Here is a 56,328-nt window from a genome sequence, read left to right as displayed (position 1 = left end):
ATCGCCAAGCTGCTGCTGCTGAGCGTGCAGAACGAGCAGGGCTTCACGATGAGCTATTACTTCGAGCTGTTCCGGCAGGAGCGGTTCTGGAAGGTTCTCAGGCATACGTTCGTCATCGTGCTCGGATCGACGGCGCTCTCCATGGCGCTGGGCATCGTCGCCGCATGGCTGATGGCCTACACCGACTTGAAGCGCAAGAAGCTGCTGAACCTGCTGATCGTGCTCGCGTTCGTGCTTCCGTCCTACGTGCTCACGCTGAGCTGGTCCTCCTTCATGGGGACGCAGGGCTTGATGGCGAGCTTCCTGCAGCTGTTCGACGCCGGGGCTAAGCCATGGAGCATGTACAGCGCGGGCGGCATTATTTTCGTCATGGGCATTCATCACTTCCCGCTCGTCTACCTGTTTACGCTTAATGTGTTGAAGAAGATCCCGAGGGATCTGGAATGGGCCGCCAAGACGGGCGGCGCCGGCAAGCTCAAGACGATCGTGCGGGTGACGCTGCCGCTCTCGCTGCCCGGCATCACGGCCGGCGGATTGCTCGTCTTCCTGGCTTCGCTGGACAACTTCGGCATTCCCGCCTTTCTCGGGACGCCGGTCAATATCAGCGTGCTCAGCACGCTTATCTATGAAGAGATTATCGGTTTCGGGCCGTCCGCCTTCGCGCGCGGAGCTTCGCTGTCCGTGCTGCTCGGCGTGATCGCAATCGCGGGAACGCTGCTGCAGTGGTTCACCGTCCGCAAGAGCAAAGCGACGGAGACGGGGCGTACGGACGACGAACCCCGCTATGCGCTGGGAAGAGCCCGCGCGTGGGTCGGAGGGGCGATGTGGGGCGTGCTGATCCTCATCACGATCGTGCCGCTGCTGTCCATGATTACGTTGTCGCTGCGCAAATCCTACGGCGGCAAGCTGAATTGGAGCACCTTGACTTTAGACAACTACCGTTACGTTCTGTTCGACAATCCGGCCATCTGGCAAGCGATTAAGAACAGCCTCGTTCTATCGTCGATTACGCTGGTCGTCTGCCTCGTGATCGGCACGCTGTTCGCCTTCTACAGAGTCAGAAAGCCATCCAAGCTGAACAAGCTGGCCGAGCTGGCGATCTCGATCCCGTATACGCTGCCGGGCATCGTGTTCGCGCTGTCGATGATTCTCGTATGGATGGAGCCGGTGCCGGGCTGGAATCCCGGCATCTACGGAACGACGACGATATTATTGATCGCTTACGTGTGCCGCTTCCTGATTCTCCAGATCAGGTCCGGCGTGACCGCCTTCATGCAGATCGACGCTTCGATGGAGGAAGCGGCCCGCGTCTCCGGCGCAGGTCCGTGGACCCGTTGGAAAGCGATTCTGCTGCCGCTGCTCCTGCCCGGAATCGTCGGCGGGGGACTGCTCGTCTTCCTGACCGCGCTCACCGAGCTGACCGTATCGGCGCTGCTGTACTCTTCGGGAACGCAGACGATCGGCGTGACGATCTTCGGCTTCGAGCAGGCCGGGAAGACGCTGTATTCGACCGCCTTGTCCAGCTTGATCGTGCTGTTTATTTTCGTCGGAGCGGGACTGCTTCAGCTGCTGCAAAAAGGGTCCGCCCGCAAAGGAGGAAACAATTGATGAGCATTCAACTTCACGACGTCGGCAAAACGTTCGGAAGCTACACGGCGCTCCGCAACGTCGATCTGAATATCGCCGACGGAGAGTTCGTCGCCATTCTCGGCCCTTCCGGCTGCGGCAAAACGACGCTGCTCCGCATGCTGGCGGGATTCGAGCAGCCGACCTCCGGCGAGATCCGGATGGACGGCGAAGTCGTCGCCGGCGCAAGCACGCTCGTTCCGCCGGAGAAGCGGCGGATCGGCATGGTGTTCCAGCATTTCGCGCTGTGGCCTCATATGAACATTTACGAGCATGTCCGCTTTCCGATCCGGACGCACAAGAAGACGCCGAAGGCGATCCGCGACAACGAAGCGGCGCGCATCGGGCAGGTGCTCGAGCTGGTTGGTCTGTCTCATCTGGCCAAGCGCATGCCGCACGAGCTGTCCGGCGGGCAGAAGCAGCGGGTCGCGATCGCGCGCGCCATCGCGGCCGAGCCTTCGCTGCTGCTGATGGACGAACCGCTGAGCAGCCTGGACGCGCTGCTGCGCATGAACATGCGCCGCGAAATTCAGAGCGTGCACCGCCAGACGGGCTCGGCGATCGTCTACGTGACGCACGATCAGGGCGAAGCGCTGTCGATGGCCAACCGGATCGTCGTCATGAAGGAAGGGCGGATCGAGCAGATCGGCACGCCGCAGGACATTTATTTGAGGCCGGAGACCGAGTTCGTGGCGCAATTCGTCTCGAAAGCCAATCTCGTTCGCGGGCATTGGGACAACGACTTGTTCATCCCGGAAGGCTCCGGCAGCTCCGTGCAATGGCGCGGCGCCGGAGTGGCCGGCTACTTCAAATCGAACGGGCTGTACCCGGTCAGGCCGGATCAGTTGGAACTCGGTCCCGCTCGCGAGGGCGGATTGGTCGGCCAAGTGGCCAACGTACAGTTCCAGGGCAAGGAGTTCAACTACGATATCGTCGCCGCCGGCCAGCAGTGGGAGGTCGTCTCCCCCGTGCCGTACAAGCTGCACGACAAAGTGTCGGTGACGATTCCGGAGCGGGAGCTTCAATATGCTTAAGACGAAGCGCGTTTTGTTTTTCGATATCGACGGCACGCTGCTCGACGAGCGCAAGCGGCTGCCGTCCTCGGCGAAGGAGGCGCTGAGGCGTCTGCAGGAGGCCGGGCACGAGCTGGTGCTGGCGTCGGGCAGATCGCCGTTTATGATCGCCCGGCTGGCGGAGGAGCTGCGCATCGACTCTTACGTCGGCTTTAACGGCCAATACGTCGTGCTGAGAGGAGAACGGATTTACACGAATCCTTTTCGCACCGACGATCTTCGCGCCCTGTCCGGGTTTGCTTCCCGCCGCGGCCACCCGCTCGTCTACTTGAACGAAGGGCAGATGCGCAGCAGCGTGAACTATCACCCTTATGTGGACGAATGCATCGGCTCGCTAAGGCACGAGCATCCGGCATGCGACCCGCGTTTCTATGAACGGACCGACGTGTACCAGACGATGCTGTTCTGCCGGGAAGGGGAGGAACGTGCTTACGAGGCGGCTTTTCCCGGCCTGCGGTTCGTCCGTTGGCATCCCCGCTCCGTAGACGTTCTTCCGACCGGAGGGTCGAAGGCGAACGGCATCGCCCAACTGATCGGCAGGCTGGACTTCGATCCGGAGCAGGCCTACGCTTTCGGCGACAACCTGAACGACGTGGAGATGTTCCGGTACGTCGGCCACAGCGTGGCGATGGGCAACGCGCCCGAAGCGGTCAAGAAGCTGGCGCGCTACGTGACGACAGCCGTGGATCGCGACGGCATCGCCAACGGGCTTCGTCTGGTCGGATTGCTGAATTGAACCGTTCGCCCGCGCAAAAGGTTTTCTTCCCCGGCGATTATCCGTTACAATAAAGGAAAGCCTGACGCCGAAAGAGGATTCCGCCATGAAAGTCGTCTTAGCGACGCTGAACGCCAAATACATTCACACCTCGCTCGCCCTGAGATATTTGAAAGCCTATGCACAGGACGAGTTCGGGGACATCGACATCGCCGAATATACGATCAAGGACCCCGCGATGGCGGTTGCGTCCGATCTGTTTTCCAAGAAGCCCGACGTGATCGGGTTTTCGTGCTATATCTGGAACATCGAGGAGACGATCGTCATCGCGGACATGCTGCGCAAGGTGCTGCCCGAGACGAAGATCGTGCTCGGCGGCCCGGAAGTTTCCTACGATACGGACTATTGGATGAACCGGCTCTCCTCCGTCGACTTTATCGTGATGGGGGAAGGCGAGGAGACGTTTCGGGACCTTCTGCGGCAGATCGCCGGAGAGCGCAAGTACCACTTCGTCTTCGGCCTGGCTTATCGCAAGGACGGCGAGGTCGTCATCACGCCGGGGCGCCCGAAGCTCGACTTGAATGCCATACCGTCGCCCCACAGGTTCCAAGAAGATCTTCCATCGCTGCGCAACCGCGTCGTTTACTTCGAGACGAGCCGGGGCTGCCCGTTCAGCTGCCAGTTCTGCTTGTCCAGCATCGAGGTGGGCGTGCGGTATTTCGATATGGAGCGGGTGAAGGCAGAGCTGACCTACCTTATCGACAGCGGCGCCAAGCTGATCAAGTTCGTCGACCGTACGTTCAACATCAAGCGTGATTATGCGATGGAGATTTTTCAATTTCTGATCGACAACCATCGCGGCTGCGTGTTCCAGTTCGAGATTACCGCCGACATCATGCGTCCGGAGGTGCTCGACTTCCTGGCCGAGCATGCGCCTCCGGGCGTTTTCCGCTTCGAGATCGGGGTGCAGTCGACGAACGATCCGACGAATCTGGCGGTGCAGCGCAGGCAGAACTTCGCGAAACTGACGCGCACCGTCGTCAAGGTGAAGGACAGCGGCAAGATCGATCAGCATCTGGATCTGATCGCCGGACTGCCGCACGAGGATTACGATACGTTCCGCAAAACGTTCAACGACGTGTTCGCGCTCAGGCCCGAAGAGCTTCAGCTCGGCTTCCTGAAAATGCTGCGGGGAACGGGGCTGCGCAACGACGCGGCCAAGTACGGGTATATTTATTCGGAGCGCGCGCCGTACGAGATGCTCGGCAACGATCTGATGCCGTTCGGCGACATCGTCCGGATCAAGCGGGTGGAGGACGTGTTGGAGAAATTCTGGAACGCCCACCGGATGGACCGGACGATCGAATATTTGGTCGGAAGCGCCTATCCGTCTCCGTTCGACTTCTTCCAGGCGTTCGGGGATTATTGGGAGGAGCGGGGCTGGAGCCGGATCGGCCATCAGCTCGAAGATCTGTTCTCGCGGCTGTGGGCGTTCCTCGAGCACGACGCGCGGCCGGAGCTGGACCGCGACGTCGCGTTCGGTCTGCTGCGCATCGATTACTATTTGCAGCACAAGTACAAGCCTCGCAAGCTTTGGTGGGAAGACCGCCTGGACAAGAGGGATTGGTCCGCAGGGCTGAAGTACGCGGCGGAGCAGCTCGGCGCGGACGAGCGCGAGCTGCAGAAGAAGAGCGCGCTGGACCGGCTGCCGTTCGATTACGGCGCTTGGGTGCAGGAAGGCCGGGTCGATCGCGAGCGGCCGTCGCTGCTCGTCTTCCAATACTCGGGCGAGGAAGCGGGGCCGCAGTTGCTGGCGCTGCCGCTTCCGGAGGGGATTGCGGCAGTTAAATAAAAGGGCGAGAGGTGGATAAGGAACATGGTTTATTTGGCGAACAAAGAACGTTACGCATCGATGAAATACAACCGGGTAGGACGCTCGGGGCTGAAAATTCCGGCGGTGTCGCTCGGACTCTGGCACAACTTCGGAGGCATCGATTCCTTCGAGAACGGCCGCGCATTGGTGAGGCATGCCTTCGATCTGGGGATCACCCACTTCGATCTCGCGAACAACTACGGACCGCCTCCGGGATCGGCGGAGGAGATGTTTGGACGGCTGCTCGCCACCGATCTGAAGCCTTACCGGGACGAGCTCGTCATCTCGACGAAAGCCGGCTATTACATGTGGGAAGGCCCTTACGGGGAGTGGGGCTCGCGCAAATATTTGCTGTCCAGCCTCGATCAGAGCCTGAAGCGGATGGGGCTCGACTACGTCGATATTTTCTATCATCACCGTCCCGATCCCGATACGCCGCTGGAGGAAACGATGTCGGCGCTCGATCATGCGGTCCGCTCCGGCAAAGCGCTCTATGTCGGCATCTCCAACTACCGCGCGCCGGAAGCGAAGGAAGCGATCCGCATCCTGAAGGAGATCGGCACGCCGCTGCTCATTCACCAGCCGCGCTACAGCATGTTCGACCGCTGGATCGAGGACGGGCTTCAGGACGTGCTGGAAGAAGGAGGCGTCGGCTCGATCGTGTTCTCGCCGCTGGAGCAAGGGCTGCTGACGAACCGCTATTTGAACGGCATTCCGCAGGATTCGAGAGCGGCGGGAGCGTCGGTCTTCCTGAACGAAGGGAATATTACGCCGGAGAAGCTGGACAAGGTGCGCAGGCTGAACGAGCTCGCGTCGGAGCGTGGGCAGACGCTGGCGCAATTGGCGCTCGCATGGGTGCTGCGCGGCGAGCGGGTGACGAGCGTGCTGATCGGCGCGAGCAAGACGTCCCAGCTCGACGACAACGTCGCGATGCTGAAGCGGCTTGATTTCTCGGAGGACGAGCTGGCTCGGATCGAAGCGATTTTGAAATAACGGATGGGGGCTGGCCCATAAGTGGGGTTGTACGAGATTGCCGATGAAAAAAGGAGGGGTATCTATCTCCCGGAGACACCGGAGGGAGTTAGATGCCCGTGACTATCCATCCATCGATGATCGTTCAGTACGACTCTACACTTAGGGGGCAGCCCCCTGTTTCATTGAGCCGGCAATCGATACGCTGGAGGGGAAATACCGGATGAACCACGCGGTAGGAAGAAGAATAGAAGAGCTGGAGCGATTGGCTCCGCCCTTGACGGCGCAGCCCGATCTGGACGCTTACTGGGACGGGGAGCTTGAGCAGTATGCCGCCAAGCCGCTGAACGCGACGAGAGCGCTCGTCGAGACGCCGATGGCGTTCATGGAGGCGTACGACGTCGCGTACGAAGGCTTCGACGAGACGCCGATTCGCGGCTGGTACCTGCTGCCGAAGTTTCCACGCGGAGACGACCGCAAGCTCCCGTGCGTCGTGCTATACCACGGATACGGGGGAAGCCGCGGCTATCCGGAGGATTACGCCTCGTACGTGCTGATGGGCCTCGCGGTATTCGCCATCGACGTCCGCGGCCAGGCCGGGGAGACGGGCAATCTGATGCCGCAGCCGTACGGCATGACGAGGGGCTGGTTGACGCAGGGCATTCTGGATCGGGATACGTGCTACTACAAAGCGATCACGATCGACGCGCTCAAGGCGCTCGACTGGGCCGCCGAGCAGCCGGAGGTCGACCGGAGCCGGATCTGCGCGATGGGCGGTAGCCAGGGCGGAGGACTCGCGATGATCGCCGCGGCGCTGTCCGACAAGCCTGCGATCGCGGTTCCGCACATTCCGAACATGTGCCATATGGATTTCGGCATCCTGAACTCGACCAGTTCGCTGACGGAGGCGGCTTCGTTCGTGGAACGATTCCCTGGCCATCTGGAGGCGGTACTGCGCACGCTCAGTTACTTCGACAACATGAATCTGGCGCATCGCATTCGCATCCCGGTATTCGTCACCGTCGGCCTGAAGGACCCGGTTACGATGCCGGAGACGATCTACGCGGCGTACAACCGGATCGAAGGGGATAAGCGCATCGCGCCGTTTCCGTTTACCGGCCATGCGGTGACCGGGGAGATGCAGCGCCAGGCGCTGGATTTCATCGCCTCAAGGCTGCTGCAGTAGTCCGCATTGCTCGGTGTGAGAGCAGGTAGCGAGAAGTGCCCGGATACGAAGATCGATTATCTGTCCTTGTACAGCTCCCGCATCACGTGTCCCAGCTCGGGCACGATCAGGCGAGTCATCGCCAGACGCACGGCGCCGGTCGAGCCCGGCATCGAGAAGACGGCGGTCGAGCCGATCGTGCCGGCGATGGCGCGGGACAGAATGGCGGCCGAGCCGATGTCCTCGGCGAAGCTGAGATAGCGGAAAATTTCGCCGAAGCCGGGCATTTCCTTGTGCAGCTGGTCGCGGACCGCTTCGAACGTCGTGTCCCTGCCCGCGATGCCGGTCCCGCCGTTAAGCAGCACGGCCTCCACGCGGGAATCGTCCGCCGCTTGCCGCAGCAGCGCGGCGATGCCGTCGTAATCGTCCTTCACGATCGCGTAGTCGGCGACCGTGTGACCTGCGGCTTCCAACAGCTCGCGAATGAGCTGTCCGCTCTTGTCCGTCTCCGGCGTGCGCGTGTCGGAGACGGTAATGATGGAGCAAGCGACGCTGGAGGGCGCCTCCCGGCGGTGCTGCTCAGTTGAATTCGATGTCAATGCCAACGTCTCCTTCTCATATCGGTTTCCTAGAAAATAACAGAAATTCGACACGGAGACAAGCGACAATAAGCAAACCGTCGAACGTTGCGCCCGCTAATACAGGGTACGCGTTCGACGGTTTGCTTTTATTTGGTCGGAACGATGGGTATGTCCAATGTGTAATGCGGATGTAGACATCCGGTACCGGAGTTTATCGTTCTCTGCCTCTTTTGCCGGTATCCCGTCCAATCAGGTTGGTTGTACGCCTCCCGCGAGATCTGCCATGACCTATCCTCCATTTGTCTTTATCCCGAAAGTTCAGAAACCTGATTATTCAGCGATGAGCTATCCCGTTTAGTCAGATGTTCTCGATAGGTAATTATCGCAAGAATGGATGCAATTCGTGAGCAACTGGACGCGACTCTCAACTGACTCAAAGGGATAGCGGCAAAAGGGGGCGAAAAGCGGTAGGGCAGGTGTGGCGTGAACTGAATGGAGGAGATATCGACAAAAGGCGCAGAGAATGAAAGGAGAGAAACAGAACGAACTGATGGAAAGGGATAGCGTTAATCTATAACAGTTTCGGGCCCTTGTGCCCGCGAACGCAAAAGAGGCTTCCCGAGCGCGTCGTCCGATGACGCAAGGGAAGCCTCTTTAACCGGGTTACACAGGAGATTGCTTAGCCGTTTCTTCGTCCGGACCGGCCTCTTCGGCGACGGCCGGATCGGAGACGACGGGCGGCTCTTCGGCTTTCGCCGGTTCCTTCACGATCCGGTCCACGATGGCCGGAACGAGCAGCGTCAAGACGTAAGCGAACGTCATCCATACCGCATAGGCGTGATGCTGTCCTTCGGTGAACGAGGAGAACACCGAGCCTCTGTGCCAAATGACGAACGCGTTCAGCAGCAGCCCGATAACCGCGGCCGCGTATCCGAACCGGGCTGCGGAGCCGCGCTCCTTGACGAGCCTCAGCCTGACGATCAAGGCCAGGCCGATCAGCAGCAGCAGCGACAGCATTTCGAGCAGGAACAGAGAGGTTCCGAAATAAGCTTCCCCGACTTCAAGCAGCACCCAGTCTCCGAATAAGAGGAAGAAGAGGGTGGGCACGGCCCATACCGCCAATCCCAGTCCCGCAATGATCAGTCCCTGCCGCATGGTCATCTATCCTTTCGCAAGTCGTATCGTCTGGCGTTCTGCCTATATTCGACAAGGCCGGACAGAATCCCTCCCAACCGGGAGTCGTCCGTCCGAATCGGCTCAAGGCACCAGGCTGCGAAGCACGGTCATCGAGCCGTCCAGCGTATAACCGCCCAGATTGGCCGGCAGCAGGAAGCAGTCTCCGGCTTTGGCGTCGACGAGGCCGCTCTCCCAGCCGATCGTGCCGCTGCCTTCGCAGACGATGACGATAACGAAGCTGTCCGGCGTCGTGGACAGCGACCACGGCCCGCGCACGATGCCTTTGTCCGTCTTGAAATACGGCGATTTCGCCAGCGTCAGCCACTCTCCAGGCACCGCCGAGGACGTATCCATCCGCTCTGCGCCCGCGCCTTCGTAGGCCGTGACGTTCAGCGAGTCTTCGATATGCAGCTCGCGCGGCTTGCCGTCCAGACCCGGACGGTCGTAGTCGTACAGCCGGTACGTCGTATCCGAGTTTTGCTGAATTTCCGCGACGAGGACGCCCGCGCACAGCGCATGCACCGTGCCGGCCGGAATGTAGAACGTGTCCCCCGCCTTGACGGACACCTCCTGCAAACCGTCCATGATCCGGTTTTCCTCGATCGCCTTGGCCATCGCTTCCCGGTTCACTCCCGGCTTCAGGCCGTAAATGATTTTCGCGCCCGGCTTGGCGTCCAGCACGTACCACATTTCCGTCTTGCCCAGCTCGCCTTGCGGCAGTTTCTCGTAAGTATCGTTCGGGTGAACCTGGATCGACAAGTCGTCGTTACAGTCGAGCAGCTTGATCAGCAGCGGGAAGCGCCCGTTGCCGGAAGCGCCTTTCGAGCCGAACCAGCTCTCGCCGACCGCCTCGCGGATTTCGTCCAGACCTTTGCCCGCGAACGCGCCGTTCGTGACGTGCGATACGCCGTTCGGGTGATCGGCGATCATCCAGCCTTCGCCGATCGCGCCTGCAGGGACGTCGAAGCCGAACTTCTCCAGCGCGCGGCCTCCCCACACTCTTTCTTTGAATTCCGGTTTAAAATGCAGCGGATAAGGTTGTACGCTCATTGTGTAATAGCCTCCTAATAGATGAATGTTACCGTTTGTTCAATGCGATGAGATAGGGCGAACCCGGCTTCTGGGGAAAACGGTAAACGACCGCTTGCGCGACCGTCTGCGGAAGCTCCGCCGCCCAAGCTTCGACAGCTTCGGCTTCTTCCTTGCCGCCCTCGTGGCCGGGATAGACGACGGCGGTCAGCGCCCCGCCGCCGCGCAGCAGCCTGACGGCCGCTTGCAGGGCGACCAGCGTCGTGCGAGGCAGCGTAATCAAGGGTGACGATGCGCCGGGCAAGTAGCCGAGGTTGAACATGACGGCGGCTACGCGGCCGTGCAGATCGGCCGGGAGCGCGGCTTCCATTGTCTCGTGACCGGCCAGCACGAGCTCTGCCGGAGCCAGCTTCCCGGCGTCCGGATCGTCCGCCAGCCTGCGCCGAGTGCTCTCCAGCGCCTCCTCCTGCACGTCGAAGGCGAACACACGGCCCCTCGGTCCGACCGTCCGGGCCAGAAACAGCGTATCCGAGCCGTTGCCGGCGGTCGCGTCCACGACGCAGTCGCCCGGCCCAGCCCGCTCCTTCACCCAGCGCTGCGCTTGGCTAAGTACAGACAGGAAACCCATCAGCTCCGTCCCCTTTCCCCGTAAATCCCGATCACGCCTTCCTGGCTTTGCCCTGCCAGCTGTTGCGGCGGACGAGCTCGCCGTCGATGGCGTTCAGCACTTCCCATTTGCGCAGGCTCCACATCGGCCCGATCAGCAGGTCGCGCGGCGCGTCGCCCGTCAGCCGGTGAACGACCATGTCCGGCGGGAGCATCTCCAGCGAATCGACGACGAGCGAGATGTATTCGTCCATGTCGAGAAACCGCAGCAAGCCGTCCTTCCACTGGCGAACCATCGGCGTCTTCCGCATCAGATGGAGCAGATGGATTTTGATGCCCTGCACGTCCATGTCCGCCACGGCGCTGACGGTGTCCAGCATCATCTCGCGCGTCTCTCCCGGCAAGCCGTGGATAATATGCGCGCAGACGCGGATGCCCCGTTCCCGCAGCCTCCGCACGGCATCGACGAAGCACGCCGTGTCGTGCGCGCGGTTAATGAGCCGGGAGGTCGATTCGTGGATCGTCTGCAGGCCCATCTCGACCCACAAATACGTGCGTTCGTTCAGCTCGGCCAAATAATCGACGACGTCGTCCGGCAAGCAGTCCGGACGAGTGGCGATGGATAAGCCGACGACGCCGGGCTGCTCCAGAATGACTTCGTAGTATTCCCGCAGCGTCTCCACCGGGGCATAGGTATTCGTATAAGCCTGGAAGTAGCCGATATACTTCGCCTCGGGCCACTTCAGATGCTGGCGGTCGCGGATCTTGTTGAACTGGGAGACGAGATCGTCGCGCCGGCTGCCCGCGAAGTCTCCCGAGCCTCTCGTGCTGCAGAACGTGCAGCCGCCCGCGGCGATGCTGCCGTCCCGGTTCGGGCAAGTGAAGCCGGCATCGAGCATCACCTTGAAAGTTTTCGTTCCGAACGTCTCGCGCATTTCGTAGTTCCACGTATGGAATCTTTTGTCGGTCCAAAGCAAGGGTTTGCGTTGGTCCGTTTCGGTTGAAGTCATCGCTGCATCCGTCCTTAGCAGAAGTCGGTATTATTGTAGCGAATATCGTACCAAATTGCGAGAGGACCCGTGGGCGGGAGCGTGTATTCATTCCGAATTCCGATGAATCGCCCGGGATTGCATCCCAAACGAACATCGATTTTCGGGCGGAAACCGCCAGCTTTAAACTTGCAATACCTAACATGGTGTGTTATATTAAAAGTGCGACAAATCAATGAAAAAACCTGACATCACACCATTTTCTCAAGCTCATTTCATGTCGATTCCATATTCCGGGCAAGCTAAGGCAAACTTAAAACATCCGATTGGAGAGGTGAAGGCAATGAACACAAGCGTACGGATTCCTCAAGGGGACGATACGGTAAAAGTCGAGTTGACGGTGAAAGAAGTTTTGGCTCTGGCAGGAGCTAAGTTTCCCAATAACCATAGCATCGAGATTTCGGCCAGGAAGAAGCTGAATCACGTGATCGAGGATCACTACCTCGAGGAAAGCAAGCAAACGCACTAACGGATCAAGAATGCGCAATCAAAGGGCTAATTCCTATAAAATGGGGGTTGGCCCTTTTGGTTAGGTCTGGCGAAGAGACCGGAATTGAAAGGGAAGATCTACGGGCTGTTTCGCAAAGCGACCGCGTAACACAAAGGGGCATTCCGCCGAAAGATTGCGGGATGCCCCTTGTTCATCGATGAGCCGCGTGGAAAGCCAGAGAGCAATTCGGATCCAGCGAACGGATGAGACGAATGACGGATGCTTGCTCCATACGGCTTACCGTACACACCATCATTTTTCCTCTGCCGTTTTCTTCGTTATCCAGCAGAATGACTTCTTTGCCGTAACGGCTTCGCAGCGCCTCGCGAATTTCTTCGCCCGACTCGCTCGTAATCCATACCATCCGCGTCAGCGAGAAGCCGCTTAGCGCGAAGTCGGAGCAGCGATACGCGAGCAGGAAGGCAATGACCGAATACATCGCTTCATCCCATCCGAAGACAAAACCTCCCGCGAACAGGACGGAACCGTTGAAGATCCAGTAGCTTCTGCGGATGCGGCCCGGGGCCTTCGCCTCCGAGGTCATCGCCAGGCCGTCCGCAGCGTCGAGGAAGCCTCCGAAACGCAGCACGATGCCGATTCCGATGCCGAGCGCGAGGCCCCCGGCGGCCGTCGAGGCCAGCGTATGGTCCAGCGCCGCCGGAGCGGGATGGAGGAAGAACGCGCTGAGAGACAGGATGGACAGCCCTGCAAACGTCAATAGACGGGTTTGGGCATCCAATTTGCGATACCGAAACAAGAGGAAGGGCAAGTTAAGCAGGAACAGGAACAATCCGAGACGCATTTCCGACAAATACGAGAAGATGGCGGACGCGCCGGCTGCTCCTCCGATGATCATGTTGTGCGGGACTAGAAACAACTCCAAACCGGCCGCGGATAGAATCGATCCGAACGTTACCCATGCAAGCCGGACGGAGATGCGCGTGTTGGCCATGTTGGCATTCACCCTTTCCATCCGATATGAAGTTGAGCGCTGGAAGGCGGCAGTTCAAATAAACTTCCGCGAGAACGCTGAAGCCTGGAAGGGAATGTCTACATACGGACGTAAGTGGAGGTAAATTTGAGAGGCATCAAAAGAAGCTTGCGCAGACCGGGCAAGTGGACGGGAAGGGAAACGGTCTTGGAAGCCGGAACGATATAAGTGGAATAAGCATGAAGGCTGAAAAGGAGAACAAGCAGCAGCAGCGCGGTAAGGAGGGCTTTGCTGGTCAGCGATGCGGACGCGCGCTTGGTCACTTTGACGCTGTTCGGCACGTCGTGCGAGAGAGAGGAGCTTTGGGACGTCAGGAAGTTGTCGCCGATCGATACGGTCGGCATGCAGAGCAGAACGAAAGCGGCAAGCAGGAAGAGGACGAACGATCTGTTGCGAAACGGCTGTATCGTCGCGGTCATTCCCGTTCCTCCTTTCGTTATCCGGTACTCTTATGATACCATACGAAATGCGATATCCTCAATTCAACCGGGGCAAGGAGAGTACAAGCGAAGATGAAGATTTATCGCAGGGCGTACCTATGGGCTCTGTTGGCCGTTCTTTTATTTATTGCCGTCAGTTGGCTTGTCATGGAGGAGAGAGCGACTTCCTTCGATTCCGAAGTGATTCGGATTGTCCAAGGCTGGGAGTCCGCGCCGGCGACTCGAATCGCCCTGATCCTGAGCCAGATCGGTTCGACGGGAGGCGTCACCGTTCTCGTCGTCGCGATCGGAGCGCTGCTCGCCGCGGTGCTCGGGCATCGCAAAGAATTGCTGCTGCTCGTCTTCTCCGTCAGCGGAGCCGCGCTGTTTAATCTGCTGCTCAAGGGCGTTTTTCAGAGGGAGAGGCCGAATTTGTATCGCTTGGCGGAGGAGACGGGATTCAGCTTCCCGAGCGGTCATTCGATGGCGGCTTTCGCTCTTTACGGGGTTCTGGCGTATTTGCTGTGGAGACATATCGCGAGTAAAAAGGGAAGGCTCGCGTTGATCGCGCTGGCCGCGCTGCTCGTGCTCTCCATCGGGCTAAGCCGAATTTACCTCGGCGTCCATTATCCGAGCGACGTGCTGGCCGGCTACTTGGCGAGCATGGTCTGGCTGGGGCTGGGCATCGAGCTGTTTCGGGGCTGGATTCGCAAGCCCTCGCGATGAAAACCTTAAAGAAGGAATGCTGGCCGCCCCGACGGGACTGCCGCATTCCTTCTTCCTTGATTCGACTATTCGACGACGATGAAGCCGGTCATCGCGTCATGTCCTTGTCCGCATTGGATCGAGCAGTGGAATTCGTAGCTGCCCGCCTCGTCCAGCTTGATTTCTTTTGTTTCGTTGTTTTTGAGCGTCACGTTGAGGTCGCTGATCTCGATGCCGTGAGCTCCTTGCGTATTTTGCAGCGTGAGCTTGAGCGTGTCCCCCGCCTTGACGCGGATTTCGGCCGGCTCGAACTTCCAGTTGGTGGCCTTGATCGTGACTTCGTTCGTTGCTCCTCCTCCGCCCGCCGGGGGCGTCGGACTGCCGATCGGGGATGGAGAGGCTTCGTTCTTGCCGCCGCATGCCCCGAGCGCGAATAGAGCCGCAAGCGCGATGAGAGCGATGATTCGTCGAGTCGTATTCATGGGTGGAATGGACCTCCTTAATGAATCCTTTTTCGCTAATATACCCCGATTGCTCCCTTTACAACCGGCGGCAGTTTGGTCACAATAGAATTCATTGAACGCTAAGCGGCCTAATCGGCGGCAGGAGGAAACGGAACAGATGAGACTTCGCGGCAGGAAAAGCATCAAGGAAGATTTGGAACGCCAGACGGATTTGATCGTATTCGAGCCTCGCAAGCTTAAGGGGCGGTGGAACGAGTTCTTCGGCAACGACCGTCCGATCCACATCGAATGCGGTATGGGCAAAGGCCAATTCATCAGCCGGTGGAGCGCGAACCAACCGGACATTAACTATATCGGCATGGATATGTACGACGAACTGCTCAGCCGCGCGAGCGAGAAGGCGAGAGCGCTGTGGAAGAACGAGCGCGAATCCGACACCGTGCCGAATCTGGCCCTCGTAAGAGGAAACGTCGAGTTTCTGGAGGAGATGTTCGAGGAAGGCGAATTGGAGCGCATTTATTTGAATTTCAGCGATCCTTGGCCGAAGTCGAAGCACGGCAAACGCCGGTTGACTCATCCGCGTTTCCTGGCGAAGTATAAGCGCGTGCTGAGCGAGATCGGGGAAATCCACTTCAAGACGGATTCTCTCAGCCTGTTCGAGTTTTCGCTGAACAGCTTCTCGGACGTCGAGCTGCAGATGCGCAGCATCTCGCTCGATCTGCACAGGAACGGCATTCGCGAAGACCTGGTGCTGACGGAGTACGAAGCCAAGTTCGTCGGGCAAGGAAAACCGATCTACCGCCTGGAGGCGGTCGTGGGCGACAAGGTCCGCGAAGAGCACCGCCGCCGCGTCGCCGACGAGCTGGAGAAGCAGCTTAGCCGGGGCTCGACCAAGGATTTCGAATCGGAAGACGAATAGGTTTCTGGTCGCATAAGGGACCGCCCTGTAAGTCAGGCAACATAAATCATCGAGATAAAAGAGGGGTATACCCCGGTACTTATTCCATCGATGATTCTTCGTTGCCCTTTGACGACTTACAGGGCGGTCCCTTTTTATATCCAGATGGACAGAAGAAAAGCGGTCGACGCTCCGAGGAGCGCGCCCACGGCCGTATCGCTCGGAAAATGCAGGCCGAAGTACACGCGGGACAGCGCCACGCCGATCCCGATCGGCAGCAGCATCGGAATGAGCAGCGGCTGGGCCATCATCCACGGCGTCAGCATGGCGAAAGCGGCCGTCGTGTGCCCGGAAGGAAAAGAAGGGTCCTTCAGCGGACGACGGTTCGTATTGGCTTGCGGGAATACCTGGTAGGGACGAAGGCGGGGTGCGCTTCTCTTGGCGATAGCGACGGGAATATGGCTGAGGACGACAGAGGCAAGCGCGAGCCGTCCCGCTTCGTTCCACGGCTCGGGAGCGAACAAGGCGGCCAGCAGGGACAGGCTTAAGCTGAAGGTCGCTCCCGCAAGCAGCGACAGCGTATGAAACAACCAGTTCAAGGTGGACCGATTCCAGCGGATGTTGACGTATAGAAACAAAGGACGTTCGACTTCCTGGAGCATGCGGTAAATCCGGCTCATGAACTCCATCTCCTTCGGTGCGGAATGTCTGATCCTCTTTCAGCATACAATGCGATTGTCACGGCAGTATTAAGTCGGTTCTCGTTTTACAATCCGGCGCGTTGGGTAAACTTTCAATGGAGAGATTCGCCTTCCCGTCGAAAAATGTCTTGTTTTGTTCCTGACGTTAACTTTTTTAATCGCTGGCATAGGTCTCCGGATAGAAAAAACGAGGAAATCGATGAAATGAGAGGCTGGGAAGGAGCAAATGCTTTTGCGCTTGGAGCTTGTCCGGCGCCATTCCCTCATCTCGGGCTAGAGCCGCCTAAACGGCGCTCATCCCTTTTTGACAAAAGGAGGCAAAGGCAAGAAAATCAAGATTACCTCTTCTGGAGGATAACACGGCAGGACGGGAGGAGCAAGGTCAGGAGAGCATCGCCAGCAACGCCTACACACAAACAAAGAGAGAATAAAGAGAAAAAAAAGAAAAAAGGGATCTAGGGGGTACAATTGAATATGTTCAACAACGTTCTTCTGGTCATTCAAGCTATTGCTGCGGGCATTGGCGTGTATCAGATCGTTCTGTCCTTTTTCGGCTGGTATCGGAGGAAAGAGCGGATCACGCACAAGCCGACCAAGTCGTTCGCGCTCATCGTCGCCGCGCATAACGAAGAGGCGGTCGTCGGGGCATTGATCGAGAATTTGCAGAAAATGGACTATCCGCGCGAGCTGTTCGATATTTTCGTCATCTGCGACAACTGCACGGACGGGACGGCGGATATCGTTCGCGGCTACGAAGGCGTGTACGCCTGCGAAAGAACGAATCCGAACGAACGGGGCAAAGGATTCGCCATCGAGTGGATGCTTAAGGAACTGTGGAAAAATCCCCGCCAATACGATGCGATCGTCATGTTCGACGCCGACAATCTGGTCGCGACGAACTTCCTGCAATATATGAACGAGGATCTGTGCAACGGATACCGCGTCGTCCAAGGTTATTTGGATACGAAAAATCCGCACGATTCCTGGATCAGCGCCGCCAACGGCATTACCTACTGGTTCTGCAATCGGCTGTGGCAGCTGCCGCGCTTCAACCTGAAGCTGTCCAACTTCCTCGGCGGAACGGGCATGTGCTTCGAGACGAAGCTGCTTAAAGAGATGGGATGGGGAGCGACCAGTCTCGTCGAAGACCTGGAGTTCACCGTTCGCTGCATTCAAAGAGGCATCTATCCGAAATTCAACTACGACGCGCGCGTCTACGACGAGAAGCCGATTACGTTCCGGGCGTCCGCCCGCCAGCGCCTGCGCTGGATGCAAGGACACTTCGACGTATCGCGCCGTTACATGTTCCCGCTGCTGTGGCAGGGAATCCGCACGGGCAGCATCGTCAAGATCGATGCCGCGCTGTACATTTTCAACGCGTTTATTTACTTGATCGGATTTCTCGTCACGCTGGCGCTCTGGTTCGACATGATGCTCCCGGGCGACCCGAACCTCACCTCGATCTATTCGAAAATGCCGCTCGGGCTGTCGCTGACGATCGTGCTGTACGGTTACCTGCAATGTCCGATCGCGATGCTGATGGAGAAAGTCAACTGGAGAATGTACTTGAAGCTGCTGCTGTTCCCGGTATTCTTCCTCTCCTGGTGGCCGATCGCGTTCTACGCGTTCTTCACGCAGAACAACAAGACGTGGAGCCATACGAAGCATACGCGCGTGATCCGTCTGGAAGAAGTACAGGGCAAGCAGATGTAACGACGCGGCCCTGCGGCACGCTCTTGAACATGCTGCGTTGAATTTGCGGCGAGCTTCTGTTGACATTCCGCGCAAGCCGTGTTAAAGTGATCGATGTGACTGTTTATGAAAATTAATCAGCACGCGCAAGCAGAAGCGCCCGCTTCTCACCCGATCGGCTATGGCTGACGGGTCAGCGTAGCCGACGAACGGATAGTGCGGCGGAGACTTCGGTTTCCCGGCACGAACGTTAACGTGAGGACTGGAATGCGGGCCGTATGCGGCTCGCATTTTTTTGTTTGTGCAAACCTTAAGTTCGGTAGACTATTTCGGAGGTGGAACATTATTAGCAAGGATCATCAAATCAACGAGGAAATCCGGGCGAAAGAAGTCAGGTTGGTCGGCTCCGAAGGCGAGCAACTGGGAATCAAACCTTTCCGCGAAGCGATGCAGATGGCCATTGACGCGAATCTTGACTTAGTCAACGTAGCGCCGCAGGCGAAACCGCCGGTGTGCCGCATTATGGACTACGGCAAGTTCCGTTATGAGCAGCAGAAGAAGGAAAAGGAAGCTCGGAAGAATCAGAAAATCGTCGACCTCAAAGAAGTTTGGTTTCGTGCGAACATCGAGGAACACGACTACCAGACGAAGTTTCGCAACGTTGTGAAATTTTTGAAAGACGGCGACAAGGTGAAATGCTCCGTGCGGTTCCGCGGTCGCGAAATTACGCATGCCAGGCTCGGCCAGAAGATCCTGGAGCGGGTGGCCAACGAAGTTACCGACATTTGTATCGTTGAACGCATGCCTAAGCTGGAAGGCCGCAGCATGATTATGATTCTGGCGCCGAAACCCCACTGACAGGAGGATATATTCCATGCCTAAGATGAAAACTCACAGCAGCTTGAAAGACCGTTTCAAAGTAACCGGAACGGGCAAAGTCAAACGCTTCAAAGCGTACAAAAACCACTTGCTGTCCCACAAGTCCGGACGCCAGAAGCGCGTTCTGGGCACGCAGCCGCTGGTTGCCCAAGGCGACGTTCGCCGCATGCAGCAACAAATCGCTAACTTGAAATAATACAGGATTGAGCGATTAAGTTCGGTTTTCAGCCCGGCTGAATTCAAGATTCGATGTCGAATCCGCTTCAGGATATCGCTTCGTGATCCAAATCGGACTTTTGAACCTCATATCGAACACTTCCGGGAGGTAATGAATCATGGCAAGAGTCAAAGGCGGATTCGTCACGCGCCGTCGTCGCAATAGAATGTTGAAGTTGGCTAAAGGTTACTGGGGCGCGAAGCACCGCCTCTTTAAGAAAGCTAAAGAGCAAGTCATGAAATCCTTGATGTACGCATACCGCGACCGTCGTCAGACGAAGCGGAACTTCCGCAAACTGTGGATCGTGCGTATCAATGCAGCAGCTCGCCAGAACGGCCTGAGCTACAGCAAACTGATGCACGGCCTGAAATTGGCCGGCATCGAAGTCAACCGCAAAATGCTTGCCGACCTGGCCGTGAACGACATCAGCGCGTTCAACTCGCTGGCCGGCGCAGCCAAAGAGAAAATCAACGCGTAATTTCCGCGTACGTCGACAGGCCCCGGGCTACCGGGGCTTGTTTTCGTATGACCGCTTCTCCGCGGACGGAGAACGGGAAGGCGATCGCGCGGAGGAGACAAGGAGTTGCATCGGTTTGACATCGGGAGTTATCGCTTCGGAATCCTCTTCCTTTCGTTATCGCCTAACGATTTTGCTTCTGGCCGTCGTCGTGGGCGGGATGAGCCAAGGGCTGCTTCTGCCGCTGCTGTCGATCATGCTGGAGCAATCCGGGGTTTCTTCGGATGCGAACGGGATGAATTCGGCGGCGCTGTACATCGGGGTATTCTGCACCATGTTCTTCATCGAGAGGCCGGTTATGCGCTACGGCTATCGCAACGTCATCGTCGCCGGCATCGCGGTCGTGTCTGTGGCCGGGCTGCTGTTTCCGTTGGTCGACTCTCTGGCCGTCTGGTTCGTTCTGCGGCTGCTGGTGGGAGCCGGGGACAGCGCGCTTCACTATACGACCCAGCTGTGGATCGTCAGCTCAAGTCCGGCGCAAGCGCGGGGCAAGTATATTTCCTTCTACGGGATGGCTTACGGAATCGGGTTCAGCTTGGGACCGCTCGGGATCAATCTGCTGCCGCTCGGCAGAGCCGTGCCGTTCCTGGTCACGGGGGCAATCTTCGTCGTCGTGCTGCTGCTCGTGCTGCGGCTGAACAATGAAATCCCCGAGCGGAACAAAAAGGAGGCGGCGCAGGGCAACCGGTTCATGACTATCTACCGGGCTGCCTGGTTCGTGCTGATTCCGGGACTGCTGTACGGGTTGATGGAAGCTTCCATGAATAGCAGCTTCCCGCTGTACGGCTTGCGGATCGGGCTGGAGGGACACTGGATATCGCTGCTGCTATTGGCGTTCGGCGTAGGTTCGCTTGTGCTGCAGCTTCCCCTTGGCATGCTCAGCGACAGAATCGGACGCAAGCCGGTGCTGATCGTCTGCGGACTGACGGGCGCTGCCGCGTTTCTGGCGATTCCGGCGGCGGGAAGCCAGGCCGCGGCGCTGTTCCTGCTGTTCGCCCTTGCGGGAGGAGTGGTCGGCTCGTTCTATACGCTTGGCCTCGCTTACGCAGCGGATATTTTGCCCCGGCCGATGCTGCCGACGGCGAACGTCATCGCTTCGGTTCATTTCAGCGTCGGCAGCATGTTAGGTCCGGCGCTTGGCGGATTCGGAATACGCTACGTATCGGTTCACAGTATATTTCTCATTCTGGGCGCCGCGTTTCTTGTATTCTCCTTGCTGGGCTTCGTATTCCGCCCGGGAAGAAGCCAAGACCCGGCCGAGCAGGGCGGGGCGCCTTGACAGCCGGGCCTCGGTGCGAGGCTGATCGCGATCGGTTTACAGCTTCCAGTTCCGGTACAGAATGACCGCCGCTTCCGCGCGGGTCAACGCATCTTTAATAAAGCGTTTACAAAATAATTGGAAAACCATCCTTTCCTAAGCAGGTAAGTGAAGGAAGAAACGGAAGCAAGGGGGCGGAACGGAGATTTCGGGTGAGAAAGGAGAAACGGATGAGAACGGGCAGTGGGACGGATGGTGAGAGGGGTTGGAGAAAGGAGGGAGGTTAGGAGGCGAGCGCTTCGTTCGTGATTTTCTCGATGTCGATCGGGGAGCGGGAGCCTTCGCTGACGAGATCGGGGAGGATGTTTCGCAGGAAGTAATCGACGCAATGGAGCTTGATTTGTTTGATTTTGATCAAGGCGTTGCGGTACATCGTGACGAATTCCTTTTCCGTGTTGCCCAGCTGCAGCTCCGAGAAAGCCTCGTAGATCTGATCCATTTTGTCGGCGACTTCCAGGATCTGGCCTTCGACCGAGTCGTCTTTGCCTTCGCGCAATTGTCTGCGGAAGATAGGCTGGAATTCGGCGGGGATGTGTTCGTCGATGAAATGGTCGACCATGCCTTCCTCGACCTGCTGCAGCATAGCTCGCAGCTCCAACGAAGAGTGCTTCACGGGCGTCTTGATGTCGCCGATGAATATTTCTCCGTAATCGTGGCTGCTCGTAATTTCGTACAGCTTCTTCCAATCGATGGCGACTCCGTTGCTTTCTTCGATATCCGCTAACGTTTTCGCGTACTGCACGACCTTCCACGAATGCGCCGACACGCTGTGCTCCTGAAACTTGAACTTGCCCGGGCAGCGGATAATCCGCTCTAGGTCGGTTAACGATTGAAAATACGTATGAATTCCCATAGACCTCATTCCTTTCGCCTATCTGGATGACAAGCAGTTTGCTTTACATCCAGTATACAATCGGTTTGTTAAGGGAGAATTAACTGAGGGTCATGGGCGTCTTTGTTAGAAGAATATCAACTTCAGAGACCCCGCCGCCGACAGTCCGAGCACGCAATATTGGAACCAGCGCTCGGGCAGCTTGGCCAGCACGCGAATGCCGATCCAGGCTCCGACGACAATCGGAACGATCATCAGCGAGTTGAAGAGCATAGAATCCCGAGTAATGATGCCGAGCTGTATGGAGAAAGGCACCTTCAGCAGATTGACGAGGAAGAAAAACCAGGCGCCGGTGCCGACGAACACTTCCTTGGGCAGCTTCTTGGCCAGCAGGTAGATCGACATGACGCCTCCCGCGGCGTTGCCGATCATCGTCGCGAATCCGGCCGTTCCTCCCAGAAAAGGATTGAACCACGAAGCGAGCCATCCCTGGCCCGAGAATTTGTCGCCGAACCGCTCCCGAATAAGATGCAGCGCGATGAGCGCCAGCACGAGCCAGCCGATGGTCAGCTTGAGCACATGGTCGCTGACGACGTCCAGGAAGAAATAGCCTGCGACGACTCCGACCAAAACCCAAGGAATAAGCACGATCAAATATTTCCAGACGACCTTGCGCCGGTAGTAGGCGACGGCGATGATGTCCCCGAAAATGAGCATCGGCAGAATGATGCCTACGGAATCTTTAGCCGGGAACGCCATCGCCATCAGAGTCACCGCGAATATCCCCGAGCTCGGTATCCCCGTCTTCGAGAATCCGATCATTAGACCGGCGGCGACGCCGATCAAGAGCTCCAATCCGTCCAGTTGCAAGTAACCTCTCCCCGATCTCGCTGTTTCGTTCATTGTAACACGGGAGCCCATTTTCTGCCGTTGGGGATATTCCGCTTTTTATTGATAATCATTTTCATTTAGACTACGATAAAATTTGAATCGCGGAAGGAGTGAGGCGGGATGACGGAAGGAACGGGTTCAAGCAACCGCAATCGGTATTCACGTTGTTTTTGCACAGAATCGCCCTGGTGGGAAGGAGAATCGACGTATCCGTGAGCCGCATCGAAGCGCGCCGATCCGTTTGCGCCCCTATTTGCGGCACGCGGACAGAGGTACAAGCGCGACAAGCCTTCCGGCCATAAGCTGAAGGATGACGGACAACCGTAAACCGGCGCCTGTGCGGGAGCGAGGCGGGCGCCGCAGGCATGTCCGGCTAAGAAGGGAGAGGTGCGAAATGGCGAACATCACCCGTTCGCAAGCGCGGAAGCTGGTTGGAAAGCACGTCTACGCGGTCCGCAAGGACGGCTCGGTCGCTTCGGGCAAGCTTGTCCGGATCTCCGGAGACAAGCTCATTCTGGAACAGCCGCGAGGCAAAAAAGCGAGGACCAGCGCGATTCTTCCGCTCGTCCTGTTCGATCTGCTGGCGCTGGGCACGGTGGCCGGCGCAGGCTGGGGAGGCGGTTGGGGCGGAGGCGGCTGGGGAGGCGGCTTCGGCGGAGGATTGGACGGCGGATGGGGCGGTGGCTGGTGGTAAACGGCGGTCTCCGCCCGCGACGACGCCCTGTGCGCGCATTTACGTATATAAGGATTTGAAGAGCTCGACGACTTTTAACGACGGAATAACGCTGAGCGTATCGTAACCGAGCCGGCGGTAAAACCGCAGAGCCCGATAATTATGATCGTCGACGAATACGTGCGACGCGACGCAGCCCTGGCTTCGTCCGTAGATCTCGGCGCGCTGCATCAGCGCCGTTCCGAATTTGTTGTTCTGATGCCTGGAGTCCACGGCCAGCAAGTCGATGAACAGCTTCGGATGCCGAAACTCCATGTGGAGAAAGCCGAGCGGCGGGCTCCGGTCCGTCTTCGACGCGACCAGTGTAGCGCCTTTGCGAAGCCGCTTGACGACATCCGCATGCAATCTTCCGTCCCTGGGATGCTGCCAAGGGGAGATCGGAACGAGCTGCGTGCGGACGAGTTCCACGATGGCTTTGTCATCGCGAGTTCTTCTCCATCGGATCAACGGTATTCCTCCTTCTTTTTATAGAAGCTCGACATAGGCCCGGAAGCTGCGGAATTGCGGTTTTATAACGTATGAACAAGTCTTTCCGCCCGGAACGGCTAAGATGTGTATTGACGAATGTCCCGGCGGGGAATATAATAAATGCTAAATCGACTCAACATTCAATAGCCGTGATGAGGAAAAAGCGATAGGGCTCTTATGCTCAGAGAGCGTCGGATTAGCTGAGACCGATGCCTTAATCCCTGTTAGCGAAGTCTCCTCGGAGCTGTTCCCCTGAACCGCCGCAAGGCTCATTAGGGAGAATCGGAGTGGCGCTCGTTATTGCGCTTGGAGTACGAACGGCGGCATGATCTGCCTCGTACTTTATAAGGCCGTCATCGCGAGGTGACCGGCAAACTCGGGTGGTACCACGGAAGCTATTAGCCTTTCGTCCCTAGACGTCATGTTGTCGTCGGGACGAAGGGCTTTTTTGATTCGTTGAAAGGAGGAAAAAAGATGAGCGCACAGGAAACTACCATCAAATCCAAAGAAGAATTGATCGCAAAATGGAGCAAGCCGGAAGTGATCACCGGGTCGGAAATGCTGCTTCGCAGTCTGTTATTGGAGGGTGCGGAGTGCGTCTTCGGCTATCCGGGGGGCGCGGTGCTCTTCATCTACGACGCTATGCACGGCTTCGACGATTTCCACCATCTGTTGACGAGGCATGAGCAAGGCGCTATTCATGCGGCGGACGGCTACGCCCGTTCCACCGGCAAAGTCGGCGTCTGTATCGCGACTTCCGGCCCGGGGGCGACGAACCTGGTCACGGGCATCGCGACCGCGTATATGGATTCGGTGCCGCTGGTCGTCATTACGGGCAACGTAGCGACGCATTTGATCGGAACGGACGCTTTCCAAGAAGCGGATATCGTCGGCATCACGATGCCGATCACGAAGCACAGCTATCTCGTTCGCAAGGCGGAGGATCTGCCCCGCATCATTCACGAAGCATTCCATATTGCCAACAGCGGACGCAAAGGTCCGGTGCTCATCGATATTCCGAAGGACGTGTCGGCCGAGAAGACGCTGTTCCAGCCGGTATCCGGCGTGCAGCTTCGCGGATACAACCCGACGGTCCAGCCGAACAAAAACCAGTTGGACAAAATGCTCCGCGCGATCGAGAACGCGGAGAAGCCGGTCATTCTTGCCGGCGGCGGAGTCGTCTACTCCGGGGCGCACGAGGAGCTGTACGAGTTCGTCACGAAGACGGGCATCCCGACGACGACGACGCTGCTCGGTCTCGGCGGCTTCCCGAGCGGGAACGAACTGCACATGGGCATGCCGGGCATGCACGGCACGTGGACGGCGAACACGGCGATCCAGACGGCGGATCTGCTGATCAACATCGGCGCCCGCTTCGACGACCGCGTCACGGGCAAGCTTTCCGGCTTTGCGCCGCACGCGAAGATCGTCCACATCGACATCGATCCGGCGGAGATCGGCAAGAACGTCCCGACCGACATTCCGATCGTCGGCGACGTCAAAGCGGTGCTGCAGCAGGCGAACGCCCTTGTCAAACCTGCGGCGAAGGCGGATGCCTGGCGCAAGCAGATACAGGAATGGAAGGCCGAGAAGCCTTATTCCTACGTCGATTCGGAGACGGAACTGAAGCCGCAGTGGGTCGTCTCGATGATCCACGAGACGACGCGCGGCGACGCGATCGTCACGACGGACGTAGGCCAGCATCAGATGTGGGCGGCGCAATACTATCCGTTTAACCAGCCGCGTTCCTGGGTCACCTCGGGCGGTCTCGGAACGATGGGCTTCGGCTTCCCGTCCGCGATCGGCGCCCAGATGGGCAACCCGGACCGGACGGTCGTCTCGATCAACGGCGACGGCGGCATGCAGATGTGCGCCCAAGAGCTGGCGATTTGCGCGATCAACAACATTCCGGTCAAGGTCGTCATTATCAATAACCAGGTGCTCGGCATGGTTCGCCAATGGCAGGAGCTGGTTCACGAGAACCGTTTCAGCCATATCGATTTGGCCGGCAGCCCGGATTTCGTCAAGCTGGCGGAAGCTTATGGGGTGAAAGGCTATCGGGCCGCCAACAAGGACGACGCCCTTCGCGTCTGGAAGGAAGCGCTCGAGCATCCGGGTCCGGCGGTCGTGGAGTTCGTCGTCCGCAGGAACGAAAACGTCTATCCGATGGTTACCCAAGGTAGCACGATCGACCAGATGATCATGGGGGATGCCGAATGAACCGTAAATTTACGATAGCGATTCTCGTCAACGACCAGCCCGGCGTGCTGCAGCGGGTTTCCGGCCTGTTCGGCCGCCGCGGCTTCAATATCGAGAGCATTACCGTCGGAGCTTCCGAGGAACCGGGTCTGTCCCGTATGGTCATCGTCACGACGGGCGACGACCATACGCTGGAGCAGATTCAGAAGCAATTGTATAAGCTGATCGACGTCATCAAAGTCATCGACGTCAGCGGCAACCCGATGGTCGGCCGCGAGCTCGCCCTGATCAAGATCAGCGCCGAGCCGTCGATGCGCCCCGAAATTCTCGGCATCGTGGAGACGTTCCGCGCGGCGGTCGTGGATATCGGCCCGTCGAGCCTGATCGTTCAGGTCGTCGGCGATTCGGATAAGATCGACGCGATGATCGAACTGCTTAAGCCGTACGGCATCCGCGAGCTGTCCCGGACGGGCGTAACGGCGATGAATAGGGGCGCCAGATAAGGAGCCCTCAGTCTGGACAAGCAATCGTACCCGCGGAGCGGGTATTCGAGGAGAGAAGCCTGACGCGCGCACCAGGCCGCCGGAGCCGTCTCTCTTGGAACGCCCGCTTCGAGGGTCGACAAATATTGACTTATTTTAAGGAGGAACACAGTTCAATGGCAGTTAACTTGTTTCACGAGAAAGACGCCGACCTCGGCGTTCTTAAAGGCAAAACGATCGCAGTTATCGGTTACGGCAGCCAAGGACACGCGCAAGCGCAAAACCTCCGCGACAGCGGCGTAAACGTCATCATCGGCCTACGCGAAGGCAAATCCGCGGAAAGCGCGCGCAACGACGGCTTCGAAGTGCTGTCCGTCGCCGACGCTACCCGCAAAGCGGACGTCGTGCAAATTCTGATGCCGGACGAGACGCAAGCAAGCGTCTATAAAAACGAAATCGAGCCAAACCTGAAAAAAGGCGCCGCTCTGATGTTCTCCCACGGCTTTAACGTACACTTCGGCCAAATCGTCGCTCCGGCGGACGCGGACGTTCTGCTCGTCGCTCCGAAATCCCCGGGCCACATGGTTCGCCGCACTTACGTCGAAGGCTTCGGCGTTCCGGGACTGATCGCCATTCATCAGAACGGCACAGGCAAGGCGTTTGAGATCGGCATGGCTTACGCCAAAGGCATCGGCTGTACCCGCGCCGGGGTTATCGAGACGACGTTCAAGGAAGAAACGGAAACCGACCTGTTCGGCGAACAAGCCGTTCTGTGCGGCGGCGCTTCCGCGCTCGTCAAAGCCGGCTTCGAAACGCTCGTCGAAGCGGGTTACGCGCCTGAGATGGCTTACTTCGAGTGCTTGCACGAGCTGAAGCTGATCGTCGACCTGATGTACGAAGGCGGACTGGCTTCCATGCGCCACTCCATCTCCAACACGGCGGAGTACGGCGACTACGTCACCGGCCCTCGCGTCGTAACGGAAGAGACGAAGAAGGAAATGAAACGCGTGCTGTCCGACATCCAACAAGGCAAGTTCGCTCGCGACTTCATCCTCGAAAACCAATCCGGACGCGCCTTCCTGACGGCTACTCGCCGCAACGAAGCCGAGCATCCGATCGAAGTCGTCGGCGCTCAGCTGCGCGGCCTGATGCACTGGATCAAGAAATAAGACCAACCGCCACGCGCGGATACGAAACCCCGGCATGCGCTGCCGGGGTTTTTGTTAAATAACGACAGACGGTGTGCTATAATTTGAAGATAGCTCAGATTTGCTTCAGGAGGTGCGGGTAATTCCCCCGACATGAGAAAAATTTATATTTTCGACACGACGCTTCGCGACGGAGAGCAGTCTCCGGGCGTGAACTTGAACACTCAAGAGAAGGTTGAAATCGCGCTGCAGCTCGAGAAGCTGGGCGTCGACCGCATTGAGGCCGGTTTCCCCGCCGCTTCTCCAGGAGACCTGGCGGCGGTTAACGCCGTGGCGAAAGCGGTCAAGAACGCCACCGTCATCGGTCTTGCCCGTTCGCGGGAGCAGGATATCGACGCCGTGAAGGAAGCGCTTAAAGGCGCGGAAGATCCGGGTATCCATCTGTTCCTGGCTACTTCCCCGATTCACCGCCAGCACAAGCTGCGGATGGATAAGGATCAGGTGCTGGAGACGGCGGATCGGGCGATTCGCTATGCCAAGCAATATTTCGACAAAATCGAATTTTCTCCCGAAGACGCGGGCCGCACCGAACTGGACTATCTGTGCCAGGTCGCGGAAATGGCGATCAACGCCGGCGCGACCGTCGTCAACATTCCGGACACGGTCGGCTACATGACGCCCCAGGAGTTCGGCAACATCTTCAAAGTGCTGAAGGAAAAGGTGCCGGGGATCGAGCGCATTCAGCTGTCCGCCCACTGCCATGACGATCTCGGCATGGCGACCGCGAACGCGCTGGCCGCGATTCTGAACGGAGCCGACCAGGTGGAAGGCACGATCAACGGCATCGGCGAACGCGCCGGCAACACCGCGCTGGAGGAAGTGGCATTGACGCTGGCGACGCGCGCGGAGTTCTTCCAGGCGACGACGACGCTGAACCTGAAGGAGATCGCGCGCACGAGCCGCCTCGTCAGCAAGCTGACCGGTATGGTCGTGCCGGGCAACAAGGCGATCGTCGGCGCGAACGCGTTCGCGCACGAGTCCGGCATTCACCAGGACGGCGTGCTGAAGGAGAAGACGACGTACGAGATCATTTCGCCGGAGACGATCGGCCTGCGCGACAGCAAGCTGGTGCTCGGCAAGCACTCCGGACGCCACGCGTTCCGCGAGAAGCTGATCGATCTCGGCTACGAGCAGCTGACGGAAGATCAAGTGAACGCCGCGTTCGGCAAGTTCAAGGATCTCGCCGACCGCAAGAAGAACGTCAGCGACGAGGACATTCGCGCGCTGCTCGAAGAGAAGCTCGTCGAGACGCCGGAAGTATTCGCCCTGGAGAAGCTGGTCGTGTCGTTCGACAGCCATGCGACTCCGACGGCGACGGTTACGCTGAAGACGCAGCAAGGCATCGTGAAGAAGGAGTCCGAGGGCAACGGCTCGGTCGACGCGATCTATCAGGCGATCGACGCGCTGACCGGCGAGACGGTCGAATTGGACGATTATACGATCAAGTCGGTTACGGACGGAACGGACGCGCTGGGCGAAGTCCACGTCGTTCTGAAGCAAGGGGATACGTCCGCTCAAGGACGCGGAGTCAGCACGGACATTCTGGAAGCGAGCGCACGTGCCTACGTGGACGCGCTGAACAGGCTCATCGACAAACGCAACGCGCCTGCGCGCAACAAGCGCGACAACGTCACTCTGATCTAACAGAAATGGGGAGCTTCGGATGAACTATCGGTATTCCAAAAGGCTCGACTCCTTCTCCTCGTCGGCGGTTCGGGAAATTCTAAAGCTGACGCAGAGAAAATCGATCATCTCTTTCGCGGGCGGACTGCCCGCGGAGGAGCATTTTCCGGTCGCGGCGATCGGGGAAGCGTTCGAGCGGGTGCTGGCGGCGGGCAACAAGGCGCTGCAGTACGGCTTGACGGAGGGTTACCTCCCGCTTCGCGAGAGCATCTGCAAGTGGATGGAGCCTAAAGGCGTAACGATTACGCCGGACGATCTGCTCATCACGACCGGCTCGCAGCAGGCGATCGATCTGCTGACGCGGATCTACATCGACCCGGGCGACGTCATCCTGGTCGAGAAACCGACTTATCTGTCGGCGCTGCAGGTGTTCCGCTCGTACGGCGCAACGCTCGTCTCCGTCGAAGCTGACGAGGACGGCATGGTGCTGGACGATCTGGCGGCCAAGCTGAAGGAGCATTCTCCCAAGCTGGTGTACGTCATCCCGACGTTTTCCAACCCGACGGGCAAGGCGTGGAGCCTGGAGCGCCGCAAGGGAGTGCTGGAGCTGTGCCGCGCGAGCGACGCGCTCATTCTCGAGGACGATCCGTACGGCGAGTTGAAATTCGGCGACGCGTCCGTGACTTATCCTTCTTTATTTTCGCTGGATGAGCATCCGCAAGGCTCATGCGTCGTCTATACGAGCACGTTTTCCAAGACGGTTGCCCCGGCGCTGCGCACCGGCTGGGTCATGGCCGATCCGGAAGTGATCCGCCATCTGGCCCGTGCCAAGCAGGCCGCGGACTTGCATTCGAGCTCTCTCGACCAGCAAGCGCTGCATCAGTTGATCGAGCACTTCGATCTCGCGGGCCACATCGAGTTCGTTCGCAAGGAATACGAAGCACGCATGCGCCAGATGGCCGAACTGCTGTCGCAGCAGCAATGGCCGGGCGTGACGTGGAACGAGCCGAAGGGCGGCATGTTCTTCTGGCTGGAGCTGCCGGAGTCGATAGACACCGGGGAACTGCTCAAGATGGCCGTCGACCTGGGCGTGGCGTTCGTGCCGGGCGTCTCGTTCTTCGCGGACGGCTCGGGCAAGAGCACGATGCGGCTCAACTTCACGCACAACGACTTCGAAGGCACGGTTGCAGGCATGAAGCGTCTCAATCAGGCGATGGAGAGCGTTCTGGTGAAGTAAAACCGGGTTTTCAAGGGTTGGGCGGGACGTTCCCTGCCCAACCCTTTGTGCGCGCCAGAGAGTGTAAATTCCGTAGCATTGCTTATCCGATTCGTCTTCGACAACAACTCCGAGCGCTCCGACAGGACTGTGGCGAGGGCCCGAGGCCAAAAAAGTGCCTAAGTGGACGGGACTTGGGAGCTTGGAGGCCAAAAAAGTGCCTTAGCGATCGGGATACGAGCGGAGACATAGGCGTTGCCTATAGAAACGATAGTTATTATATATTTTCATTCGCGGACGAAGTGTACTACAATTGAGAGAAAGTCTCAATGGACAATAACCTACAGGTGGAGTGGATACGACAGATGTCAGAAGTTAAAAAAATCGCCGTCATCGCCGGAGACGGCATCGGCCCGGAAGTCGTCGCGGAAGCGATCAAAGTGATGAAGAAGACGGAGGAGCTGTTCGGCTACAAGTTCGAATTCCAGCACGGCCTGTTCGGCGGCATCGCCATCGACGAGAAGGGTACTCCCCTTCCGCAGGAGACGCTTGAAATTTGCCAAAACTCAGACGCCGTGCTGCTTGGAGCGGTAGGCGGCCCGAAATGGGACAACAATTCGAAGGAGCTCCGTCCGGAGACCGGATTGCTCGGCATCCGCAAAGCGCTCGGCCTGTTCTCCAACATTCGTCCGGCGGTCGTGTTCGATTGCCTGAAGGATGCCTCCACGTTGAAACCGGAAGTGCTGGAAGGCACCGACCTGATCGTCGTTCGCGAGCTGACGGGCGGCATCTACTTCGGCGAGAAGTTCCGCCGCGACGGCGCGCAAGGCCAGGAAGCCGTCGACACCTGCGTCTATAACGTAACGGAAATCGAGCGCATCGTTCGCCAAGCGTTCGAAGTGGCTCAGAAGCGCAGCAAGCGTCTGGCTTCCGTCGATAAAGCGAACGTACTGGAAACGTCCCGCCTGTGGAGAGAGACGGTTAACCGCATCGCTCCGGAATATCCGGACGTCGAGCTGGAGCATGTGCTCGTCGACAACTGCGCGATGCAGCTGCTGCGCCGTCCGTCGAGCTTCGACGTTATCGTGACGGAAAACATGTTCGGCGACATTCTGAGCGACGAAGCGGCGATGCTGACCGGTTCGATCGGCATGCTGTCGTCGGCGTCGCTGGGCGAAGGCAGCTTCGGCCTGTACGAGCCGGTGCACGGCTCCGCTCCTGATATTGCCGGCCAAGGCATCGCCAACCCGATCGCGACGATTCTGTCCGTCGCGCTCATGTTCCGCCTGACGTTCGGCTACGAGGACGCTGCGACCGCGATCGAGACGGCCGTCAAAAACGTGCTCGACGCCGGACACCGCACCGGAGACATCGCGACCGACAAGAGCAGCGCGATCGGCACGACCGCCATGGGCGATCTGATCGTCGCGGCATTGGCCAAGTAATCGAAGACCGCCCGAACGAGGGCGATCGTCATAGTAACTCCCCGGGGCAAGCGCCAAGCGCCCCGGGGAGTTTTTAACCTCGTGTCCTCATTTTCCGGCAGGAATTGTGTTCATGCGTAGAGAATATAGTGAGAAGAATAAGGGATACCGATTTAGCGATTCAGGGAGGGAAGGCGATGAGCTTTTGCTGTGGAGCTAGCATGATCGGGACGAAAGGGACGCTGAAGCATTACCGGACGAGAATCCATAACGTGCCGATTTTGTTTTGTCCCGTATGCCATCGGGTCGAAGTCCACTACCTGGTGGAGAACGAATACGAAATTTTGGCCGAATATGCGCATGGCGACGGAGCATCTGAAGTCGACTTCCAGGATTACGTCGATGAATCGGATAAAGCGCTGCACGAAAATTGCGTGAACAACGAAGAGGAAGATCCGATGGCGATCGTGCAAAATCAGATCGACATGTCTCTCGATCTGCTGACCTTCGCCAAGGAGCTTGGCGATACGGAATGGCAGCAGCAGTTGAAGAAGCGTCTGATCGTCCTCAGCCAACGGCGCCACAAGCTTAAGCTGAAGCGCGCGCCGGGCGGAGCGGTCTAGGGCGTGCATACACGCCCCAGGCAATGCGATAGAAAAGGAACAAGTTCGGAGCTGTCCGGCGGGTCGTACGATCATGCCGGGCCGCTCCTTTTTTTGCGGATTTATTCGACAAAAGTCTCATGACTTCGGTCCGTATGCGTTCGTCACGACTCGACAACTTCTTCGGTTGACATCCGCGATCGTTAATAGATATGATTTGGTTAATTTGAAGCGGCGGGGTCTGAGACTGCTCTGGCAATGGAGGGTTCTCGATATGAACGGATGGAAAACTCGATATTTTCCGGTTCTTGCGGAGTTCGCCCGAAGCGGCGGACACGTCGTTCGACCGGAAATGCAGGAGCTGTGGATCGAACTGATCGGATTGCCGGCATCCGTTATTCTTAGGCACCATGAAGAGAGCGTAAAGTTTCTGCTTTCCTACGCGGAACCAGAAGACCGGATGACGTTAGTCCACCGGTCTCTTTTATTTATTACCGAGCTGCTCGTTTCCTTGCGCCTGCCCGAAGCGGCCGCGGCCGAAGAGAAGCGGGACGAGGACAAGCTGCTCTATAACGCCGGAGCGATCCACTCGGAGCACATCGACGAGACGACTTCGAACAAATTTGAAACCGTTCTCCAACATATGGACAGCGGAGTCGCTCTATTCGATGCCGCGGGCAACCTCCGATTCGTGAACGTGCAAATGTCGAAAATGTTGAAGGCTCCTCGCAAGGCGTTGATCGGAAGCACGCTGTTCCGGCTTTTTTTTCACGAAAGCCTGAGCCGGTCGATCCGCAAGCACGTTCTGAGAATTTACCGGGGATTGGCGCTGTACCGCCGCTATCACGACGAGTTCCAGGACGCCGCCGGACGCCACCTGCTGGTCAGCATCTCGCAGCCGGACGAGCTGGAGGGAGATTACCTGGTCAGCGTGAAGGACGTGTCGGAGTATAAGCTGATCGAGCAGGCGGCATTCCAGAACGACAAGCTGGCGATGCTTGGCAAGACCGCGGCGGCGATCGCCCACGAAATCCGCAATCCGCTCACTTCGATCAGAGGGTTCATCCAGCTGCTTAACCCCTATTTATCGGAGATCGGCAAGCAGGAATACGGCAGAATTATTTTGTCGGAGATCGATCGGGCCAACGACATCATTTACGAGTTCCTGAACTCCTCCAAGCCGTCCGCGCCGATGAAGCAGAAGGTTCTCGTGGACATGCTGCTCAGGGAGTCGATTCTCATTTCCGAGAGCGAAGCGAACATGAAGGGCTGCGAAATCCATTGCGAGAACTTCGAGCCGGGGCTGACCGTGGCGGTCGACGTGAAGCAGATCAAGCAGGTGCTGCTGAACATCATGAAGAACGCGATAGACGCTATTCAGGACATGATCGGGGAGAGAAAAGGACGCATCGATATATCGGCCAGAACGGAGGGCAGGTTCGCGGTCATTTCGATCAGGGACAACGGAAAAGGGATGGAGAGAGCGATTCTGAACCGGCTGTTCGATCCGTTCTTCACGACGAAGGAAGCCGGCACGGGATTGGGGCTGTCGGTCAGCTACCGGATCATCACCAACCATGGAGGCACCATTCAAGTGAACAGCCAAATTCGCGAAGGAACCGAATTCATGATTTATTTGCCTTACGTCGAGTAGTACGAGTAAAATCGGTGTAGCTGCGCAGGATTCGCGGCGATGAGGGAACTTCTCGGTAACATTCGGTACAACATGGGGGAACATCGCGATGAGCGGTTGGATCAAAGGAATGAAGCGCGCGCTCTCGGTCCGCAGAAGCGAATCCGAGAACCGCAAAAGCCTCAGAATCTCGTTGATCGAGGGCATTCCGGCGAATATATTGGGAAATCTGCTTGGCGGTCCGTTACAGACCGTCTTTTTGACGTATCTCGGGTTTAGCGCGTTCCATATCGGTCTCGTGCTGGCGATACCGCCGTTCGCCCTGCTCATTCAGGTGCTGATCGCGTTCGCGATGCAGAGCTGGCACAATCGCCGGTTTTTCGTCGCGCTGTTCGGCATCGTCCACCGGACGGTGTGGGTCGGAACCGGGCTGATCCCGCTGGCGTTTCCGGAGGATTCCTGGATCCCGGTCTATCTGGCCATGTGGCTCGTCTGCATGGTTTCCGGCCAGGCCGGAGGCGTCGTATGGACGTCACTGATGGCGGACATCGTTCCCGCCAGCGTCAGGGGCAAATATTTCGGCATCCGCAACACGGTCCACTGGGCCGTCGTCTGCATGACGCTGCTGCTCGGAGGGCAGATTATGGAATGGCTGCCGGGTCCTCGCGGATTCGTCGTGCTGTTCGGCATCAGCGCCGCCTGCGTCGTCTGGAACGGCTGGGCGCTGACGCAATATCCGAACCCTCCTTTTCAACCTTCGGAGAGCGGAAAGTCGCTTCGCATGTTCGCGCGTCCGTTCGCGGACCGGCGGTTTCTGATGGCGACGCTGTTCATCGCCCTGTTCATTTTGCTGCAGAATGTCGCCGTTCCGCTGTTCGCGTACGTCATGCTTGAAGTGATGAAGCTGAGCGCAAGCAAAGTCACGCTGATTATCATGCTGCAAAATCTGGTGATGATGATCAGCTACTATTATTGGGGATTGCTCAACAGCCGGTATTCAACGAACGCGCTTCTGCTCTGGACGTTCCCGATGATCGCGGGGTCGTGCGCGATCTGGGCGGGCATGGCCGCTCTGCCGGCGCTGCTCATTCTAATCGTCGCGCACGCGCTGCTCGGCTTCGGGCTGGCCGGCTACAACCTGCTCGTATTCAACTTCCTGATCGGGGATTCTCCCAAATCGGAGAGGCCGATGTACGTCGCCGTCTTCTCGGCTTTCACGGGCATTGCGGGATTCGTCGGGCCGATTGCGGGCGGGTGGCTGTACGATCAAGCGGTCGGCGGGCCGCTGTGGATTCAATCCTACGGCATCGCTTCGTTCGCGGGCGCGGCTCTGATGGCGCTGTCGCTAGCGGTCGCGCCGTTCGTGTTCAGAAGCGGACGGCGTCCGGGCGGGCCGAAGCCTATACCTCGTTCCGGCGAAATGCATAAAGTATAGCATAGGGCCGGCGGCAGCCGCGGCGGAGGCTGTCGAACGGCGGAATTGACAATCGCAACTGTAATATTTATAATTACAGTATATCCAGTGGCGGAAATAGACGGCGAGCAGGCAGCAATGCGGATCGTCGATTTTTTTCTCCGAATTGTAATATAAGTAGTTACAGTTTTGCGCAATCCATATTTATAGACGGGCGGTGGGCAACATGAAATTCGAGATCGGCGATTGGGTGCAAGCCAAGACGAGAAACGGGGAATTCGTGCACGGGTTTATCGAGTCGATAGATCATTCGAAAGGATTGGCGAAAGTATTCGTCGTCCGCTCCGATAACGAGGAGTCGACGGGCAAATCGACCTCCGTGCTGGAGCACTGGCTTCGGGAATTGCCGTCTTACGCGATGGACGAGGAGAGTTCGCTGTACAATCTGATCGACCTCGCGCTGGCGACTCGAGACGAATCGTGGTTCATGGAATTGACCCGTTCGCTGGCCGCGCGTTCCGGGCAGGAGTGCCAAGCGGAAGGATATTCCTTCCGTCGTAAGGCGCCCGTCAATCGGCTGGGGCATACGGCAAGGCCGTAAGCCCGGTCGTCCGGAGCCTCCGCAAGGCGGGGCGATATCGAAGCGGGACGAGCTTGGCGCGGAAATTTGGATAGACTGGGCCGGATCTCTTGTGATCCGGCTCATTTCTTTATCGGGCGGATGGAGGTAGAATGGAAGGGGACCCAAAATTGAAAGATGAGGTGTTGGATATGGAACTGATCGTTACGCCTTCCGCGCTGTCATGCTTCAAAGGGGAATGGGGAATCGCCGACGGGGAAACGGTAAGAGTGTTCGTGCGTTACGTTAGCGGAGGGGAGCTTCCTTTTGCCTTCGGCATTACGCGGGACACGCCGATCGACGCCGCGGTGACGACGGTCGCCGACCGGGTGACCTTCTACATGGAGAGCAAGGACGTCTGGTTTCTGGAGGGCAGAAGTCTGCGCATCGATTGCCGCGGCGAAGACATCGTATTCCAATTCTCCTGAAGCCGATCGATTAGAGGTAGCAAACCCGCGCGGTTTGATGTAAACTAATAATCATTATATTTCGACACAGGTATCCGCGGGGCCGAGAAAAGGAGAATTCAGAATCATGACGGTACATAGCAAGACGAATCACTGCAAGATCGTGGACTGCACCGTTCGCGACGGAGGGTTGGTCAACAACTGGGATTTCAGCGTGGAGTTCGTGCAGGATCTGTACGAGTCGTTGAACGCGGCCGGCGTGGAGTATATGGAGGTCGGCTACAAAAATTCACCCAAGCTGCTGAAGAGCGAAGGCAAGGAAGGTCCGTGGAGATTTCTGAACGACGACTTTCTGCGCAAGGTGATCGGCGAGAAGAAACGCACGAAGCTGTCCGCGCTCGTCGACGTCGGACGCGTGGACGAGAACGACGTGCTCGAGCGCAGCGAGTCGATGCTCGACCTGATCCGCGTCGCCTGCTACGCCCGCGACACCGCGAAGGCGATCGATCTGGGCACGCTGTTCCATAAGCGCGGCTACGAGACGACGATCAACATCATGGCGCTGTCCGGCGTTATGGACAATGAGCTGAACGAGTCGCTGGCGATGATCAACGACAGCCCGATCGACGTCGTCTATATCGTCGACTCCTACGGCAGCCTGGACCCGGACGATATCCGCTACCTGGTGGATAAGTTCAGCCGCACGCTGAAGAACAAACGTCTGGGCGTGCATACGCACAACAACCTGCAGCTGGCGTTCGCCAATACGCTGACCGCGGCGCAGCTCGGCGTCGAGCTGCTGGACTCGTCCGTCTTCGGCATGGGGCGCGCTGCCGGCAATACGCCGACCGAGCTGCTGCTCGCCAAGCTGACCCGTCCGGAGTACAGTCTTCGCCCGGTGCTCGGCATGATCGAGAAGCACATGATCAAGCTGCGCGAGAAGGAAGAATGGGGCTACCTGATCCCCGACATGATTACCGGTACGCTGGACGAGCATCCGAGATCCGCCATGGGCTGGAGAGCCTCGGACAAGCGCGATCTGTTCACGGAGTTTTACGACAAGATGACGACTCCGGAAGTGTATCAGGGCAAATAAGCGGATTGACGTATCGGAGAAGTCTCCCCTCGGCGGGGAGGCTTTTTTTGCTTGTTTAGCGGCGTTCCCGATCCGATTGGCCAAGGTTTATTTTGACAAAAATCGTTAAATAGGCTATTGTTTTGTCAAAAGATGGCAAGTTGGGGGGCGCTTGGATGAGGGGTACGGAGCAAGAGGAAGGCTGGATAACCGACACGGAGAAGGTTATGGAACCCGAACAGACGACCCGTCTGGCGAACGCGATTCGCAGACTGCGCAACCGGGCTCGCCTGCCGTCGCTAATGCCGGACGGAGTCTGGCATCCCGGCATCGACGAAGAGCTGGACGGCGTGTCGCCGGAGCGGCTGTCGGGAGGACGGGCGGACGGAATTCCGTCCGCGCTCGCTTATTTGGCCGCGCTCCACTTGTGGAACGACAGCCTGAAGCGCGCCCACGATCTGGTCGAACGGCTCGGGACGCCGACGGGGAGCTTGCTGCACGGCATCGTTCACCGGCGCGAAGGAGATTTCGACAACGCGAGCTACTGGTTTCGCCAGGCCGGCAATCACCCCGCCTACCATGGCTTGCAGGCGAGGGCGGCAGCTTATCTTCGGCAGCATCCGGTCGCAGACGGACCGACCAGGGAGGCCGCCGGCCAAATCGCCGCGCAGGGGAGCTGGAATCCTTATTTGTTCGTAACCGCCGCAGCGATGCAGGCGTACCGGATCGGCGACGAAGAAGCCCGCGACAAGCTGGAATACGTGCAGCAGCTGGAGCTTGAGGCGGTCATGCGCTTCCTGGAAGGCAGCTTGGGAGCGCTTCGCGACGACTAGCGGACCGGTCCCGCTTACGTCCGGCGCTTGCCGCCGAACAGATGGATCATGGCCGGAACGACGAATCCCATGAACAGCGTCGCATACAGCGATAGGCCGATCAGCGCGCCTGCGCCGATCTGCACGAGCGTGTCCAGGCCGGAGAAGATAAGCGCGCCGAACGTTCCCGCCATGATGGCGGCAGCCGAGCGGATGATGCCGCCCGTCGTCTTCAAGGCTGCGGTCATGGCTTCGGACGCCGGCGCGCGCCGGGTTTCTTCCTTGAACCGGGCCATCAGGAAGATGCCGTAGTCGACGCCGAGCGCAACGATGATGATGAAGACGAAGAACGATACGGTCCACGACAAACCGTCATAGCCCAACACCCTCACGAAGATAAACTCCAGGATTCCCATCGTCACCCAGTAATTCAAGCCTAACGACAGTAGGATGCACACGGGCTGCGCGAACGAGCGGAGCAGAATCGCCAGCACCGCCGCGATTCCGGCGAGCACGAGCAAGCCGGTACGGGCGAAATCGCGCCAGGAGATGTCGCGCAGTTCTCCGTACTTGGCCGAGACGCCCGTGACGAACGCCTGCGGTTCTTCAAGCCACGTACGATCCATGCTCTGGCGGACGAAGCGCGTGAGCTCGGGCATCGCGTCCATCGCCTCGTCCGAATACGGATGAGGCGCGAGGAGCAGCTCGAATTTCGCCGTTCTTCCGTCCGGAGAGATGTAATAGTTCAGCGCTTGTTCCCGGGAGCCGCTCTCCGGGCTTCCTTCCTGCAGGGGATTGCCCTTCGCCAGCCGGTTCCATGAGCCGAGCTGGGACAGGAGCAACTGGCCGAGACCTTCCTGCAGCTGTCGGACGGAGGACAGAATGCCGAGCATGCCTTGGCTTAGAGGGGCGGAATGCATCGCGATCTCCCGAAGTCCGGCCATCAACGTCTGCTGGTCGCCGGTCAGCGAGCGGATGATCTCTCCGACGTTCGGACCTTTGAGCTGTCCGGGCACCGTCAATTGCTCCGGCTTCTTGCCGAGCGGGCGGACGGCGCTGCGCACTTCGCCGACGTACGGCAGCGCGTCCAACTCCGCGCTGACCTGTTCAAGCGCCGCCAGGCCCGACGTTGTGCGCATCGATTGCTTGGCCGTGACCGCGATCGTTACCGGGAACACTTCTCCCGCGCTGAACGCCTTTTCCGCCTGTCGGAAACCGACGACGGAATCCAGCTTCGGATCGATCTCGGACAGGTCGTCGAACGTCCGCTTGCCCTGGAACAGCAAGGCAAGCGGCGCAAGGCAGATGACGGAGGCGATCAGCACGAGCGTCGCTTTTTTCGCGGAGATTGCGGCCAGCTTGCTCCAGAGCGGCGACGGGCGTCCCGAAGGAGCGCGGCGGGCGGGCCAGAACGCCGCGGGACCGAATATAAGCAGCAGCGAAGGGGCCAGAGTGAGGGCGGCCGCAACCGTAATCAGCACGCCGAGCGATACGCCGACGGCGGAGCGGTACAGGCCGAACTCCGCGAACCCGAGCAGCAGGAAAGCGGCGAACACGGTGCTGGCGGCGTACAGGATCGTGCCGCCCACGCCCGACATCGTGCGGACGAGCGCCTCGACGCGGTCGCCTTCCCCGCCGCTACCGGCCTGAAGCTCTTCCTTGTAGCGCTGGATCAGCAGGATGCAGTAATCCGTTCCCGCGCCGAACAGAACCGCGATCAGGAAAGATTCGGTGAAATGGGACACCGGGACGCCCCACTGGGCGAAGGCTCCCAGCACTCCCTCGGACACGGCGAAGCTGATTCCTATCGTCGCCAGCGGGAGGATCGGGGTTACGGGGGAACGAAACAGCAGAAGCAAAATAGCGAGTACGAGGCCGATCGTCACCAGTTCGGTTCTTCGCAGTCCGCTTTCCGCGGATTTCTGAAAGTCCTGGGACAGCGGCGCGCTTCCGGTAAGCAGCGCACGAGAGCCTTCCGGAGCGGCGGCGAGCAGGCTCTTCAATTGGCCGAGAGTCGCTTGCGTAACGTCCTCGAAGTCGGCGCTCGGAAGGTTGATCAGCGCGATCCGGGTCGTGCCATCCCGGCTGAGCAGCCGCTCCGCCAGCTCGGGCTGCGTGAGGGAGGAGACGACGCCGGCGACGTTAAGCTCGGCTCTGCGGCTGTCGATCTCCTGGAGCGTCCGGTTCAGCCAGTCGTTGTCCGACTGGCGCAAGCCCTCGTCCCTGGAGAAGACCAACACGGCCCCGGAGAGGGAGCGATTGTCCGGATCGATGTCGTGCAGCAGATGGGTCGCCTGAACGGAATTCGCTTCGTCGGGCAGGAATCGCTGCTCCGAATGCCTTAGAATCGTCTGAAGATCCGGCAGCGCGAACAAGGAAAGAAGAGCGGCGGCGAGCCAAGCCGCCAGTACGGCCCAACGGAGCTTGGCGATCGTCCGTATCCAGTTTTCCAACGCGGGTTCCCTCCCTCCTACGGGTATTCTCAACGGCCTAGCCGTCCGGATTTCGTGGCATGAGGAAAGGCCGATTCCCCGTCGGCGCTTGGCTTGACGAAGATCAGCCTTTCCGGTTTTGGCGTCCTAGAGCCTTATTGCGGCCCGTAGCCCGTTAATTGTCCGTCTCCTCGTATGGCAGCCGCGCGGTGGCGCGGGTTCGGATGGAAGAAGCCGCTGCCGGACAGCTCCCGTCCGCCGACGGTCGTCGCGGTCATGGAGATCTCGATCGATTCAGAGTCGGCAAACCGCTTAAGCAATTCGTCGTCGGTCACGCCGTCGATATCGACGTACCAGAGGCGGGTGCCGTGATCGGATACGACCATCAGCTTCGCGCGCGAGAAGACGAGGTTCCAGACATGAGAGTGCTGCGAGATGGCGAGCTCCGCCAGGTCGTACGATTCCACTTTTGAACCAATCCTCCCTTGCCGATAGTATAATTGTACCGTGTTAATCGAAAACGTTGCAAATGAAAGTTGCGAAAGGAGGCATCGTCGTGCGTCGATATGCGTTCGAGACGATCTCGCTCGGCGACAGGGCGTTTGCGTTCCGCTGGAGCGAACCGTTGCCGGCCGCCCTTCTTGCGGCGAGAGCGGCGGCTGTCTCCGCCCTCGGGCTCCCGTGGCTGCTGGAGTCGGCGGCGGCCGGCGGAACGATCGCCTTTTACTTGAAGCCTTCTTGCTCATCGATAGAAGATGCGGCTGCAGAGCTGGTCCGGCTGTGGGACGGCATCCGCGAAGAGGCCCCCGCGGAGACCCGGCGCGTGGAACTGCCCGTCGTCTACGGAGGGGAGTTCGGGCCTGACCTGGGAGCGTGCGCGAGCCGCGCCGGCATGACGGAGGCACGGTTCGCGGAGCTTCACTCTTCGGCCGTCTATACGGTGGAGATGATGGGGTTCGCTCCGGGATTTCCCTATTTAAGCGGGCTGGACGGCAGGTTGGAACAGCCGAGAAGACCGAATCCGCGCCTGCGGGTGCCCGCCGGGTCGGTCGCGGTCGCAGGCAATCGGACCGGCGTCTATCCGAACGAATCGCCGGGCGGCTGGCAAATTATCGGAAGAACGGCCGTGCCGCTGTTCCGGCCGGAGGAGAAGGAGCCTTTCCTGCTGAGGCCCGGAGATCAAGTCAGCTTCGTTCCTGCAGCCGAGCTTTCCACGACGGGCGAGGATGAGGACAAGGACATGGACAAGTCTCCTTGGGCTCCGGCGAACCCTGCGCTCAAAGTGCTGAAGCCGGGACTGCTGACGACCGTGCAGGATGCGGGGCGAGTTGGTTGGCGACGCTACGGCGTCTCGGTCGGGGGCGCGATGGACGATCGGGCGATGCGTACGGCCAACCTGCTCGTCGGCAACGACGAAGAGGCCGCCGTGCTAGAGCTGACGATGATCGGCGGCAGCTATGCGGTCGAGCGCGATTTGCTGATTGCGGTGTGCGGCGCGGATTTGTCGCCGCAGGCGGACGGCAGCCCGCTTCCGATGAACCGGCCGGTATTCGTGGCGGCAGGCTCGGAGCTGACGTTCGGTAAGGCGCGCTTCGGCTGCCGAGCCTACGTGGCCGTAGCCGGAGGAATCGACGCGCCCGCGGCGCTAGGAAGCCGCAGCGCGGACCCGAGAGCGCGCATCGGCGGCGGCAGCGGGGGGCGGGCACTGGCCGCCGGAGACGCGATCGGCGCGGCTGCCGCTTCTCCCCGCTCGGCGGCTCTGCTGGACACGCTGCGTGCGCGAGCGGAAGCGGACGGCAGGCTGGCATGCCTGAGCGCCGTAAGCTGGCAGGCCGCCGATGATGCGAGAAGCGCCGCCTGGCCGGACGGCGAAGGCTTTACGCTTCGAGTCGTGCCCGGGGAAGAATGGGAGGAGTTTACGGAAGCCTCCCGAGAGCGGCTGCTAAGCGCGGCGTACCGGGTAGAAGCCTCCTCCGACCGGATGGGTCTGAGGCTGTCCGGAGAGCCGCTCATTCGCGAAGGAGGAAGCGAGCTTGTCTCGCACGGCGTCGTTCCCGGAACGATCCAGGTGCCCCCGGACGGGAATCCGATCGTGCTGGGAGCGGGCTGCCAGCCGACCGGAGGTTATCCGAAGATCGCGCACGTCATCGGGGCCGATTGGCCGCTGCTCGCGCAAGCGGCGCCCGGATGCAGGCTTGTCTTCGAGGCGGTTACGCTTCGGGAAGCCGAGCAGGCGTGGAAGCGCAAGCTCCGCGAGCATGCGCTGCTGAAAGTCGGCATCGGCTTGCGTCTCGCGCAAGCCGCAAGCGAAGGAGGGACGAAATGAGAATCGATCTGAACGCGGATTTGGGCGAAGGATTCGGCGCCTACGAGCACGGAGCGGACGAACTGCTGCTGGACGTTGTGTCGTCGGCGAATATCGCCTGCGGCTTCCACGCGGGCGATCCCCACACGATGCGCGCTGCCGTCGAAGCCTGCGTCGAACGCGGCGTGGCGATCGGAGCGCATCCCGGCTTGCCGGACCGACTCGGCTTCGGACGAAGGGAGCTGGCGATTTCTTCCCGCGAAGCGGCGGATTTCGTCCTGTACCAGGCCGGCGCGCTGTCTGGCTTCGCACGCTCGGCCGGGAGGCGGCTGCGGCACGTGAAGCTGCACGGAGCGTTCTACCACATGGCTTCCAAGGACGAAGAGCTGGCCGATGAGGTCGCGCTTGCGGTACGCAGCCTGGACCCGTCGCTGCTGCTCTACGGTCCTCCGGGCAGCCGCCTGGAGGCTGCGGCGGAGAGAGCGGGGATCGGGTTCGTTCCCGAAGGCTTCGCCGATCGGGCTTACGGAGCGGACGGCGGGCTCGTGCCGAGGCGAATGCCGGGAGCGGTGCTGGAGCGGCCGGAGGACGTCGTGCGGCAGGCGCTTGCGCTTGCGGGGCATGGGAAATTCCGCACGCTGTGCGTTCACGGGGACACGCCGCAAGCGGCCGAGCTGGCTCGGCTTATCGCGGAGCAGCTGCGGCAGGCGGGCTTCGAGATCGGAGCTCCGATCGGAACGAACTCGAACGGTGTCGAATGAATGTCGAAAATTTGCGCTTTAATGCAGGAAAAAACAAGATGGCGTGGAAAATTTATTTTAGAGGACAACGGTCGTAGTTCTAAAGGATTTACTTTTGTGGCTGGCGGGCATTGAATAGGTAATTCGTCGGAGGCAGTGTATGTGGATTAATCGCACGGAATTGAAAACGGTATGGACGATCGTCTTGGCGATCGCGGCGTTCTCCGGTATCCAATGGGGAGGCGGCTGGCTGCAGGCGTCGTTCGATTCGCTCGACCGTTACGCCATTCATCTCATTCTGGAATCTTTGGCCTTCGCGATCTGTTTCGCCCTGCTTATCCTCGGTTGGATGGTATTCGTCCCGACTTTGTGCAGGCACAGGCTGATGACCGCCGCGTTGTTCTCGGCGGTGGGCTTGCTGGGACTGCTGCACGCCATAAGCGCTCCGAGCATGCCTTTGTACGAAGGCGCGGTGGGCGATACGCCCAGCATCTTGCTAGAGTGGATTGCCGAGTGGATCGGAGCGATCGGCTTGCTCGTCGTATTCTCGCTGCGCAATCCGATCGTCAAGGCGCAAACCCGCATTCTGGCGATCATTCCCGTGCTCGTAACGATCGCGGTCGCCTCGGCCTTCGTCTTTCGCGCGGACAGTTGGAACGTCGCGGCGATCGAGGCGATCGAACCGTATCAGCAAGCCGTGGCGCTGCTGTGCTACGCGGCGGCCATCTTGGTGCTGCTGTACCGCAACCGGGTCGAACGTCCGGAATCGGTGCTGACGATCGTCCAAGCGCTTATCTGGCTGCTGCTCTCCAAGCTGGAGAAGACGCTGGGAAGCGGAATCGGTTCGCCGCAGGATCTGTTCGGGGAATGCTTCAAGCTGATCGGCTACTATTTTCTTCTGAAGGGAATTTATTTCGTTCTGATCGAAGAGCCCTACAAGCGGCAGAAAAAGACGGAAGCCCGCATCCAGTACATGGCCTACCACGACGAGCTGACCGCGCTGCCCAACCGTCGGCTGTTTTCAGAGCGGGTGCGGGCCGAGATGTCCCGCTCGCTTCACGGGGGCGGCCAATTCGCGCTGCTCTGGCTGGACATCGACCGGTTCAAGACGATTAACGATTCGATGGGGCACGCGTTCGGAGACCGGCTGCTCGTCTCGATCTCCAAGCGGCTGACGGAGTACGCGGACAAGCCGGAGAACGTGTTCCGGCTCGGCGGCGACGAGTTTACGGTGCTTCTGAGCGACATTCGCGACGCGGACGAAGCGGAGAGGGCGGCGCAGCGCCTGGTCGACTTGTTCGACCAGCCGATCAAGGTCGGTCCTTCCGCCTTCCATATTACGGGCAGCGTCGGGGTGGCGGTCTACCCGGATGACGGGAGAACGCTCGACCTGCTGCTGCAGAACGCGGACACGGCGATGTACGGGGCGAAGGAATCGCGCAACGGCTGGAAGAGATACGAGACGCGGATGAACCTGAAGGCCAAGGAGAGGCTGCTGCTGGAGAACGACCTGCGCATCGCGCTGGAGCTCGGACAGTTTCATCTCGTGTACCAGCCGCTCGTCGATCTGGAGCGCGACCATCTCGTCGGAGTCGAAGCGCTGCTCAGATGGCGGCATCCGCAGAAAGGCGAGATCTCCCCTGTGGAATTCATTCCGCTGTGCGAGGAGAACGGATTCATTTTGCCTCTCGGGGAATGGGTGCTTCGCAATGCCTGCGAGCAAATGAAGAGGTGGCACGACCGGGGATTGCCTCCGATCGTGCTGTCCGTCAACCTGTCCATTCGCCAATTCCGCCAGCACGATCTGTGCGCCCGCATCGAGAAGGTGCTGGCGGAGACGGGCCTGGCGCCTCAGTGGCTGGAGCTCGAAATCACCGAAAGCATTATGGCCGACGTCGCCTACGCTACGGAAATGCTGAAGCAGCTCAAGAAGCTGGGCGTGCGGATCAGCGTCGACGACTTCGGCACTGGCTACAGCTCGCTGTATTATCTGAAGCGATTCCCGATCGACAAGCTGAAGATTGACCGGGCGTTCGTGGGCGACGTGCTGACGGATCGCAACGACGCGGCGATCGTGTCCGGCATTTCGGCGATGGCGCGCAATCTGGAGCTGACGGTGACGGCCGAAGGGGTCGAGAACGAGGGGCAGGTCGCCTTCCTGAAGCAATTGAAATGCCAGGAAGCCCAAGGCTACTACTTCTCCAGGCCCGTTCCGCCCGAGCAGTTCGAGAGCTTGTACGAGCAGGATAAGGCAAAGAGGCAGACGGCGGGATGAGGGGCGCGGCGGAGGAAAAGGGGACCGTGCGGGTGTTCGCGTACGGTTCGCTTCTGCCGGGGCTGAGCAACCACGCGGTCGTCGAGCCCTATCTGCTGTCCTCCGTACCCGGGGCGGTTCACGGCCGACTTGTCGATGCGGGCCCGTATCCGGCGCTGCTGCTGGACGGTTTGGATCGCATCGTACGGGGAATGTGGATGGAGATTGCCAGGGAAGGCTTGCCGGTGCTGGACGAGCTGGAGGATTTTTACGGCATCGAGGAGCTTAACGATTACGAACGGGTGCGGCTGGCGGATGCGCATCGGCCTGAGTTGACGGGTTGGGGCTACGTCTGGACCGAATCCAGAGGTTTCCCCGTCGTGGAGGCGCAGTGGTGGCCGGACGTCTTGCGCGGGCGGTCGTCGTCGGATTAATATTGCGGAAGAGGAGCTTTCCCGGATCGTTTTACGATGTCGGGAATGCTCTTTTTTAGTGTACAGCGGCATGAACGGACTGCGCGGCAAGTTGTGGCGAATCCCGAACAATCGCGGATAAAGGCGGGGGATGGCGTCCCCATGCAGTTGATGCGGCAGAACGGTTCGGGTACGATAGAGTTGCCAAACTGCGGGACTCGTAAACGACACCTCGTTTGTAAGGATAGGTTGGAGGTTGCATAGATGCCATTTTTGCTTAAGTCATGGTTCATTAACGGAAGCCTGCGAAGACGTTCCCTTGCTTTGCTGCTGCTCGGCGTCGGGCTGATGCTGTATTCGATTGTCGGTGTCGCCGGGCGGGCAGAGGCCCATGCGGTGCTGGAGAAGGCGACTCCGCAGGCGGATTCCCGCCTGGACGTCAGTCCGGAAGCGGTCGAGATCGTCTTTAACGAGAGGCTGGACAGCGGAGGAGCTAAGCTGCTCGTGCTCAGCGAGGCGTCGCGCGACGTCGCGAAGGGCGAGATCGAGCGGATCGAAGAAGGCAAGGGCATTCAAATCGGGCTGCCGAAGCTCGCAGAGGGACATTATACTGTCTCTTATTCGGTCATTTCGGCGGACGGGCATCCGATCTCCGGGGCGTACGTGTTTACGGTCGGCCATCCGGCTCCGCTCGACGCGAGCAAGCTGAATCCGCACCTTCAGGTCGGACATGCCCACGATCACGGCGGCTCGGGGCTGACCGCGGACTCCTTCCTGCTCTACGCGGCAAGAATTCTCTATTATGCCGGACTGCTCGCGACGGCGGGCCTGGCCATGTGGAGCCTGCTGCGCGGCATGTCCCAAGTCGTACGGGACACGCATTCGCGGTCGCTCGGCCTGTCGGGGAAATTCGCGCTCATCGCCACGCTTGCCTACGTTTTCTTCAGCTTGCGCGATCTGGGGCAGGGAGAGCCGCTGTCCGAATGGGGACGCATCCTGACGGAGACGACAATCGGCAAGCTGTATATCGCCGAGCTGCTGCTGGCGCTGGCCGCGCCGCTGCTTCCTTCGCTGGGTGCCGCTGCGCGCGTCGCATGGGCCGCGATCGCGCTGTTCGTCGAATCCTGGTCCGGGCACGCCGCGGCGTTTAACCCGGTCTCTTACACGGTAGGACTGGATTACGCGCATCTTCTGGCCGCCGCCTTGTGGAGCGGAGGGCTTCTGCTGCTGCTCGCGGTCTGGTTCAAGGAACGTCCGGAGGCGGGCCGGTTCGCGCTCGTATTCTCCAAGTGGGCGCTGATCTCGTTCCTCGCCCTGTGGGTGACGGGCATTTTGTCGACGCTCAAGTTTTTGCCGTCATTGGAATACTTGCAGTATACGAACTGGGGAAAATGGCTGATCGCCAAAGCCGCCTTATCCCTGCTCGTGGCCGTCACGGCATTCCTGATCCGACTGCGTCTGAAGAAGGGAGAGCTTCCCCGGGGCAGCCTGCTGAAGGTCGACGTCGGGCTGCTCGCGGGAATCGTGCTCTGCGTCGGAGTGCTGACCTACCAGACGCCGCTGCCGGTTAACGAACCGCTCAGCTATCACAAGATGGGCACGGATATGCACGTGACGCTGCGCATTTCGCCCAACGCTCCGGGAGACAACCGGTTTACTCTGAAAATCTGGCTGCCGGAATGGGTCGGCCAAGGGGAGCCCAAGAACGTACAGCTCCGCCTGCTGCCTCTCGACAAGGAGGGGATGGGCTATATCGACGTTCCTCTCCAGCTTTACGAAGACGAAGAAATGGACGCATTCCCGGATTTCAAGAAGTCGACGTATACGGCGCAGGGACCTTATTTGCCTTTTGCGGGACAATGGAAGGCGCAAGTCCGCGTCACCGATTCGGAAGACACGGAGCGGGTCGTCGAGACGACTTATCGGATTTACTAGCGGTCGGCTGAGAGTCGGGCGACTGCGATCGGCGGGGTGCCAAAGGATGCGTATCGGCTACGGAGATACCGAATGAAAAAGAGGCTCTGGCTGCGGCGAACTTGGCGATAATGGAGAAAGGGACGTGCAGGCCATATGGATAACCGGAGCAAGGACAGAAGGCTCAAATGGCTCATTCTGCTCATTCCTACGCTGACGATCGGTTTGTGGGAATACGTCCGGCATGCCTTCCTGCTGCCGTACGTGTCGATGGAGCTGGGCAACCTGCTCGCGCCGTTCATCGTGCTGGCCGTCACGTTGACGCTGGTACGCAGCCTGTTCGCGCGAATGGAACAGTCGCAGATGGCGCTGCAGCGGGAGAAGGAGGCGAAGGCGGCGCTGGAGGAGCGGGAGAGCTTGGCCCGCGAGCTGCATGACGGCATCTCGCAATCGATGTTCCTGCTCGCCGTCAAGCTGGATCAGTTGGACGAGCTGAGCCGGGACGGGCCGGTGCGGGAACTGGCGGGAGGGCTGCGCGAGACGGTGCGGGTCATGCACGAGGACGTGCGCCAGGCGATCGCCAATCTCCGTCAGCCTCCTTCGCCCGATTCGGCCGCATGGGTCGTCCCGCTGCGGGAGCTGCTCGGAGAGACGGCGGAGCTGTCCGGCGCACGGGCGGAATTCGTCTGGACGATTCCGGACGACGGCTTGACCGATAAGGAGAAGGTCGAGCTTCACGCCTGCGTCCGAGAGGCGCTCGTCAACGTAAGGAAGCACGCGCAGGCATCCCATGTGTACGTCGTCGGGGAGCCGGACGGAGCGGGCGGCTTCCGCTGCCGCGTCGAGGACGACGGCGTCGGCTTCGACGGCGATCCGCTTCAGGCGCAGGGGCGTTTCGGGCTGCGCATGGTGAGGGATCGGGCCAGGTCGATGGGCTGGTCGTTCCTGGCCGAGCGCCGCGGGGAGCGGACGGTCGTAGAGCTCGTCAAGAGCGGAAGGAAGGCGGAGAAGGGATGAGCAGAGTCGTTCGTTTGCTGCTGGCCGACGATCATCGGCACGCAAGGGAAGGGATGCGGACGATCGTGTCCGCGCTGGAGGAATTCGTCGTCGTCGGGGAAGCGGCCAGCGGCGAGGAAGCGCTCCGGATGACGGAGGATTTGGCGCCGGATATGATCCTGATGGACATCAATATGCCGGGCATGGGCGGATTGGAAGCGGTCAAGGCGATCAAGACGTCTTTTCCCGCGGTGAAAATCGTCATGGTGACGGTGTCCGACGACGTCTCGCATCTGTTCGAGGCGCTGAAGAAGGGCGCTCAGGGATATTTGCTGAAAAACCTGCACCCCGCCTCCTGGCGCGATTATTTGCGCGCGGTCGCCTTCGACGAAGCGCCGCTTAATCCCGAGCTGGCGATGTCGATTCTTCGCGAGTTCGCGGAGCGCAAATCAAGCTCTTCGGCAGGCGCGCCTAGAGACCGGGCGACGGACGACGGCGGGTTGACGCCGAGAGAGCATGATATTTTGCAGGAGGTCGCGCGGGGGCAGAAAAATCGCGAAATCGCGTTATCGCTCGGACTGTCCGAGCACACGGTGAAAAACCACCTGAAAAACATTTTGCAGAAACTTCATCTCGACAATCGAGTGCAGCTGACGCGATACGCGTACGAGCGGGGAATCGTCGAGCCGGAATAGGCGAAGCGGACCCCCGTTTCAATATTGTCACAATGAGCGGGGCGAAATGACTCTTTCGAGTCATGCGCGGAGTCGGGGGAACGGGCTATACTGTGAAATATCTTAGACTAATCGAATCTGAAAGGTTGGATATTTCATGAAAAAAAGCGTATCTTTGCTTCTTGTTTTGCTGCTGTCGATCGGTTTTGCGGGCTTGGCCAGCGCTCACGTGACGGTTCAGCCGAAGGAAGCCCCGGCGGGCTCCTACCAGGTGTTCACCGTTCGCGTGCCTTCCGAGAAGGACGCCGCGACGACGCAGGTGAAGGTGGCGATTCCGGACGGCGTCAACATCAGCCGCTTCGAGCCTAAGCCGGACTGGACGTACGAGGTCGAGAAGGGCGCGGAGGACAAAATCGTCAGCGTCACCTGGAAGGCGACCGGCAGCGGTCTGGGCGCGACGGAGTTCGGCGAATTCCGCATGCAGGGCAAAATCGCCGACGACGCCAAGGAGCTGAGCTGGAAGGCTTATCAGACGTACTCCGACGGCGAGGTGGTGGAATGGACCGGCGCACCGGATGCCGACAAACCGGCTTCCGTGACGAAGGTGACTGAGGCGACCGGAGACGGCCACGGCGACGGCCACGGCGCTTCGAGCGGAGCCGCCGCGAGCGATGCCAAGGACGAAGGCGGCCGCGATACGCTGACGCTGTCTCTGGCGATTGCGGGGCTGGCCGCGGGTATTCTGGCTCTGGCCATCGCGTTGTTCCGCAAGAAGGCTTAATCAAGGCGCGGTTAATCGCGCGGACGGACTGAAGGGGGCTCGCAACTCAATTTAGGGTTGACAGAAGCCCCCTTCGGCTGTAATGTTTTTCATAGAATTCCACTAGGGGCGCCCGCAAGGGCTGAGATAAGGCGATGCCTTGGTCCCTTTGAACCTGATCTGGGTTATGCCAGCGTAGGAAAGTGGGCAATGTACGTCAGACTTTGGAAGGCGATGGCCGCAGGCTTCTTCATGCTTGCGCCTTGGCTTCGATGAGCATGACACATTCAGCCGCTCCCTGCCGGGGCGGCTTTTGTTATGCGGCGGGTTGCCGCGGACAGGCGCAACGGCAGGGGCGGACCGCGCGTATTCGCCGTCTCTTGCCGTATCGGCATCGACCTCGGCACGCATACGCCTGAAATGGAGTTGTCGCCGAGTCTGTCCGTCGTTTCTTATCTTTTTCTCATGGCCTCCTAGCGGAATTTGACATTACATCCGCATTAGGAGGTTTTTTGTTATGGCGATTCTGACGACGCCGCTGCCGGGAAGCCGCAAGGTGTACGTGACGGGAGACAGGGAAGACATTCGGGTGCCGATGCGCGAGATCGCGCTGGAGCCAAGTTCGGGGAGGAACGGGCAGGAGGAGCCGAACGATCCGATTCGGGTATACGACGCCAGCGGTCCGTATACGGAGGATGGGTTTCAGGCCGACGTGCGGCGGGGGCTGCCCTCCGTGCGGGGACGCTGGATCGCGGAGCGAGGCGACACGGTCGAGTACGAGGGACGCGAGGTGCGGCCCGAGGACAACGGCTTTGCGACGGCCGATGCGGCGGAGAAGAGGGGCGCGGAGGTGTTTCCCAAGCCGCATAACCGCTCTCTGCGGGCGGCGGAAGGGCGCAAGGTGACGCAGCTGCACTACGCCCGCCAAGGGCTGATCACGCCGGAGATGGAATACATCGCGCTGCGCGAAGGGATGAGCGCGGAATTCGTACGGGCGGAGGTGGCCGCGGGGCGCGCGGTTATCCCGGCGAATATCAATCATCCCGAGTGCGAGCCGATGATTATCGGGCGCCACTTTCACGTCAAAATCAACGCCAACATCGGCAACTCGGCCGTCGCCTCTTCGATCGAGGAGGAGGTGGAGAAGATGACGTGGGCGACCCGCTGGGGCGCCGATACGATCATGGACCTGTCCACGGGCAAAAACATTCACACGACCCGGGAATGGATCGTTCGCAATTCCCCGGTTCCGGTGGGCACGGTGCCGATCTACCAGGCGTTGGAGAAGGTCGGAGGAAAGGCGGAGGAATTGAGCTGGGAGGTGTTTCGCGACACGCTGATCGAGCAGGCCGAGCAGGGCGTCGATTACTTCACGATTCATGCCGGGGTACGGCTGCGCTATATTCCTCTGACCGCGAAACGGGTGACGGGCATCGTCTCCCGCGGCGGCTCGATTATGGCAGCCTGGTGTCTGGCCCATCACAAGGAGAACTTCCTGTATACGCATTTCGAGGACATTTGCGAGATTATGAAAGCCTACGACGTCAGCTTCTCGCTCGGAGACGGTCTGCGGCCCGGTTCGATCGCCGACGCCAACGACGAGGCGCAGTTCGCGGAGCTGGATACGCTCGGCGAGCTGACCGAGATCGCGTGGAAGCACGACGTGCAGGTGATGATCGAGGGGCCCGGCCACGTGCCTATGCATCTGATTAAGGAAAACGTCGACCGGCAGATGGAGGTGTGCAAGGAAGCGCCGTTCTACACGCTGGGGCCGCTGACGACCGACATCGCTCCGGGGTACGACCACATTACGTCCGCGATCGGCGCCGCGATGATCGGCTGGTTCGGGACGGCGATGCTCTGCTACGTGACGCCGAAGGAGCATCTTGGCCTGCCGAACAAGGAGGACGTCAAGGACGGCGTCATCGCCTACAAGATCGCCGCCCATGCCGCCGATCTGGCGAAGGGCCATCCGCGGGCGCGGCTGCGCGACGATGCGTTGTCCAAGGCGAGATTCGAATTCCGCTGGAGAGACCAGTTCAATCTGTCTCTCGATCCGGAGCGAGCGATGGCGTATCACGACGAAACGCTGCCGGCGGAGGCGGCCAAATCGGCGCATTTCTGCTCGATGTGCGGACCGAAGTTTTGCAGCATGCGCATTACGCAGGACATTCGCGATTACGCGGAGAAGCGCGGCGTAGCGGAGGAGGAAGCGCTGGAGGCCGGCATGCAGGAGCAGGCGGAAGCGTTCAAGGCCGGGGGAAGCCGGATCTATGCATAAGGAAGCGGAGGCGGAGGAGCGCTACTCCCGGCAGATCCGCTTCGCTCCGATCGGAGTGCGGGGCCAGCGGCGGCTCGGCGAGGCGAGCGTGCTCGTCGTAGGCGCCGGAGCGTTGGGGGCGTCGCTTGCCCAGCATATGGTCCGGGCCGGAGTGGGCCGCCTGCGTCTCGTCGATCGGGACTACGTGGAGCTGAGCAACTTGCACCGGCAGACGCTGTTCGACGAGGAGGACGCCGAAGCGGCGCTGCCCAAGGCGGTCGCCGCCGCGGCGAAGCTGCGCCGGGTCAACGGCGGGGTCAGGATCGAGGCTTTCGTGGCCGACGTGAATCGGCGCAACGCGGAGGCGCTGGCTGCGGACGTCGACCTCGTGCTCGACGGCACCGACAATACAGAGACCCGGCTGCTGCTCAGCGATGTCTGCTTCGGCCGCGGCATTCCGCTCGTCTACGGCGGCGTTGCGGGCTCAGGCGGAATGACCGCGCTGCTCGCTCCCGGGGACCACTGCTGCTTGCGCTGCCTGCTCGGCGAGGAGGAGACGGGGAGCGAAGGCGCGCCGACCTGCGACACGCTCGGGGTTATCTCGCCCGCGGTGGAGATGGTGGCCGCTTTGCAGGCGGCGGAGGCGCTTAAGGCCCTGACGGGGAATCGGGCGGCGCTGCGCGGAACGTGGCTGACCGTGGACGCGTGGCATTTCTCGGTCAAGGAATGGAAGCTGCCGTCGCCGGTTGAAGCGTGTCTTTATTGTGGGTGGGGGGAGCCGACGGCAGCTGCTAGCAGGGAGCTTGCGAAGAATGAAGGCTTTGTCCGTACAGAGGACGACTTGTCCGGAGAGGATCATGGAGATACGGCAGATGAGGACTTGTCGGGCGAAGAACCGGAGGGAGAGACTGAAAATGCGTTGCCGGGCGATGACTCCGAGGCAGAGAAGCTGGTCGTCCTGTGCGGAAGGGATACGTTTCAGTTGATGCTGAAGCCGTCTGTGTCGCTCGCAGAGTGGAGAAGGCGCTTGACTGAGATCGGCTGCGTCATTACGGCCGATAACCGCTATCTGCTGCGCGCCTCGACAGTCGAAGGCGAGCGGATCGTCATTTTCGCGGAAGGGCGCGCGTTGATTCAAGGAGCGGGCGAGGCCGAACGCGCGCTGGACATCTATCGGCATTATTTGAACGACGAGACAAGGAGGAGAGCGGATGAGCCGTCCGTTGGAGTTTAAGCTGTACGTCATCACCGGTGAAAACTATCATCCCGGACGCAGCATGGCGAAGGTCATGGAGGCGGCTTTAAGAGGAGGAGCCGATATCGTGCAGCTTCGGGACAAAGAGAGTTCGAAGCGGGAACTGATCGAGAAAGCGAAGCGGCTGAAGGAGCTGACCGCCAAATACGGAGTGCCGCTCATCGTCAACGACCATCCGGATATTGCGCTTGCCGCGGACGCCGACGGCGTTCATTTGGGGCAGGACGACTTGCCGATCGAGGCTGCGCGAGAGCTTCTCGGTCCGCGGCGCATTATCGGCATCTCCACGCACCGGATCGAGCAGGCCCGCGCCGCGGAACGGGCGGGAGCGGATTATATCGGCGTCGGTCCCGTCTATCCGACGGGCACCAAGCCTGGACGTCAGGCGGTGACGACCGCTTATGTCGCGCAGGCGGCCGCGGAAATCCGCATCCCGTTCGTCGCCATCGGCGGCATTACGGAGGCCAATGCGGAGGAGGTGCTGCGGGCAGGGGCGAGAAGGCTGTGCGCGGTGTCCGCGATCGTCGGCCATGCCGATCCCGAATCGGTCTGCCGCAATCTGCTGGAGAAGATTAACGCCTGGAGCTTGGGGGAGCAGGCAGCTGTACCGGCATCCTTGCCGATATCCGTTGCGCTGACCTTGCCGGAGCGCAGGAACGTCCGGGAAATCGCGCTCACCGTCAACGGCCGCAGCGAGCGGACGCAGGCGGCTACGCTGCTGGAGCTGGCGGCGCAGTATAAGCTGGAAGGCCGCAGCGTCGTCGCCGACCTGGACGGGGCGGTCGTCCCGCGCCAGCTGTGGGGAGAGACGCCGCTGCAAGGCGGGTGCTCGGTCGAATTCGTTCATTTTGTCGGGGGAGGCTGAGCGTGGGAATGGAAATGAATACAATTGTGCAAGACGGGATGGTGATCGGGGGACGGAAGCTGAAGTCCCGTTTTTTTCTCGGGACGGGCAGATTTCCGAGCCCTGCCGTTTTCCTTCGTGCGTTGGAGGCGTCCGGAGCCGAAGTCATTACGTTCGCGGTGCGCCGAATCAACCTGGACAACTATGAAGACGACGGCGTGCTGCAGCATGTCGCGGACAGAGAACTGATCTATTTGCCGAATACGTCGGGGGCCGGCAACGCCGATGAGGCGGTGCGAATTGCCCGGCTGGCACGCGCTGCGGGGCTGGGGGATTGGATCAAGGTGGAGATCAGCGCCAATCCGCGCACGCTGTTGCCCGATCCGTTCGAGACGCTTAAGGCGACGGAACGGCTGGCCGACGAAGGCTTCACCGTGCTGCCTTATACGTCGGACGACCCGTCGCTGTGCCGCAGGCTGGAGGATGCCGGAGCGGCGGCGGTCATGCCGGGCGGAGCCCCGATCGGCACGGGGCTTGGCATTCTGAATCCGTACAACCTGAGCCTGATTGCCGAGGAGGCGCGGGTTCCCGTCATCGTGGATGCGGGCCTGGGCTCTGCCGGAGACGCCGCTCAGGCGATGGAGCTGGGAGCGGACGGCATTCTCGCCAATACGCCCGTCTCCAAAG

55 protein-coding genes and 1 riboswitch (1 of these 56 only partly in view) are annotated in these 56,328 nt (G+C 59.7%); of the genes, 41 read left to right on the top strand and 14 right to left on the bottom strand.

What is annotated here, in order from left to right; genetic code table 11:
• The 6 genes from ACESLM_RS00275 to ACESLM_RS00250 form a co-directional block, all read left to right on the top strand.
• A protein-coding gene (locus tag ACESLM_RS00275; protein ID WP_372628891.1) for an ABC transporter permease crosses the window boundary here: on the top strand, positions 1-1,608 show its 3' portion. It extends 150 nt beyond the left edge of the window; 1,608 of the gene's 1,758 nt are visible here — the last part of the coding sequence; its start codon lies beyond the left edge, outside the window; its stop codon occupies positions 1,606-1,608.
• On the top strand, positions 1,608-2,660 hold the full coding sequence (locus ACESLM_RS00270; RefSeq protein WP_372628889.1) for an ABC transporter ATP-binding protein: 1,053 nt from the start codon (positions 1,608-1,610) through the stop codon (positions 2,658-2,660). The genes ACESLM_RS00275 and ACESLM_RS00270 overlap by 1 nt, the downstream gene beginning before the upstream one ends.
• Complete coding sequence (locus ACESLM_RS00265) at positions 2,653-3,435, top strand: Cof-type HAD-IIB family hydrolase (RefSeq protein ID WP_372628887.1); 783 nt, start codon at positions 2,653-2,655, stop codon at positions 3,433-3,435. Before ACESLM_RS00270 ends, ACESLM_RS00265 begins: the two co-directional genes overlap by 8 nt.
• 85 nt (positions 3,436-3,520) lie before the next feature.
• Positions 3,521-5,266 carry a B12-binding domain-containing radical SAM protein gene (locus tag ACESLM_RS00260; RefSeq protein ID WP_372628885.1) on the top strand — a complete coding sequence of 582 codons (1,746 nt, stop codon included), beginning with the start codon at positions 3,521-3,523 and terminating at the stop codon, positions 5,264-5,266.
• Between the two features lie 24 nt (positions 5,267-5,290).
• Positions 5,291-6,280 carry an L-glyceraldehyde 3-phosphate reductase gene (gene mgrA, locus ACESLM_RS00255; protein WP_372628883.1) on the top strand — a complete coding sequence of 330 codons (990 nt, stop codon included), beginning with the start codon at positions 5,291-5,293 and terminating at the stop codon, positions 6,278-6,280.
• 202 nt (positions 6,281-6,482) lie between these two features.
• A complete protein-coding gene (locus ACESLM_RS00250) occupies positions 6,483-7,445 on the top strand; it encodes an acetylxylan esterase (RefSeq protein ID WP_372628881.1) in 963 nt (320 codons plus the stop codon).
• A gap of 56 nt (positions 7,446-7,501) precedes the next feature.
• On the opposite strand, the gene ACESLM_RS00245 is transcribed toward ACESLM_RS00250, so the two are convergent.
• The 5 genes from ACESLM_RS00245 to mnmL all read right to left on the bottom strand — a co-directional run bounded on the left by ACESLM_RS00245 (position 7,502) and on the right by mnmL (position 11,826).
• Entirely contained in the window at positions 7,502-8,023 is a 522-nt protein-coding gene (locus ACESLM_RS00245) for a MogA/MoaB family molybdenum cofactor biosynthesis protein (RefSeq protein ID WP_372628878.1), read from the bottom strand.
• A gap of 645 nt (positions 8,024-8,668) precedes the next feature.
• Positions 8,669-9,160 (bottom strand): hypothetical protein, encoded by a 492-nt coding sequence (locus tag ACESLM_RS00240; protein WP_372628876.1) that lies wholly within the window; start codon positions 9,158-9,160, stop codon positions 8,669-8,671.
• A 102-nt stretch (positions 9,161-9,262) separates the two neighbouring features.
• Positions 9,263-10,231: a type I phosphomannose isomerase catalytic subunit gene (locus tag ACESLM_RS00235; RefSeq protein ID WP_372628874.1), complete on the bottom strand. Its 969-nt coding sequence runs from the start codon at positions 10,229-10,231 to the stop codon at positions 9,263-9,265.
• Between the two features lie 28 nt (positions 10,232-10,259).
• Positions 10,260-10,838 carry a tRNA 5-(aminomethyl)-2-thiouridylate-methyltransferase MnmM gene (mnmM, locus tag ACESLM_RS00230; protein ID WP_372628872.1) on the bottom strand — a complete coding sequence of 193 codons (579 nt, stop codon included), beginning with the start codon at positions 10,836-10,838 and terminating at the stop codon, positions 10,260-10,262.
• Positions 10,839-10,869: 31 nt separating this feature from the next.
• Positions 10,870-11,826 carry a tRNA modification radical SAM protein MnmL/YtqA gene (gene mnmL / locus ACESLM_RS00225; RefSeq protein WP_372628870.1) on the bottom strand — a complete coding sequence of 319 codons (957 nt, stop codon included), beginning with the start codon at positions 11,824-11,826 and terminating at the stop codon, positions 10,870-10,872.
• 322 nt (positions 11,827-12,148) lie between these two features.
• Here mnmL and ACESLM_RS00220 point away from each other — a divergent pair, with 322 nt between their 5' ends.
• Positions 12,149-12,334 carry a hypothetical protein gene (locus ACESLM_RS00220; RefSeq protein WP_372628868.1) on the top strand — a complete coding sequence of 62 codons (186 nt, stop codon included), beginning with the start codon at positions 12,149-12,151 and terminating at the stop codon, positions 12,332-12,334.
• Between the two features lie 172 nt (positions 12,335-12,506).
• On the opposite strand, the gene ACESLM_RS00215 is transcribed toward ACESLM_RS00220, so the two are convergent.
• Together ACESLM_RS00215 and ACESLM_RS00210 are read right to left on the bottom strand one after the other, a co-directional pair.
• The gene (locus ACESLM_RS00215) at positions 12,507-13,319 is read right to left on the bottom strand and encodes a YitT family protein (RefSeq protein WP_372628866.1); all 813 of its coding nucleotides are present in this window, start codon (positions 13,317-13,319) and stop codon (positions 12,507-12,509) included.
• 86 nt (positions 13,320-13,405) lie between these two features.
• The gene (locus ACESLM_RS00210; RefSeq protein WP_372628864.1) at positions 13,406-13,765 is read right to left on the bottom strand and encodes a hypothetical protein; all 360 of its coding nucleotides are present in this window, start codon (positions 13,763-13,765) and stop codon (positions 13,406-13,408) included.
• 93 nt (positions 13,766-13,858) lie between these two features.
• Between ACESLM_RS00210 and ACESLM_RS00205 the strand changes: the two genes are divergently transcribed.
• Positions 13,859-14,491 (top strand): phosphatase PAP2 family protein, encoded by a 633-nt coding sequence (locus tag ACESLM_RS00205; RefSeq protein WP_372628862.1) that lies wholly within the window; start codon positions 13,859-13,861, stop codon positions 14,489-14,491.
• A 65-nt stretch (positions 14,492-14,556) separates the two neighbouring features.
• Here ACESLM_RS00205 and ACESLM_RS00200 read toward each other — a convergent pair whose 3' ends face one another.
• Complete coding sequence (locus ACESLM_RS00200; protein ID WP_372628860.1) at positions 14,557-14,952, bottom strand: cupredoxin domain-containing protein; 396 nt, start codon at positions 14,950-14,952, stop codon at positions 14,557-14,559.
• Between the two features lie 139 nt (positions 14,953-15,091).
• Here ACESLM_RS00200 and trmB point away from each other — a divergent pair, with 139 nt between their 5' ends.
• Positions 15,092-15,853, top strand: a complete 762-nt coding sequence (gene trmB / locus ACESLM_RS00195) for a tRNA (guanosine(46)-N7)-methyltransferase TrmB (RefSeq protein ID WP_372628859.1) — start codon at positions 15,092-15,094, stop codon at positions 15,851-15,853.
• Between the two features lie 134 nt (positions 15,854-15,987).
• Here the strand turns inward: trmB and ACESLM_RS00190 are convergent, their stop codons facing one another.
• Entirely contained in the window at positions 15,988-16,512 is a 525-nt protein-coding gene (locus tag ACESLM_RS00190; protein WP_094045453.1) for a phosphatase PAP2 family protein, read from the bottom strand.
• 495 nt (positions 16,513-17,007) lie between these two features.
• Between ACESLM_RS00190 and ACESLM_RS00185 the strand changes: the two genes are divergently transcribed.
• The 5 genes from ACESLM_RS00185 to ACESLM_RS00165 all read left to right on the top strand — a co-directional run bounded on the left by ACESLM_RS00185 (position 17,008) and on the right by ACESLM_RS00165 (position 21,117).
• The gene (locus ACESLM_RS00185; RefSeq protein WP_372628857.1) at positions 17,008-18,246 is read left to right on the top strand and encodes a glycosyltransferase family 2 protein; all 1,239 of its coding nucleotides are present in this window, start codon (positions 17,008-17,010) and stop codon (positions 18,244-18,246) included.
• 246 nt (positions 18,247-18,492) lie between these two features.
• Positions 18,493-19,083, top strand: coding sequence for a translation initiation factor IF-3 (gene infC / locus ACESLM_RS00180; RefSeq protein WP_372628855.1), 591 nt, complete (start codon positions 18,493-18,495; stop codon positions 19,081-19,083).
• A 16-nt stretch (positions 19,084-19,099) separates the two neighbouring features.
• A complete protein-coding gene (gene rpmI / locus ACESLM_RS00175; RefSeq protein WP_094045461.1) occupies positions 19,100-19,300 on the top strand; it encodes a 50S ribosomal protein L35 in 201 nt (66 codons plus the stop codon).
• Between the two features lie 139 nt (positions 19,301-19,439).
• The gene (gene rplT / locus ACESLM_RS00170; RefSeq protein ID WP_094045463.1) at positions 19,440-19,799 is read left to right on the top strand and encodes a 50S ribosomal protein L20; all 360 of its coding nucleotides are present in this window, start codon (positions 19,440-19,442) and stop codon (positions 19,797-19,799) included.
• 115 nt (positions 19,800-19,914) lie between these two features.
• Entirely contained in the window at positions 19,915-21,117 is a 1,203-nt protein-coding gene (locus ACESLM_RS00165) for an MFS transporter (protein WP_372628853.1), read from the top strand.
• A gap of 262 nt (positions 21,118-21,379) precedes the next feature.
• Here ACESLM_RS00165 and ACESLM_RS00160 read toward each other — a convergent pair whose 3' ends face one another.
• Positions 21,380-22,009 carry a YfbR-like 5'-deoxynucleotidase gene (locus ACESLM_RS00160; protein WP_372628851.1) on the bottom strand — a complete coding sequence of 210 codons (630 nt, stop codon included), beginning with the start codon at positions 22,007-22,009 and terminating at the stop codon, positions 21,380-21,382.
• 105 nt (positions 22,010-22,114) lie between these two features.
• Positions 22,115-22,858, bottom strand: a complete 744-nt coding sequence (locus tag ACESLM_RS00155) for a sulfite exporter TauE/SafE family protein (RefSeq protein ID WP_372628849.1) — start codon at positions 22,856-22,858, stop codon at positions 22,115-22,117.
• A gap of 415 nt (positions 22,859-23,273) precedes the next feature.
• Between ACESLM_RS00155 and ACESLM_RS00150 the strand changes: the two genes are divergently transcribed.
• Entirely contained in the window at positions 23,274-23,573 is a 300-nt protein-coding gene (locus tag ACESLM_RS00150) for a hypothetical protein (protein WP_372628847.1), read from the top strand.
• A 39-nt stretch (positions 23,574-23,612) separates the two neighbouring features.
• Here ACESLM_RS00150 and ACESLM_RS00145 read toward each other — a convergent pair whose 3' ends face one another.
• Positions 23,613-24,059, bottom strand: a complete 447-nt coding sequence (locus ACESLM_RS00145; RefSeq protein WP_372628845.1) for a GNAT family N-acetyltransferase — start codon at positions 24,057-24,059, stop codon at positions 23,613-23,615.
• 495 nt (positions 24,060-24,554) lie between these two features.
• Between ACESLM_RS00145 and ilvB the strand changes: the two genes are divergently transcribed.
• The 13 genes from ilvB to ACESLM_RS00080 all read left to right on the top strand — a co-directional run bounded on the left by ilvB (position 24,555) and on the right by ACESLM_RS00080 (position 38,815).
• The gene (ilvB, locus tag ACESLM_RS00140; protein ID WP_372628843.1) at positions 24,555-26,300 is read left to right on the top strand and encodes a biosynthetic-type acetolactate synthase large subunit; all 1,746 of its coding nucleotides are present in this window, start codon (positions 24,555-24,557) and stop codon (positions 26,298-26,300) included.
• The gene (gene ilvN / locus ACESLM_RS00135) at positions 26,297-26,782 is read left to right on the top strand and encodes an acetolactate synthase small subunit (RefSeq protein WP_372628841.1); all 486 of its coding nucleotides are present in this window, start codon (positions 26,297-26,299) and stop codon (positions 26,780-26,782) included. The genes ilvB and ilvN overlap by 4 nt, the downstream gene beginning before the upstream one ends.
• Positions 26,783-26,937: 155 nt before the next feature.
• Positions 26,938-27,930 (top strand): ketol-acid reductoisomerase, encoded by a 993-nt coding sequence (ilvC, locus tag ACESLM_RS00130; RefSeq protein WP_372628839.1) that lies wholly within the window; start codon positions 26,938-26,940, stop codon positions 27,928-27,930.
• A 132-nt stretch (positions 27,931-28,062) separates the two neighbouring features.
• Entirely contained in the window at positions 28,063-29,613 is a 1,551-nt protein-coding gene (locus ACESLM_RS00125; protein WP_372628837.1) for a 2-isopropylmalate synthase, read from the top strand.
• 19 nt (positions 29,614-29,632) lie between these two features.
• A complete protein-coding gene (locus tag ACESLM_RS00120; protein ID WP_372628835.1) occupies positions 29,633-30,829 on the top strand; it encodes an aminotransferase-like domain-containing protein in 1,197 nt (398 codons plus the stop codon).
• Between the two features lie 344 nt (positions 30,830-31,173).
• The gene (leuB, locus tag ACESLM_RS00115; RefSeq protein ID WP_372628833.1) at positions 31,174-32,253 is read left to right on the top strand and encodes a 3-isopropylmalate dehydrogenase; all 1,080 of its coding nucleotides are present in this window, start codon (positions 31,174-31,176) and stop codon (positions 32,251-32,253) included.
• A gap of 176 nt (positions 32,254-32,429) precedes the next feature.
• A complete protein-coding gene (locus ACESLM_RS00110; protein ID WP_094045491.1) occupies positions 32,430-32,855 on the top strand; it encodes a hypothetical protein in 426 nt (141 codons plus the stop codon).
• A 253-nt stretch (positions 32,856-33,108) separates the two neighbouring features.
• Positions 33,109-34,488 (top strand): ATP-binding protein, encoded by a 1,380-nt coding sequence (locus ACESLM_RS00105; RefSeq protein ID WP_372628831.1) that lies wholly within the window; start codon positions 33,109-33,111, stop codon positions 34,486-34,488.
• An 88-nt stretch (positions 34,489-34,576) separates the two neighbouring features.
• Entirely contained in the window at positions 34,577-35,902 is a 1,326-nt protein-coding gene (locus tag ACESLM_RS00100; RefSeq protein WP_372628829.1) for an MFS transporter, read from the top strand.
• 205 nt (positions 35,903-36,107) lie between these two features.
• A complete protein-coding gene (locus tag ACESLM_RS00095; protein ID WP_372628827.1) occupies positions 36,108-36,482 on the top strand; it encodes an IDEAL domain-containing protein in 375 nt (124 codons plus the stop codon).
• Positions 36,483-36,631: 149 nt separating this feature from the next.
• Positions 36,632-36,928 carry a HesB/YadR/YfhF family protein gene (locus ACESLM_RS00090; protein ID WP_372628825.1) on the top strand — a complete coding sequence of 99 codons (297 nt, stop codon included), beginning with the start codon at positions 36,632-36,634 and terminating at the stop codon, positions 36,926-36,928.
• Between the two features lie 106 nt (positions 36,929-37,034).
• Positions 37,035-38,003, top strand: a complete 969-nt coding sequence (locus ACESLM_RS00085) for an aldolase catalytic domain-containing protein (RefSeq protein WP_094045499.1) — start codon at positions 37,035-37,037, stop codon at positions 38,001-38,003.
• Between the two features lie 155 nt (positions 38,004-38,158).
• Positions 38,159-38,815, top strand: a complete 657-nt coding sequence (locus ACESLM_RS00080; protein WP_372628822.1) for a hypothetical protein — start codon at positions 38,159-38,161, stop codon at positions 38,813-38,815.
• A 14-nt stretch (positions 38,816-38,829) separates the two neighbouring features.
• On the opposite strand, the gene ACESLM_RS00075 is transcribed toward ACESLM_RS00080, so the two are convergent.
• Positions 38,830-41,247 (bottom strand): MMPL family transporter, encoded by a 2,418-nt coding sequence (locus ACESLM_RS00075; protein WP_372628820.1) that lies wholly within the window; start codon positions 41,245-41,247, stop codon positions 38,830-38,832.
• Positions 41,248-41,381: 134 nt separating this feature from the next.
• Positions 41,382-41,693: a hypothetical protein gene (locus ACESLM_RS00070; RefSeq protein WP_372628819.1), complete on the bottom strand. Its 312-nt coding sequence runs from the start codon at positions 41,691-41,693 to the stop codon at positions 41,382-41,384.
• Between the two features lie 89 nt (positions 41,694-41,782).
• Here ACESLM_RS00070 and pxpB point away from each other — a divergent pair, with 89 nt between their 5' ends.
• The 13 genes from pxpB to ACESLM_RS00005 all read left to right on the top strand — a co-directional run.
• On the top strand, positions 41,783-43,552 hold the full coding sequence (gene pxpB / locus ACESLM_RS00065; protein ID WP_372628817.1) for a 5-oxoprolinase subunit PxpB: 1,770 nt from the start codon (positions 41,783-41,785) through the stop codon (positions 43,550-43,552).
• Positions 43,549-44,292, top strand: a complete 744-nt coding sequence (locus ACESLM_RS00060; RefSeq protein WP_372628815.1) for a LamB/YcsF family protein — start codon at positions 43,549-43,551, stop codon at positions 44,290-44,292. The genes pxpB and ACESLM_RS00060 overlap by 4 nt, the downstream gene beginning before the upstream one ends.
• Positions 44,293-44,431: 139 nt before the next feature.
• Entirely contained in the window at positions 44,432-46,546 is a 2,115-nt protein-coding gene (locus tag ACESLM_RS00055) for a putative bifunctional diguanylate cyclase/phosphodiesterase (RefSeq protein ID WP_372628813.1), read from the top strand.
• Positions 46,543-46,959, top strand: a complete 417-nt coding sequence (locus ACESLM_RS00050; protein WP_372628811.1) for a gamma-glutamylcyclotransferase family protein — start codon at positions 46,543-46,545, stop codon at positions 46,957-46,959. The genes ACESLM_RS00055 and ACESLM_RS00050 overlap by 4 nt, the downstream gene beginning before the upstream one ends.
• Positions 46,960-47,202: 243 nt before the next feature.
• Positions 47,203-48,873 carry a copper resistance CopC/CopD family protein gene (locus tag ACESLM_RS00045; RefSeq protein ID WP_372628809.1) on the top strand — a complete coding sequence of 557 codons (1,671 nt, stop codon included), beginning with the start codon at positions 47,203-47,205 and terminating at the stop codon, positions 48,871-48,873.
• Between the two features lie 135 nt (positions 48,874-49,008).
• Positions 49,009-49,869, top strand: a complete 861-nt coding sequence (locus ACESLM_RS00040) for a sensor histidine kinase (RefSeq protein WP_372628807.1) — start codon at positions 49,009-49,011, stop codon at positions 49,867-49,869.
• Positions 49,866-50,543, top strand: a complete 678-nt coding sequence (locus tag ACESLM_RS00035; protein WP_372628805.1) for a response regulator — start codon at positions 49,866-49,868, stop codon at positions 50,541-50,543. The genes ACESLM_RS00040 and ACESLM_RS00035 overlap by 4 nt, the downstream gene beginning before the upstream one ends.
• 136 nt (positions 50,544-50,679) lie before the next feature.
• Positions 50,680-51,303 carry a YcnI family copper-binding membrane protein gene (locus ACESLM_RS00030; RefSeq protein ID WP_372628803.1) on the top strand — a complete coding sequence of 208 codons (624 nt, stop codon included), beginning with the start codon at positions 50,680-50,682 and terminating at the stop codon, positions 51,301-51,303.
• A 94-nt stretch (positions 51,304-51,397) separates the two neighbouring features.
• A riboswitch (TPP riboswitch) is annotated at positions 51,398-51,501 on the top strand.
• 99 nt (positions 51,502-51,600) lie between these two features.
• Positions 51,601-51,759 (top strand): hypothetical protein, encoded by a 159-nt coding sequence (locus ACESLM_RS00025; RefSeq protein WP_372628800.1) that lies wholly within the window; start codon positions 51,601-51,603, stop codon positions 51,757-51,759.
• 40 nt (positions 51,760-51,799) lie between these two features.
• Entirely contained in the window at positions 51,800-53,563 is a 1,764-nt protein-coding gene (gene thiC, locus ACESLM_RS00020) for a phosphomethylpyrimidine synthase ThiC (RefSeq protein WP_372628798.1), read from the top strand.
• A complete protein-coding gene (locus ACESLM_RS00015; RefSeq protein ID WP_372628796.1) occupies positions 53,556-54,776 on the top strand; it encodes a ThiF family adenylyltransferase in 1,221 nt (406 codons plus the stop codon). The genes thiC and ACESLM_RS00015 overlap by 8 nt, the downstream gene beginning before the upstream one ends.
• A complete protein-coding gene (gene thiE, locus ACESLM_RS00010; RefSeq protein ID WP_372628794.1) occupies positions 54,754-55,662 on the top strand; it encodes a thiamine phosphate synthase in 909 nt (302 codons plus the stop codon). Before ACESLM_RS00015 ends, thiE begins: the two co-directional genes overlap by 23 nt.
• Before the next feature lie 14 nt (positions 55,663-55,676).
• Positions 55,677-56,328, top strand: a 652-nt coding sequence (locus tag ACESLM_RS00005; protein WP_372629032.1) for a thiazole synthase, incomplete at its 3' end; no start/stop codon positions are given.

This window comes from Cohnella sp., assembly GCF_041641335.1.
In the GTDB taxonomy this organism is placed as follows: domain Bacteria; phylum Bacillota; class Bacilli; order Paenibacillales; family Paenibacillaceae; genus Cohnella.
This window is presented reverse-complemented; position numbering and strand designations above follow the sequence as displayed.

What these genes read in the sequence shown, in the direction of transcription:
- ACESLM_RS00270 (WP_372628889.1), top strand. Translation starts at nt 1,608, where the DNA reads ATGAGCATTCAACTTCACGACGTCGGCAAAACGTTCGGAAGCTACACG.
- ACESLM_RS00265 (WP_372628887.1), top strand. Translation starts at nt 2,653, where the DNA reads ATGCTTAAGACGAAGCGCGTTTTGTTTTTCGATATCGACGGCACGCTG.
- ACESLM_RS00260 (WP_372628885.1), top strand. Translation starts at nt 3,521, where the DNA reads ATGAAAGTCGTCTTAGCGACGCTGAACGCCAAATACATTCACACCTCG.
- mgrA (WP_372628883.1), top strand. Translation starts at nt 5,291, where the DNA reads ATGGTTTATTTGGCGAACAAAGAACGTTACGCATCGATGAAATACAAC.
- ACESLM_RS00250 (WP_372628881.1), top strand. Translation starts at nt 6,483, where the DNA reads ATGAACCACGCGGTAGGAAGAAGAATAGAAGAGCTGGAGCGATTGGCT.
- ACESLM_RS00240 (WP_372628876.1), bottom strand. Translation starts at nt 9,160, where the DNA reads ATGCGGCAGGGACTGATCATTGCGGGACTGGGATTGGCGGTATGGGCC.
- ACESLM_RS00235 (WP_372628874.1), bottom strand. Translation starts at nt 10,231, where the DNA reads ATGAGCGTACAACCTTATCCGCTGCATTTTAAACCGGAATTCAAAGAA.
- mnmM (WP_372628872.1), bottom strand. Translation starts at nt 10,838, where the DNA reads ATGGGTTTCCTGTCTGTACTTAGCCAAGCGCAGCGCTGGGTGAAGGAG.
- mnmL (WP_372628870.1), bottom strand. Translation starts at nt 11,826, where the DNA reads ATGACTTCAACCGAAACGGACCAACGCAAACCCTTGCTTTGGACCGAC.
- ACESLM_RS00220 (WP_372628868.1), top strand. Translation starts at nt 12,149, where the DNA reads ATGAACACAAGCGTACGGATTCCTCAAGGGGACGATACGGTAAAAGTC.
- ACESLM_RS00210 (WP_372628864.1), bottom strand. Translation starts at nt 13,765, where the DNA reads ATGACCGCGACGATACAGCCGTTTCGCAACAGATCGTTCGTCCTCTTC.
- ACESLM_RS00205 (WP_372628862.1), top strand. Translation starts at nt 13,859, where the DNA reads ATGAAGATTTATCGCAGGGCGTACCTATGGGCTCTGTTGGCCGTTCTT.
- ACESLM_RS00200 (WP_372628860.1), bottom strand. Translation starts at nt 14,952, where the DNA reads ATGAATACGACTCGACGAATCATCGCTCTCATCGCGCTTGCGGCTCTA.
- trmB (WP_372628859.1), top strand. Translation starts at nt 15,092, where the DNA reads ATGAGACTTCGCGGCAGGAAAAGCATCAAGGAAGATTTGGAACGCCAG.
- ACESLM_RS00190 (WP_094045453.1), bottom strand. Translation starts at nt 16,512, where the DNA reads ATGAGCCGGATTTACCGCATGCTCCAGGAAGTCGAACGTCCTTTGTTT.
- ACESLM_RS00185 (WP_372628857.1), top strand. Translation starts at nt 17,008, where the DNA reads ATGTTCAACAACGTTCTTCTGGTCATTCAAGCTATTGCTGCGGGCATT.
- infC (WP_372628855.1), top strand. Translation starts at nt 18,493, where the DNA reads ATGCGGGCCGTATGCGGCTCGCATTTTTTTGTTTGTGCAAACCTTAAG.
- rpmI (WP_094045461.1), top strand. Translation starts at nt 19,100, where the DNA reads ATGCCTAAGATGAAAACTCACAGCAGCTTGAAAGACCGTTTCAAAGTA.
- rplT (WP_094045463.1), top strand. Translation starts at nt 19,440, where the DNA reads ATGGCAAGAGTCAAAGGCGGATTCGTCACGCGCCGTCGTCGCAATAGA.
- ACESLM_RS00160 (WP_372628851.1), bottom strand. Translation starts at nt 22,009, where the DNA reads ATGGGAATTCATACGTATTTTCAATCGTTAACCGACCTAGAGCGGATT.
- ACESLM_RS00150 (WP_372628847.1), top strand. Translation starts at nt 23,274, where the DNA reads ATGGCGAACATCACCCGTTCGCAAGCGCGGAAGCTGGTTGGAAAGCAC.
- ilvB (WP_372628843.1), top strand. Translation starts at nt 24,555, where the DNA reads ATGAGCGCACAGGAAACTACCATCAAATCCAAAGAAGAATTGATCGCA.
- ilvN (WP_372628841.1), top strand. Translation starts at nt 26,297, where the DNA reads ATGAACCGTAAATTTACGATAGCGATTCTCGTCAACGACCAGCCCGGC.
- ilvC (WP_372628839.1), top strand. Translation starts at nt 26,938, where the DNA reads ATGGCAGTTAACTTGTTTCACGAGAAAGACGCCGACCTCGGCGTTCTT.
- ACESLM_RS00125 (WP_372628837.1), top strand. Translation starts at nt 28,063, where the DNA reads ATGAGAAAAATTTATATTTTCGACACGACGCTTCGCGACGGAGAGCAG.
- ACESLM_RS00120 (WP_372628835.1), top strand. Translation starts at nt 29,633, where the DNA reads ATGAACTATCGGTATTCCAAAAGGCTCGACTCCTTCTCCTCGTCGGCG.
- leuB (WP_372628833.1), top strand. Translation starts at nt 31,174, where the DNA reads ATGTCAGAAGTTAAAAAAATCGCCGTCATCGCCGGAGACGGCATCGGC.
- ACESLM_RS00110 (WP_094045491.1), top strand. Translation starts at nt 32,430, where the DNA reads ATGAGCTTTTGCTGTGGAGCTAGCATGATCGGGACGAAAGGGACGCTG.
- ACESLM_RS00105 (WP_372628831.1), top strand. Translation starts at nt 33,109, where the DNA reads ATGAACGGATGGAAAACTCGATATTTTCCGGTTCTTGCGGAGTTCGCC.
- ACESLM_RS00100 (WP_372628829.1), top strand. Translation starts at nt 34,577, where the DNA reads ATGAGCGGTTGGATCAAAGGAATGAAGCGCGCGCTCTCGGTCCGCAGA.
- ACESLM_RS00095 (WP_372628827.1), top strand. Translation starts at nt 36,108, where the DNA reads ATGAAATTCGAGATCGGCGATTGGGTGCAAGCCAAGACGAGAAACGGG.
- ACESLM_RS00085 (WP_094045499.1), top strand. Translation starts at nt 37,035, where the DNA reads ATGACGGTACATAGCAAGACGAATCACTGCAAGATCGTGGACTGCACC.
- ACESLM_RS00080 (WP_372628822.1), top strand. Translation starts at nt 38,159, where the DNA reads ATGAGGGGTACGGAGCAAGAGGAAGGCTGGATAACCGACACGGAGAAG.
- ACESLM_RS00060 (WP_372628815.1), top strand. Translation starts at nt 43,549, where the DNA reads ATGAGAATCGATCTGAACGCGGATTTGGGCGAAGGATTCGGCGCCTAC.
- ACESLM_RS00055 (WP_372628813.1), top strand. Translation starts at nt 44,432, where the DNA reads ATGTGGATTAATCGCACGGAATTGAAAACGGTATGGACGATCGTCTTG.
- ACESLM_RS00050 (WP_372628811.1), top strand. Translation starts at nt 46,543, where the DNA reads ATGAGGGGCGCGGCGGAGGAAAAGGGGACCGTGCGGGTGTTCGCGTAC.
- ACESLM_RS00045 (WP_372628809.1), top strand. Translation starts at nt 47,203, where the DNA reads ATGCCATTTTTGCTTAAGTCATGGTTCATTAACGGAAGCCTGCGAAGA.
- ACESLM_RS00040 (WP_372628807.1), top strand. Translation starts at nt 49,009, where the DNA reads ATGGATAACCGGAGCAAGGACAGAAGGCTCAAATGGCTCATTCTGCTC.
- ACESLM_RS00035 (WP_372628805.1), top strand. Translation starts at nt 49,866, where the DNA reads ATGAGCAGAGTCGTTCGTTTGCTGCTGGCCGACGATCATCGGCACGCA.
- ACESLM_RS00030 (WP_372628803.1), top strand. Translation starts at nt 50,680, where the DNA reads ATGAAAAAAAGCGTATCTTTGCTTCTTGTTTTGCTGCTGTCGATCGGT.
- ACESLM_RS00025 (WP_372628800.1), top strand. Translation starts at nt 51,601, where the DNA reads ATGCGGCGGGTTGCCGCGGACAGGCGCAACGGCAGGGGCGGACCGCGC.
- thiC (WP_372628798.1), top strand. Translation starts at nt 51,800, where the DNA reads ATGGCGATTCTGACGACGCCGCTGCCGGGAAGCCGCAAGGTGTACGTG.
- ACESLM_RS00015 (WP_372628796.1), top strand. Translation starts at nt 53,556, where the DNA reads ATGCATAAGGAAGCGGAGGCGGAGGAGCGCTACTCCCGGCAGATCCGC.
- thiE (WP_372628794.1), top strand. Translation starts at nt 54,754, where the DNA reads ATGAGCCGTCCGTTGGAGTTTAAGCTGTACGTCATCACCGGTGAAAAC.